Origin of the sequence: Pseudomonas paeninsulae (genome assembly GCF_035621475.1) — a bacterium.
In the GTDB taxonomy this organism is placed as follows: Bacteria; Pseudomonadota; Gammaproteobacteria; order Pseudomonadales; family Pseudomonadaceae; genus Aquipseudomonas; species Aquipseudomonas paeninsulae.
This window is the reverse complement of sequence record NZ_CP141799.1, coordinates 1,042,501-1,096,998: the sequence shown is the minus strand read 5'-3', so window position 1 is coordinate 1,096,998 and position 54,498 is coordinate 1,042,501. Positions and strand designations below refer to the sequence as shown.

General features: G+C 62.1%; 58 protein-coding genes, 3 tRNA genes, 2 rRNA genes and 1 pseudogene (2 of these 64 cut by a window edge). 31 read left to right on the top strand and 33 right to left on the bottom strand.

Going from position 1 to position 54,498, the window contains the following annotated elements:
* The 3 genes in view from VCJ09_RS05010 to VCJ09_RS05000 are tightly spaced (at most 28 nt apart) and all read right to left on the bottom strand, a layout consistent with a single transcriptional unit that may run on beyond the window.
* On the bottom strand, window positions 1-338 hold the 5' portion of the coding sequence (locus VCJ09_RS05010) for a WbuC family cupin fold metalloprotein (protein ID WP_324733382.1). Its footprint begins 136 nt before the window's first position; the window shows 338 of its 474 coding nt (coding positions 1-338); its start codon is at window positions 336-338; its stop codon lies off the left edge, out of view.
* A gap of 4 nt (window positions 339-342) precedes the next feature.
* Complete coding sequence (locus VCJ09_RS05005) at window positions 343-900, bottom strand: hypoxanthine-guanine phosphoribosyltransferase (RefSeq protein WP_079200860.1); 558 nt, start codon at window positions 898-900, stop codon at window positions 343-345.
* Between the two features lie 28 nt (window positions 901-928).
* Window positions 929-1,054: a hypothetical protein gene (locus tag VCJ09_RS05000; RefSeq protein WP_324733381.1), complete on the bottom strand. Its 126-nt coding sequence runs from the start codon at window positions 1,052-1,054 to the stop codon at window positions 929-931.
* A gap of 98 nt (window positions 1,055-1,152) precedes the next feature.
* Between VCJ09_RS05000 and upp the strand changes: the two genes are divergently transcribed.
* Both upp and VCJ09_RS04990 read left to right on the top strand, forming a co-directional pair.
* Window positions 1,153-1,791, top strand: a complete 639-nt coding sequence (gene upp, locus VCJ09_RS04995; protein ID WP_079200859.1) for a uracil phosphoribosyltransferase — start codon at window positions 1,153-1,155, stop codon at window positions 1,789-1,791.
* Between the two features lie 2 nt (window positions 1,792-1,793).
* Window positions 1,794-3,059, top strand: coding sequence for a uracil-xanthine permease family protein (locus tag VCJ09_RS04990; RefSeq protein WP_324733380.1), 1,266 nt, complete (start codon window positions 1,794-1,796; stop codon window positions 3,057-3,059).
* Between the two features lie 93 nt (window positions 3,060-3,152).
* On the opposite strand, the gene VCJ09_RS04985 is transcribed toward VCJ09_RS04990, so the two are convergent.
* From VCJ09_RS04985 to VCJ09_RS04975, 3 genes are all read right to left on the bottom strand, one after another.
* Window positions 3,153-4,484 (bottom strand): spinster family MFS transporter, encoded by a 1,332-nt coding sequence (locus VCJ09_RS04985; protein ID WP_324733379.1) that lies wholly within the window; start codon window positions 4,482-4,484, stop codon window positions 3,153-3,155.
* Window positions 4,485-4,764: 280 nt separating this feature from the next.
* On the bottom strand, window positions 4,765-5,787 hold the full coding sequence (hemH, locus tag VCJ09_RS04980; protein WP_324733378.1) for a ferrochelatase: 1,023 nt from the start codon (window positions 5,785-5,787) through the stop codon (window positions 4,765-4,767).
* 16 nt (window positions 5,788-5,803) lie between these two features.
* The gene (locus VCJ09_RS04975) at window positions 5,804-6,706 is read right to left on the bottom strand and encodes a TIGR01777 family oxidoreductase (protein ID WP_324733377.1); all 903 of its coding nucleotides are present in this window, start codon (window positions 6,704-6,706) and stop codon (window positions 5,804-5,806) included.
* 199 nt (window positions 6,707-6,905) lie between these two features.
* On the opposite strand from VCJ09_RS04975, the gene VCJ09_RS04970 reads away from it, so the two are divergent.
* From VCJ09_RS04970 to VCJ09_RS04915, 12 genes are all read left to right on the top strand, one after another.
* Window positions 6,906-7,892, top strand: a complete 987-nt coding sequence (locus tag VCJ09_RS04970; RefSeq protein WP_324733376.1) for an NAD(P)/FAD-dependent oxidoreductase — start codon at window positions 6,906-6,908, stop codon at window positions 7,890-7,892.
* On the top strand, window positions 7,889-8,131 hold the full coding sequence (locus VCJ09_RS04965; RefSeq protein ID WP_324733375.1) for a TIGR02450 family Trp-rich protein: 243 nt from the start codon (window positions 7,889-7,891) through the stop codon (window positions 8,129-8,131). Before VCJ09_RS04970 ends, VCJ09_RS04965 begins: the two co-directional genes overlap by 4 nt.
* 256 nt (window positions 8,132-8,387) lie before the next feature.
* Window positions 8,388-9,356, top strand: a complete 969-nt coding sequence (locus VCJ09_RS04960) for a YbgA family protein (protein ID WP_324733374.1) — start codon at window positions 8,388-8,390, stop codon at window positions 9,354-9,356.
* A gap of 2 nt (window positions 9,357-9,358) precedes the next feature.
* A complete protein-coding gene (locus tag VCJ09_RS04955) occupies window positions 9,359-10,309 on the top strand; it encodes a MerR family transcriptional regulator (protein ID WP_324733373.1) in 951 nt (316 codons plus the stop codon).
* Window positions 10,306-11,754: a deoxyribodipyrimidine photo-lyase gene (gene phrB / locus VCJ09_RS04950; RefSeq protein ID WP_324733372.1), complete on the top strand. Its 1,449-nt coding sequence runs from the start codon at window positions 10,306-10,308 to the stop codon at window positions 11,752-11,754. Before VCJ09_RS04955 ends, phrB begins: the two co-directional genes overlap by 4 nt.
* Window positions 11,751-12,173 (top strand): nuclear transport factor 2 family protein, encoded by a 423-nt coding sequence (locus VCJ09_RS04945; RefSeq protein ID WP_324733371.1) that lies wholly within the window; start codon window positions 11,751-11,753, stop codon window positions 12,171-12,173. Before phrB ends, VCJ09_RS04945 begins: the two co-directional genes overlap by 4 nt.
* A complete protein-coding gene (locus VCJ09_RS04940) occupies window positions 12,170-12,928 on the top strand; it encodes an SDR family NAD(P)-dependent oxidoreductase (RefSeq protein WP_324733370.1) in 759 nt (252 codons plus the stop codon). The genes VCJ09_RS04945 and VCJ09_RS04940 overlap by 4 nt, the downstream gene beginning before the upstream one ends.
* The gene (locus VCJ09_RS04935; RefSeq protein ID WP_324733369.1) at window positions 12,925-14,175 is read left to right on the top strand and encodes an NAD(P)/FAD-dependent oxidoreductase; all 1,251 of its coding nucleotides are present in this window, start codon (window positions 12,925-12,927) and stop codon (window positions 14,173-14,175) included. Before VCJ09_RS04940 ends, VCJ09_RS04935 begins: the two co-directional genes overlap by 4 nt.
* Window positions 14,175-14,987 (top strand): DUF1365 domain-containing protein, encoded by an 813-nt coding sequence (locus tag VCJ09_RS04930; RefSeq protein ID WP_324733368.1) that lies wholly within the window; start codon window positions 14,175-14,177, stop codon window positions 14,985-14,987. Before VCJ09_RS04935 ends, VCJ09_RS04930 begins: the two co-directional genes overlap by 1 nt.
* Window positions 14,974-16,248 carry a cyclopropane-fatty-acyl-phospholipid synthase family protein gene (locus VCJ09_RS04925; protein WP_324733367.1) on the top strand — a complete coding sequence of 425 codons (1,275 nt, stop codon included), beginning with the start codon at window positions 14,974-14,976 and terminating at the stop codon, window positions 16,246-16,248. Before VCJ09_RS04930 ends, VCJ09_RS04925 begins: the two co-directional genes overlap by 14 nt.
* Window positions 16,241-16,768, top strand: coding sequence for a DUF2878 domain-containing protein (locus tag VCJ09_RS04920; protein WP_324733366.1), 528 nt, complete (start codon window positions 16,241-16,243; stop codon window positions 16,766-16,768). Before VCJ09_RS04925 ends, VCJ09_RS04920 begins: the two co-directional genes overlap by 8 nt.
* Before the next feature lie 137 nt (window positions 16,769-16,905).
* The gene (locus VCJ09_RS04915) at window positions 16,906-17,223 is read left to right on the top strand and encodes a YkgJ family cysteine cluster protein (protein WP_324734596.1); all 318 of its coding nucleotides are present in this window, start codon (window positions 16,906-16,908) and stop codon (window positions 17,221-17,223) included.
* 61 nt (window positions 17,224-17,284) lie between these two features.
* On the opposite strand, the gene VCJ09_RS04910 is transcribed toward VCJ09_RS04915, so the two are convergent.
* The 6 genes from VCJ09_RS04910 to hemA form a co-directional block, all read right to left on the bottom strand.
* The gene (locus VCJ09_RS04910) at window positions 17,285-17,800 is read right to left on the bottom strand and encodes an acyloxyacyl hydrolase (RefSeq protein WP_324733365.1); all 516 of its coding nucleotides are present in this window, start codon (window positions 17,798-17,800) and stop codon (window positions 17,285-17,287) included.
* 114 nt (window positions 17,801-17,914) lie between these two features.
* Window positions 17,915-18,703 (bottom strand): glutamate racemase, encoded by a 789-nt coding sequence (murI, locus tag VCJ09_RS04905; RefSeq protein WP_324733364.1) that lies wholly within the window; start codon window positions 18,701-18,703, stop codon window positions 17,915-17,917.
* A complete protein-coding gene (locus VCJ09_RS04900) occupies window positions 18,696-19,454 on the bottom strand; it encodes a molybdopterin-synthase adenylyltransferase MoeB (RefSeq protein WP_324734595.1) in 759 nt (252 codons plus the stop codon). Before VCJ09_RS04900 ends, murI begins: the two co-directional genes overlap by 8 nt.
* Window positions 19,455-19,461: 7 nt before the next feature.
* Entirely contained in the window at window positions 19,462-20,295 is an 834-nt protein-coding gene (gene prmC, locus VCJ09_RS04895) for a peptide chain release factor N(5)-glutamine methyltransferase (protein WP_324733363.1), read from the bottom strand.
* A 122-nt stretch (window positions 20,296-20,417) separates the two neighbouring features.
* The gene (prfA, locus tag VCJ09_RS04890; RefSeq protein ID WP_324733362.1) at window positions 20,418-21,500 is read right to left on the bottom strand and encodes a peptide chain release factor 1; all 1,083 of its coding nucleotides are present in this window, start codon (window positions 21,498-21,500) and stop codon (window positions 20,418-20,420) included.
* Complete coding sequence (hemA, locus tag VCJ09_RS04885; protein WP_324733361.1) at window positions 21,497-22,777, bottom strand: glutamyl-tRNA reductase; 1,281 nt, start codon at window positions 22,775-22,777, stop codon at window positions 21,497-21,499. The genes prfA and hemA overlap by 4 nt, the downstream gene beginning before the upstream one ends.
* Before the next feature lie 174 nt (window positions 22,778-22,951).
* Between hemA and VCJ09_RS04880 the strand changes: the two genes are divergently transcribed.
* From VCJ09_RS04880 to VCJ09_RS04835, 10 genes are all read left to right on the top strand, one after another.
* Entirely contained in the window at window positions 22,952-24,682 is a 1,731-nt protein-coding gene (locus VCJ09_RS04880; protein ID WP_324733360.1) for a tetratricopeptide repeat protein, read from the top strand.
* A complete protein-coding gene (gene lolB, locus VCJ09_RS04875; RefSeq protein WP_324733359.1) occupies window positions 24,682-25,299 on the top strand; it encodes a lipoprotein insertase outer membrane protein LolB in 618 nt (205 codons plus the stop codon). The genes VCJ09_RS04880 and lolB overlap by 1 nt, the downstream gene beginning before the upstream one ends.
* Entirely contained in the window at window positions 25,296-26,171 is an 876-nt protein-coding gene (ispE, locus tag VCJ09_RS04870) for a 4-(cytidine 5'-diphospho)-2-C-methyl-D-erythritol kinase (protein ID WP_324733358.1), read from the top strand. The genes lolB and ispE overlap by 4 nt, the downstream gene beginning before the upstream one ends.
* An 18-nt stretch (window positions 26,172-26,189) precedes the next feature.
* Window positions 26,190-26,264, top strand: a tRNA-Gln gene (locus VCJ09_RS04865).
* Between the two features lie 55 nt (window positions 26,265-26,319).
* Window positions 26,320-26,394 (top strand) — tRNA-Gln (locus VCJ09_RS04860).
* A gap of 46 nt (window positions 26,395-26,440) precedes the next feature.
* The gene (locus VCJ09_RS04855) at window positions 26,441-27,382 is read left to right on the top strand and encodes a ribose-phosphate pyrophosphokinase (RefSeq protein WP_079204847.1); all 942 of its coding nucleotides are present in this window, start codon (window positions 26,441-26,443) and stop codon (window positions 27,380-27,382) included.
* Between the two features lie 115 nt (window positions 27,383-27,497).
* Window positions 27,498-28,133, top strand: coding sequence for a 50S ribosomal protein L25/general stress protein Ctc (locus VCJ09_RS04850; protein WP_324733357.1), 636 nt, complete (start codon window positions 27,498-27,500; stop codon window positions 28,131-28,133).
* 69 nt (window positions 28,134-28,202) lie between these two features.
* Entirely contained in the window at window positions 28,203-28,793 is a 591-nt protein-coding gene (pth, locus tag VCJ09_RS04845; protein ID WP_324733356.1) for an aminoacyl-tRNA hydrolase, read from the top strand.
* 20 nt (window positions 28,794-28,813) lie between these two features.
* Window positions 28,814-29,911 (top strand): redox-regulated ATPase YchF, encoded by a 1,098-nt coding sequence (gene ychF, locus VCJ09_RS04840; RefSeq protein WP_324733355.1) that lies wholly within the window; start codon window positions 28,814-28,816, stop codon window positions 29,909-29,911.
* Window positions 29,912-29,989: 78 nt separating this feature from the next.
* Window positions 29,990-30,066 (top strand) — tRNA-Met (locus tag VCJ09_RS04835).
* A gap of 83 nt (window positions 30,067-30,149) precedes the next feature.
* Here VCJ09_RS04835 and VCJ09_RS04830 read toward each other — a convergent pair.
* The 4 genes and pseudogenes from VCJ09_RS04830 to VCJ09_RS04815 all read right to left on the bottom strand — a co-directional run bounded on the left by VCJ09_RS04830 (window position 30,150) and on the right by VCJ09_RS04815 (window position 31,430).
* Complete coding sequence (locus VCJ09_RS04830; protein ID WP_324733354.1) at window positions 30,150-30,569, bottom strand: type II toxin-antitoxin system VapC family toxin; 420 nt, start codon at window positions 30,567-30,569, stop codon at window positions 30,150-30,152.
* 3 nt (window positions 30,570-30,572) lie between these two features.
* Window positions 30,573-30,809: a FitA-like ribbon-helix-helix domain-containing protein gene (locus VCJ09_RS04825; RefSeq protein ID WP_324733353.1), complete on the bottom strand. Its 237-nt coding sequence runs from the start codon at window positions 30,807-30,809 to the stop codon at window positions 30,573-30,575.
* Between the two features lie 35 nt (window positions 30,810-30,844).
* Window positions 30,845-31,084 (bottom strand): annotated as a pseudogene (locus tag VCJ09_RS04820) (tyrosine-type recombinase/integrase); the annotation flags it as partial.
* 70 nt (window positions 31,085-31,154) lie between these two features.
* Window positions 31,155-31,430, bottom strand: coding sequence for a hypothetical protein (locus VCJ09_RS04815; RefSeq protein ID WP_324733352.1), 276 nt, complete (start codon window positions 31,428-31,430; stop codon window positions 31,155-31,157).
* A 344-nt stretch (window positions 31,431-31,774) separates the two neighbouring features.
* On the opposite strand from VCJ09_RS04815, the gene VCJ09_RS04810 reads away from it, so the two are divergent.
* The 3 genes from VCJ09_RS04810 (at window position 31,775) to VCJ09_RS04800 (ending at window position 33,478) form a co-directional block, all read left to right on the top strand.
* Window positions 31,775-32,002, top strand: coding sequence for a hypothetical protein (locus tag VCJ09_RS04810; protein WP_324733351.1), 228 nt, complete (start codon window positions 31,775-31,777; stop codon window positions 32,000-32,002).
* Between the two features lie 122 nt (window positions 32,003-32,124).
* Entirely contained in the window at window positions 32,125-32,703 is a 579-nt protein-coding gene (gfa, locus tag VCJ09_RS04805; RefSeq protein WP_324733350.1) for an S-(hydroxymethyl)glutathione synthase, read from the top strand.
* Window positions 32,704-32,944: 241 nt separating this feature from the next.
* Window positions 32,945-33,478: a DUF3087 domain-containing protein gene (locus tag VCJ09_RS04800; protein WP_324733349.1), complete on the top strand. Its 534-nt coding sequence runs from the start codon at window positions 32,945-32,947 to the stop codon at window positions 33,476-33,478.
* 107 nt (window positions 33,479-33,585) lie between these two features.
* Here the strand turns inward: VCJ09_RS04800 and VCJ09_RS04795 are convergent, their stop codons facing one another.
* The 6 genes from VCJ09_RS04795 to VCJ09_RS04770 all read right to left on the bottom strand — a co-directional run bounded on the left by VCJ09_RS04795 (window position 33,586) and on the right by VCJ09_RS04770 (window position 36,251).
* Window positions 33,586-34,476 carry a DMT family transporter gene (locus VCJ09_RS04795; RefSeq protein ID WP_324734594.1) on the bottom strand — a complete coding sequence of 297 codons (891 nt, stop codon included), beginning with the start codon at window positions 34,474-34,476 and terminating at the stop codon, window positions 33,586-33,588.
* 28 nt (window positions 34,477-34,504) lie between these two features.
* Window positions 34,505-35,149, bottom strand: a complete 645-nt coding sequence (gene can, locus VCJ09_RS04790; RefSeq protein ID WP_324733348.1) for a carbonate dehydratase — start codon at window positions 35,147-35,149, stop codon at window positions 34,505-34,507.
* Between the two features lie 108 nt (window positions 35,150-35,257).
* Window positions 35,258-35,701 carry a response regulator gene (locus VCJ09_RS04785; RefSeq protein ID WP_324733347.1) on the bottom strand — a complete coding sequence of 148 codons (444 nt, stop codon included), beginning with the start codon at window positions 35,699-35,701 and terminating at the stop codon, window positions 35,258-35,260.
* Between the two features lie 87 nt (window positions 35,702-35,788).
* On the bottom strand, window positions 35,789-35,983 hold the full coding sequence (locus VCJ09_RS04780) for a hypothetical protein (RefSeq protein WP_324733346.1): 195 nt from the start codon (window positions 35,981-35,983) through the stop codon (window positions 35,789-35,791).
* Window position 35,984: 1 nt separating this feature from the next.
* Window positions 35,985-36,122: a hypothetical protein gene (locus VCJ09_RS04775; RefSeq protein ID WP_324733345.1), complete on the bottom strand. Its 138-nt coding sequence runs from the start codon at window positions 36,120-36,122 to the stop codon at window positions 35,985-35,987.
* A 6-nt stretch (window positions 36,123-36,128) separates the two neighbouring features.
* The gene (locus VCJ09_RS04770) at window positions 36,129-36,251 is read right to left on the bottom strand and encodes a hypothetical protein (RefSeq protein WP_324733344.1); all 123 of its coding nucleotides are present in this window, start codon (window positions 36,249-36,251) and stop codon (window positions 36,129-36,131) included.
* Between the two features lie 322 nt (window positions 36,252-36,573).
* On the opposite strand from VCJ09_RS04770, the gene VCJ09_RS04765 reads away from it, so the two are divergent.
* Complete coding sequence (locus tag VCJ09_RS04765; protein WP_324733343.1) at window positions 36,574-36,945, top strand: hypothetical protein; 372 nt, start codon at window positions 36,574-36,576, stop codon at window positions 36,943-36,945.
* A gap of 5 nt (window positions 36,946-36,950) precedes the next feature.
* Here VCJ09_RS04765 and rimI read toward each other — a convergent pair whose 3' ends face one another.
* The 6 genes from rimI to VCJ09_RS04735 form a co-directional block, all read right to left on the bottom strand.
* Entirely contained in the window at window positions 36,951-37,403 is a 453-nt protein-coding gene (gene rimI / locus VCJ09_RS04760; RefSeq protein WP_324733342.1) for a ribosomal protein S18-alanine N-acetyltransferase, read from the bottom strand.
* A gap of 67 nt (window positions 37,404-37,470) precedes the next feature.
* The gene (locus VCJ09_RS04755; protein WP_324733341.1) at window positions 37,471-38,265 is read right to left on the bottom strand and encodes an energy transducer TonB; all 795 of its coding nucleotides are present in this window, start codon (window positions 38,263-38,265) and stop codon (window positions 37,471-37,473) included.
* The gene (locus VCJ09_RS04750) at window positions 38,262-39,809 is read right to left on the bottom strand and encodes a 2-isopropylmalate synthase (protein ID WP_324733340.1); all 1,548 of its coding nucleotides are present in this window, start codon (window positions 39,807-39,809) and stop codon (window positions 38,262-38,264) included. Before VCJ09_RS04750 ends, VCJ09_RS04755 begins: the two co-directional genes overlap by 4 nt.
* A 299-nt stretch (window positions 39,810-40,108) precedes the next feature.
* Window positions 40,109-41,353 (bottom strand): saccharopine dehydrogenase family protein, encoded by a 1,245-nt coding sequence (locus tag VCJ09_RS04745; RefSeq protein ID WP_324733339.1) that lies wholly within the window; start codon window positions 41,351-41,353, stop codon window positions 40,109-40,111.
* Between the two features lie 29 nt (window positions 41,354-41,382).
* The gene (locus VCJ09_RS04740) at window positions 41,383-42,480 is read right to left on the bottom strand and encodes a carboxynorspermidine decarboxylase (protein WP_324733338.1); all 1,098 of its coding nucleotides are present in this window, start codon (window positions 42,478-42,480) and stop codon (window positions 41,383-41,385) included.
* Between the two features lie 297 nt (window positions 42,481-42,777).
* Window positions 42,778-43,386, bottom strand: coding sequence for a hypothetical protein (locus tag VCJ09_RS04735; RefSeq protein ID WP_324733337.1), 609 nt, complete (start codon window positions 43,384-43,386; stop codon window positions 42,778-42,780).
* 236 nt (window positions 43,387-43,622) lie between these two features.
* Between VCJ09_RS04735 and mksB the strand changes: the two genes are divergently transcribed.
* From mksB to mksF, 3 genes are all read left to right on the top strand, one after another.
* On the top strand, window positions 43,623-44,864 hold the full coding sequence (gene mksB, locus VCJ09_RS04730; RefSeq protein WP_324733336.1) for an Mks condensin complex protein MksB: 1,242 nt from the start codon (window positions 43,623-43,625) through the stop codon (window positions 44,862-44,864).
* A 104-nt stretch (window positions 44,865-44,968) separates the two neighbouring features.
* Window positions 44,969-45,664, top strand: a complete 696-nt coding sequence (mksE, locus tag VCJ09_RS04725; RefSeq protein ID WP_324733335.1) for an Mks condensin complex protein MksE — start codon at window positions 44,969-44,971, stop codon at window positions 45,662-45,664.
* A complete protein-coding gene (gene mksF / locus VCJ09_RS04720; protein ID WP_324733334.1) occupies window positions 45,661-48,492 on the top strand; it encodes an Mks condensin complex protein MksF in 2,832 nt (943 codons plus the stop codon). The genes mksE and mksF overlap by 4 nt, the downstream gene beginning before the upstream one ends.
* A gap of 57 nt (window positions 48,493-48,549) precedes the next feature.
* Here mksF and VCJ09_RS04715 read toward each other — a convergent pair whose 3' ends face one another.
* The 5 genes from VCJ09_RS04715 to VCJ09_RS04695 all read right to left on the bottom strand — a co-directional run.
* Window positions 48,550-50,853 carry a PqiB family protein gene (locus VCJ09_RS04715; RefSeq protein WP_324733333.1) on the bottom strand — a complete coding sequence of 768 codons (2,304 nt, stop codon included), beginning with the start codon at window positions 50,851-50,853 and terminating at the stop codon, window positions 48,550-48,552.
* Complete coding sequence (locus VCJ09_RS04710; protein WP_324733332.1) at window positions 50,846-51,469, bottom strand: paraquat-inducible protein A; 624 nt, start codon at window positions 51,467-51,469, stop codon at window positions 50,846-50,848. The genes VCJ09_RS04715 and VCJ09_RS04710 overlap by 8 nt, the downstream gene beginning before the upstream one ends.
* Window positions 51,456-52,115, bottom strand: coding sequence for a paraquat-inducible protein A (locus VCJ09_RS04705; protein ID WP_324733331.1), 660 nt, complete (start codon window positions 52,113-52,115; stop codon window positions 51,456-51,458). The genes VCJ09_RS04710 and VCJ09_RS04705 overlap by 14 nt, the downstream gene beginning before the upstream one ends.
* 157 nt (window positions 52,116-52,272) lie before the next feature.
* Window positions 52,273-52,388, bottom strand: a 5S ribosomal RNA gene (gene rrf, locus VCJ09_RS04700).
* Window positions 52,389-52,540: 152 nt separating this feature from the next.
* A 23S ribosomal RNA gene (locus VCJ09_RS04695) occupies window positions 52,541-54,498 on the bottom strand (it continues 933 nt past the right edge of the window).

The following is a 54,498-nucleotide window of genomic DNA, read 5'->3' as shown; positions in this document are numbered from 1 at the left end:
GCGGCCAGCACCACCAGCGCGTGGAACACCCCGGGCGGCAGGTCGACGCCGACACAGTCGCCGCCCGCCTCGAGCACACGCGTGTCCAGCAGTTCGCCGCTGTCGCTGAAAATCAGCAGACCCAGACGCCCTTGCAGCACCAGCAGCGCTTCGGCTTTGTCCGCCGAGAGATGACGGTGCGGCGGAATATAGGTATCAGGCTGCAAGCCCACGGCCATGCGGTGGCAAGGCTCTTCCATCTGGTGGAAAATATGGTGTTGACGCTGGCGCGGGCTGGCCGCAGCCTTCCCGGCCAACTCAGTAAACAGGGCGCGATCGAGAAAGCGAGGTGCGTCCATGGGCTTACATGCCCTTGACCGCATAGATCCCGGCGGCGTTGCGCCAGTAGCCCTTGTAGTCCATGCCGTAGCCGAAGAGATAACGGTCGATACAGGGCAGGCCTACGTAATCGGCCTTCAGGTCGGGACGCGCCTTGCGGTCGTGCTCCTTGTCGATCAATACCGCGGTGTGCACCGCGCGGGCGCCGGCGTGACGGCAGAAGTCGATGATCGCGCCCAGGGTGTGCCCTTCGTCGAGGATGTCGTCGATGATCAGCACATCGCGGTCGATGAAGGAGATTTCCGGCTTAGCCTTCCAGAACAGCTCGCCGCCACTGGTTTCATTGCGATAACGGGTGGCATGCAGGTAGGACAACTCCAGCGGAAAGTTGAGCTTGGGCAGCAACTTGCCGGAGAAGATCAAGCCACCATTCATCACGCAGAACACCACCGGATTGCGCTCGGCCAACTCGCCATTGATCGCTGCGGCGACCTGGTCGATAGCCGCTTCCACTTCGGTTTCGCTGTACAGGCAATCGGCTTCCAGCATGACTTGGCGGATGTGCGCGAGATCGACGGGCATGGTCTTTCCTCTATGGGTGAGCGAACATTTAAACAGCACGAAAGCTGATCAATGCGTCAAAATAAAAGTCGGCAAAGGTAACCACCTGCCACGGGTGGAGCAAGCCCTGGCCGATAATCCGCAGGAAATACGCGAAATCGGCGACATTACCCATCAGATTCCTGCATGCCACCTGCGTCAGCGCGCCAGCAGCGCGAAGCCAATGTTAATCTAGCCTAATTTTTTTTTGCCAGCCCCGCCGGAGAACCTGCCATGCCCGTCCTCGAGATCCGCCACCCGCTGATTCGCCACAAGCTCGGCCTGATGCGTCGCGCCGACATCAGCACGAAGAATTTCCGCGAACTGGCTCAGGAAGTCGGCGCCCTGCTGACCTACGAGGCGACCAAGGATCTGCTCCTGGAGAATTACGAGATCCAGGGTTGGGCTGGCACCGTGCAGGTGGAGAAGATCGCCGGCAAGAAGATCACCGTGGTGCCGATCCTGCGCGCCGGCATCGGCATGCTCGACGGCGTGCTCAGCCTGATTCCCGGGGCCAAGGTCAGCGCCGTGGGCGTGGCGCGCAATGAGAAGACCCTGCAGGCGCACACCTACCTGGAAAAACTGGTGCCGGAAATCGACGAGCGCATGGCGATGATCATCGACCCGATGCTCGCCACCGGCGGCTCCATGGTGGCCACCATCGACCTGCTGAAGAAAGCCGGCTGCAAGGAAATCCGCGCCATGGTGCTGGTCGCCGCGCCCGAGGGCATCAAGGCGGTGGCCGATGCCCACCCCGAGGTGATGATCTTCACCGCCTCGATCGACGAACGCCTCAACGAGCACGGCTACATCATTCCCGGTCTGGGCGATGCCGGCGACAAGATCTTCGGCACCAAGCAGAAGGACGCCTGAGCATGCAGGAGCAGATGCAGGACGCCACCTGGCGACAGATCCTGGCCGGTTCGCAGATGCTCTTCGTGGCCTTCGGCGCGCTGGTGCTGATGCCGCTGATCACCGGCATGGACCCCAACGTGGCGCTGTTCACCGCCGGTCTTGGCACCCTAATCTTCCAGTTGGTGACCAAGAACCAGGTGCCGGTGTTTCTCGCCTCGAGCTTCGCCTTTATCGCGCCGATTCTCGCTGCCAAGGCCGATTTCGGCCTGCCGGCGACCCTCGGCGGCCTGGTCGCCGCCGGCGTCGCCTACATGCTGCTGGCCGGCGCGGTGAAGCTCAAGGGCACCGGTTTTGTCGACCGCCTGCTGCCGCCGGTGGTAATCGGCCCGGTGATCATGGCCATCGGCCTGGGCCTGGCGCCCGTGGCGGCGAACATGGCGATGGGCAAGGCCGGTGATGCCAGCGTGCAACTGGTGCCCTATGACATCGCCCTGATGATTTCCCTGCCGGCGTTGCTCACCACCCTGATCGTCGCCGTGGTCGGCCGCGGGATCTTCCGCCTGATCCCGATTCTCTGCGGGATTGCCGTCGGCTATACGCTGGCCTGGTTGTTCGGCGTGGTCGACTTCAGCCCGGTGGCCGCCGCACCCTGGCTGGCGGTGCCGAACTTTATCGCACCCGAACTGCACTGGGGGGCGATCCTGTTCATCCTGCCGGTGGCCATTGCGCCGGCCATCGAGCATATCGGCGATGTGCTGGCGATCGGCACCGTGACCGGCAAGAACTACCTGAAAGAGCCCGGCCTGCACCGCACCCTGCTCGGCGACGGCCTGGCCACCTCGGCCGCCGGCTTGCTCGGCGGCCCGCCCAACACCACCTACTCGGAAGTCACAGGCGCGGTGATGCTGACCAAGAACTTCAACCCCAAGGTAATGCTCTGGGCAGCGCTGATCGCCATGACCCTGGCCTTTATCGGTAAGTTCGGCGCCGCGCTGCAAAGCCTTCCGGTGCCGGTGATGGGCGGCATCCTCTGCCTGCTGTTCGGTTCCATCGCGGTGGTCGGCCTGAATACCCTGATCCGTCACCAGGTCGACCTGGCCGAGCCACGCAACCTGGTGATAGTCGCGGTGACCCTGGTGTTCGGCATCGGCGGCATGGTCATCGGCGCCGGCGATGTCAGCCTCAAGGGCATCTCGCTGTGCGGCATCATCGCCATCGCGCTCAACCTGCTGCTGCCGGGCGGCCAAGGCTGGCGCAGCAAGGCGCTCAACGAAGAGCAGCCCTAAGCCCGACAAGGCCCCGCGACGGCGGTAACACCCGCACCATTGCCGCGCGGCGGCCGCGCCGCGCGCCCAGTCAACGCAGCTGAACAACCCGCCTCAGGCCGACTGGAGTGCCCACTGCTGCACGCGCAGCACGCTGTCCCGGTAGGGTTTGAGGCTCATGCTCAGCAGCACGACCGAGCTACACACAGCCATGCTGCTGACGATCAGCAGCGAGTAACGCAGCGCCATGTCATCGGCGAAGACATAGTCGGTCACCAGCGCTACGGCGGTCGGACCGATGCCCAGGCCGATCAAGGTGATGACGAACAGGTAGATCGCCGAAGCCTGGCCGCGCATCGAGTTGGGCATGATTTCCTGGATCGCCGCCGGTGCCACGCCAAACGGCATGCTCAGACAGAATACCGACGGCGCCATCAGCACCGCCGCCCACACCCCACTGTCCATCAACGGAAAGCTCAACACACAAGGCACGGCGCCGATAGCGGCATACAGGCCGACGCGCATATTGGCGTCGCTGCTGCCGCGCCTGGCCATCCAGTCGGCCAGGCGCCCGCCGAAGAGGATGCCCAGGCAGCCGAATACCGCGACGATGCTGCCGTAGACGATGCCGACCTGGCCGGCATCCCAGCCATAGGTACGAATGAAGAAGGTCGGAATCCAGGCCGCGCTGCCGTAGCCGGCGAAGGCCAATCCGGCAAAGCCGAAGTTATGGCAGAGCACGGTGCGCTTGTTGGCGCGGATATAGCGGCCGACATCAGCCAGCGGCACCGCGACGCCGGCGCCGACGCCGCGCCGGGCCGGTTCCTTGACCGCCAGCATGAGCAGGGTGAAGAGCACTCCGGCGGCGCCGAGCAGCAGGAAGATCAACTGCCAGGGCCGCACTTCGCCCACTACCGGCAGCAGCACATCACCCTGGGCCGAGGCAAACTGGATGACCAGGCCACCGAGCAAAAAAGCCATGCCAGAGCCCAGGTAGACGCCCATCGAATAGACGCTGATGGCGGTGGCGCGGCGCTCAGCGGGAAAGCTGTCGGCGATCAGCGAATAGGCCGCGGGTGACAGCGCCGCCTCACCCACGCCCACACCGATGCGACAGATCAGGAACTGCCAGTACAACCTGGCCAGGCCGCAGGCGGCGGTAGCCGCGCTCCAAAACAGGATGCCGATGGCAATTACCCCACGCCGGCTCTTGGTATCGGCCAAGCGCCCCAGGGGAATCCCACAAACGGTGTAGAACAGGGCGAAGGACAAGCCCATCAGCAGACTCATCTGGGTGTCGCTGATCATCAGGTCACGGCGGATGGGCGCGACCAGCAGGTTGAGAATCTGCCGGTCGATAAACGACAGCACGTAGGCCACCATCAGAATGGCGACAGTGGCCCAGGCGCGGGAATTGGAGGGATAGCCGTTATTGTTGTTAGGCACTGGCGGTCTCCTCGGCACCGCTTACGCGATGCGCGACGGTTGAAAGTGCCGCCAGCTTAGGCCGATCTACACGGCAGTAAGTATCGCCAACAGGCGTTATCAACCAGGCGAATGCAGTGCCTCCCTTCGAACTGATAACCGCCCCGACACTCCTGGTGCCGCCGGCCAACCCCGAGCAAAGCGCGGCGCAATCCGCTGTAGCCGCCATCCCGGACCGCGCCAAGGTTTATCCTGGCCAGGTAGCACCGGCCCTGGGCATGAGCAGAGGATTAATGGCCGCTCACAGCAGCAACGGCGCCCGCTCGCAGAGGGTATTGAGCGCCACCGCCCAGCTCGGGTGATCGTTGAGGCAGGGCACCAGCTGCAGGCTTTCGCCACCGGCGGCCTGGAATTGCGCGAGGCCGCGATCGCCGATTTCCTCCAGGGTTTCGATGCAGTCGGCAACGAATGCCGGGCACATCACCAGCAGCTTCTTCACCCCCTGCCCGGCCAACTCCTCGAGACGGCTCTCGGTATAGGGCTCGATCCACTTATCCCGGCCCAGGCGCGACTGAAAGGACACCGACCACTGTTCAGGGCGCAGGCCCATGCGTTCGGCGAAGGCGGCGGCGCTGCGCATGCATTGCGCGCGGTAGCAGGTCGCAAGCACTTGCGGCGGCGCCGTAGCACAGCAATCGGGACCCTTGAGGCAGTGCTTGCCAGGATCGAGCTTGCGCAGATGGCGTTCCGGCAAACCGTGAAAACTGAGCAACAGGTGATCGAAGTCCTGCTCGAGGTAAGGCCTGGCGCTGTCGACCAGGGCCTCGAGGTATTCCGGCTGGTCATAGAATGGCGCCAATAGGGCGAAGTGCATGTCCAGGTTGCCCGCGCGCACCACCCGCTTGGCTTCCTCGATTACCGTGGTGGTGGTGCTGTCGGCAAACTGCGGATACAACGGCGCCAAGGTCACCTGCTTGATGCCTTGCGCCGCCAGACGCTGGAGCACCGTGTCGATCGACGGCTCGCCGTAGCGCATCGCCAACTCGACCGGGCCCTGGCTCCACTGCGCCTTCATCGCCTGCTGCAGGCGCTTGCTCAACACCACCAGGGGCGAGCCGTCCTCCCACCAGATCGACGCATAGGCATGGGCCGAGGCCGCAGGTCGTTTGATCAGAATCAGCGAGACCAGCAGCCGGCGCAGCGGCCAGGGTAGATCGACCACATAAGGGTCCATCAGAAATTGATTGAGGTAGCGCCGTACATCAGCCACTTCGGTCGACGCCGGGGAACCCAGGTTGACCAGCAGCAAGGCGTGATTGCTCATGAAAAATCCTTATCAGTCAGTGTCGACCCAGCAAATCCGCCAGGGCTAAATCCAGATCGGTGAAACGAAAACGAAAGCCGGCTTCCTGCAGACGCGCCGGCAATGCCCGCTGCCCCCCCAGCAACAGCCCCGCCAGTTCGCCGAAGGCCATGCGCAGGAGGAATGCCGGCGCCGGCAGCAGCGCCGGGCGATGCAACACGCGGCCCAGCGCGCGGGCGAAGTCGGCGTTGCGCACCGGCTCGGGAGCGCAGGCATTATAAGGACCGCTGGCCTGTTCCTGCTGCAAGAGAAAATCGATCAGGGCGATCTGGTCGGCGAGGTGAATCCATGGCATCCACTGCCGGCCATCGCCCACCGGACCACCGAGGCCCAAACGGAAGGGCAGCAGCAGGCGCGCCAGGAAGCCGCCGTCCGCAGCCAGCACCAGACCGGTGCGCACCAGCACCACCCTGATACCCAGGGCTTCGGCGCGCTGCGCCGTCTCCTCCCAGGCGCCGCACAACTGGGCGCCGAAATCGTCGGTAATCTGCGGGCTGTCCTCCTTCAGTTCGCGCTCGCCGCCATCGCCATACCAGCCCACCGCCGAGCCGGACAGCAGCACTCGTGGCTTCTGCTGGCGCTGCTGCAACCAGGCCAGCAGCTGCTCGGTGAGGGTGATCCGACTGGCCCAGAGCAGGCTCTTGCGCTTGCGCGTCCAGGGTCGGTCGGCAATCGGCGCGCCAGCCAGGTTGACCACCGCATCCAGCGCCTGATCGCCGATTTCGTCGAGCTGGCCGATGCCGCGCACCTGCGCCCCACACAATTCGGCGACCCGCTGCGGGGTGCGGCTCCACACCGTCAGTTGATGGCCCTGCTGCGTCCAGTGGCGACACAGGCCGCGACCAATCAACCCGGTCCCGCCGGTGAGCAATATGTGCATGGCATCCTCCTCGCATGGCGTGAGCCAACCTGATAACCATCAGTCTGGTTTATCAGAGGGCAACGTGCCTTTATTCCGGCTCAGGATTGTCTTTACTACAGAGAGGCACGATTGAAGCCGATAAGCCCTGTACATACAATCAATATTGTATAGGTTTTGTCTAAAGCGTAGCCTAGCGCTCTAAAGCAAGAGGTAGATCATGACCGCACCCATCGCCATCATCGGCACCGGCATCGCCGGACTGTCCGCCGCCCAAACCCTTCACGCCGCCGGACATGAGGTTCAGCTGTTCGACAAAAGCCGTGGCAGCGGCGGCCGCATGGCCAGCAAGCGCAGCGATGTCGGCGCCCTGGATCTGGGCGCGCAGTACTTCACCGCCCGCGATCGTCGCTTCGTCGATGTGGTTCAGCAATGGCAGGCTCGCGGCTGGGTCGCCGAATGGACGCCGAACCTCTATCACAGCCGCAACGGGCAACTCAGCGCCTCGCCAGACGAGCAGGTGCGTTGGGTCGGCAGCCCGCGCATGAGTGCCATTACCCGCGCCATGCTTGGCGCCTTGCCGGTGCACTTCTCCTGCCGGATCACCGAAGTATTTCGCGGTGCGCAGTACTGGCACCTGCAAGACGCCGAAGGGCAAAGCCACGGCCCCTTCAGCCATGTGCTGATCGCCGCTCCAGCATCGCAAGCCAGCAGCCTGCTGGCGGCCGCCCCGAAACTCGCCGGCGCCGCTGCCAGCGTGGTCATGGAGCCGACCTGGGCCGTCGCCCTGGCCTTCGCCCAACCACTGGATACCAAGGTCGACGGCTGCTTCGTGCAGGACAGCCCGCTCGACTGGCTGACGCGCAACCATAGCAAACCTGGCCGCGACGGCAGCCCGGACACCTGGGTGCTGCACGCCAGCAGCAGCTGGAGCAAACAGCACCTGGACATGCCCAAGGAGACGGTAATCGATCACTTGCACGGCGCCTTTGCCGAGCTGCTCGACTGCGCCATGCCTGCGCCCATCTTCAGCCTGGCGCACCGTTGGCTCTATGCCCGTCCTGCCAGCGCCCACCAGTGGGGCTCGCTGGCCGATGCCGACCTGGGCCTGTATGCCTGCGGCGACTGGTGCCTGTCCGGCCGAATCGAGGGTGCCTGGCTGAGCGGCCAGGACGCGGCGCGCAAACTGCTCGCGCACCTGCAATGAACAAGCGCGCAACCGAGGTGGCCAGCCACCGCCTCAACCCAGGCAAACTGCTGCTGTCCAAATGGACGGCGGTGCAGCCGCAAAATCGTGAGAAACACTTCCTGGTCAGCGAACTGTTCTGCGACGAACAGGGCCATGTGCTGCAGATCGAACTGCAGGCAGTGCTCAGCCAACGCTGCCAGCGCCTGGACTGGCGCGTGCTGGAAGATGCCATGAGCTGGCACATGGGCTGGAAGTAGCCCTCCCCCGATCAGCCTGCTGCTGCCGCGGCAGGTATGCGCACTACCTGCCTGCCGAACCCACCTAATCGCCCCCTCCTCATACCCTATGCCAGCGAGCCGCCGCCATCGCGCACCGCGGCGGCCGACACCTGCCCGACCAATAAAACCCGACAATAGCTGTACAAATAATTTGACTTGTACAAGCGCGCCCCTATGATGAACACAAGTTGTACATTTTTAACAATGTGTACAGGTAATCAACAGAGGTTGTGCCATGAAGCCGTCCCCAGTCGCCGCCAGCAAACCCAAACTCGCCATCAGCGCCTGCCTGCTGGGCGCTGAAGTGCGCTACAACGGCGGCCACAAGGAATCACGGCTGTGCAGCCGCACCCTCACCGAGTATTTCGATTTCGTCCCGCTGTGCCCGGAAGTAGCAATTGGTCTGGGTACCCCGCGCGAACCCATCCGCCTGGTCGGCGACCCCGCAGCCCCGCGGGCGGTGGGGACGCTACAGCGCGAGCGTGACCACAGCGAACCGCTGGCCGCCTACGGCGCGCAAATGGCCGAAGCACTGGACGATATCTGCGGCTACATCTTCATGCAGCAGTCGCCATCCTGTGGCCTGGAGCGGGTCAAGGTTTACCAGGACAACGGCCGCCCCAGCGAAGCCAAGGGCCGCGGCATCTACGCCGAGGCATTCTGTGCCCGGTGCCCGGACCTGCCGGTGGAGGAAGATGGCCGGCTCAACGACCCCATCCTGCGCGAGAACTTCATCACCCGCGTGTACGCCTACGCGCAATGGCAGCAACTGCTGCGCGACGGCCTGACCCGCAAGACCCTGCTGGACTTCCACTCGCGCTACAAATACCTGCTGATGGCCACCAACCCGCTGCAGTACAAGGCGCTCGGTCGCCTGCTCGGCAATCTGCACCAGCATGATCTGCAGCAGTTGGCGCCGCGTTACTTCAGTGAGCTGATGAGCGCGCTGAAGAAGTGCGCCACCCGGCGCACCCACAGCAACACGCTGCAGCACCTCAGCGGCTATTTCAAGCAAGCCCTGAGCAGCGCAGACCGCCAGGAAATGCAGCTATTGATAGGCCAATACCGCAACGGCGTCGTGCCGCTGGTGGTGCCCTTGACCCTGCTCAAACACCACTTGCGCCGGCACCCGGACGACTACCTGGCCATGCAGGTTTACCTGCAACCTCATCCAGAAAATCTCAGCCTGCGTAATGCCCTCTGAGCATGGATAACCTCACTCAGCGCGACTCGCCCGCAGCGGCCGGCGATGATTACCAGCACGCACTGGCCAAGGGTTTAAGGCCAATTCGCGAGGTTGCCCGGCTGACCGGCGTCAACGCCGTGACCCTGCGGGCCTGGGAACGCCGCTATGGCCTGATCGTGCCGCACCGCACGCCCAAGGGACACCGGCTCTACTCGGACGAACATGTGGCACAGATCCAGACCATCCTCACCTGGCTCAATCGCGGCGTCTCGGTTGGCCAGGTCAAGGGCCTGCTGCGCGCCAATCAGCCGGCGTTTGCCGACGCCACCTCGCAGTGGGACGAGAAGTGCCAGCGCCTGCAGGCAGCCATCTGCAACCTGGCCGAACGGCGCCTGGACGAGTGCTTCAATAGCGAACTGGCACTCTACCCGCCGCATACCCTGTGCCAACAGCTGCTAGTGCCACTGCTCGAAGCCCTGGAGTTGCGCTGGCGCGGCCAGTTCGGTGCCCAGGCCGAGCAGGTATTTTTCTACTCCTGGCTGCGCAGCAAGCTCGGCGCACGCATCTACCACAACAACCGCCAGCAGGGCGGCGCCCCTCTGCTGCTGGTCAATCTTTCCGACTTGCCGATGGAACCGGGACTGTGGCTCACCGCCTGGCTGGCCAGCAGCGCCGGCGCCGCGGTCGAGGTTTTCGACTGGCCAGTGCCACCGGCGGAGCTGGCCATGGCGATCGAACATATCCAGCCCAAGGCGCTGCTGCTGTATTCCAGCCAGGCGTTGCACAGCGCGCATTGGCCGCGCTTGCAGGCGGGATACGCCTGCCCGTGCCTGGTCATCGGCCCGGCTGCGCACATCCATCATCAGGAGCTGCAGGCCCTGACTCGGCACAACAGCGCGCTGGGCATGGCGCAAGACCCACTAAGCGCCCTGCAAATCCTCTCCGATCTCAACCTGTTGGACAGCCCATGACTACGCCACAACTACTATGGCTGCGCACCGATCTGCGGGTGCAGGACAACAGCGCACTGGCCGCGTCCATGGCGGCCGGGCCGACGGTCGCGCTGTTCCTGCTCAGCCCCGCGCAGTGGCAAGCGCATGACGATGCGCCGAGCAAGATCGATTTCTGGCTGCGTAACCTGGCCGAACTGAGGCGCGAACTGGCCGTGCTCAACGTGCCCCTGCTGGTGCGTCAGGCCGACGACTGGAGCGCCGCACCGCGGGTAATCGCCGAGCTGTGCCAGCAGTTGCAGATTGCCGCGGTGCAGGTCAACGAGGAATACGGCGTCGACGAAAGTCGTCGCGACCAGGCGGTGGCCCAGGCTCTGGACGCGCTCGGCATCGACTTCCACAGCCACCTCGATCAGCTGTTGTTCAGGCCCGGCAGCGTGCTGACCAAGTCTGGCGGCTACTTCCAGGTCTACAGCCAGTTCCGCAAGGTCTGCTACCAGCGCCTGCACAGTGCCCTGCCCGCGCTGATCAGGCGCCCGGTCGCGCAAGCGCCGCTGCATATCGCCAGTGACCCGGTGCCCGATGCAGTGCCTGGCTTTAGCCAGCCCGACGCCAGCCTGCGCCAGCTCTGGCCGGCCGGCGAACAGGAAGCCTACAGACGCTTGCTCGACTTTGCCGACGAGCAGATCAACTACTACCAGAGCGAGCGCGACTTTCCAGCCAAACCCGGCACCAGCCGCTTGTCCGCCTACCTCGCCGCCGGTGTGCTGTCGCCACGCCAGTGCCTGCACGCCGCCCTGCAAGCCAATCAGGGCGAGTTCGACAGCGGCAACAACGGCATCGTCACCTGGATCAACGAACTGCTCTGGCGCGAGTTCTATAAACACATTTTGGTCGGCTACCCGCGCGTCTCCATGCACCGCGCCTTTCGCCCGCAAACCGATGCACTGGCCTGGCGCCAGGCGCCGGACGAACTGGCCGCCTGGCAACAGGGTCGCACTGGTTTGCCGATCATCGATGCGGCGATGCGCCAGCTGCTCGCCACCGGCTGGATGCACAACCGCCTGCGCATGGTCGTGGCGATGTTCCTGAGCAAGAACCTGCTGATCGACTGGCGCGAAGGCGAGTGCTTCTTCATGCGCCACCTGATCGACGGCGACCTGGCGGCCAACAATGGCGGCTGGCAGTGGAGCTCATCGACCGGTACCGACTCCACGCCCTACTTCCGCATCTTCAACCCGCTCAGCCAATCGCAGCGCTTCGACCCGGATGGCCGCTTTATCCGCCACTGGCTGCCGGAGTTGGCCGGCTTGAACAACAAGGACATCCACAACCCAGCGGCCCTGGGCGGCTTGTTCGGCGTGGCGGATTACCCGCGACCGATTGTCGACCTCGCCAGCAGCCGCACTCGCGCCCTGGCAGCCTTCAGACGCCTGCCGCATCTGGCAAAGGAGACAGCAAAATGAGCGACTTCCTGCGCCAATTCGCCCAGGTCTTCGAGACCTTGAACAAGGACAACCTCGAGCGCCTCGGCGAGTTGTACAGCGACGATGCACTGTTCCGCGACCCCCTGCATGAGGTGCGTGGGCTGGCCAACATGCAGCGCTATTTCGCCGAGATGTACGCCAATGTCAGCGAACTGCGCTTCGACTTCTACGGCTTCGATCAGGTGCGCCCAGGCGAAGGCTACCTGCGCTGGACCATGAGCTACCGCCACCCGCGCCTGGCCGCCGGCCAACTGATCCGCGTGGAAGGCTGCTCGCACCTGCTGTGGACCGACAAGGTCCATCAGCACCGTGACTTCTTCGATGCCGGTGGCCTGCTCTACGAGCACCTGCCAGTACTCGGCCAGCTCATCCGCTGGCTGAAAAGGCGACTGGCATGAGACGCATCTGGCTCACCGGCGCCAGCAGCGGCATAGGCGCGGCGCTGGCCGAACTGCTGCTGCAACGCGGCCATCGCCTGGCGCTCAGCGCGCGCACGGTTGCCCCCTTGCACGCCTTGGCCGAGCGCTACCCAGGACAGGTGTTGGTCGCCCCCGGCGACCTCAGCGACGCCTCCCAGGTACGGGTAATTGGCGAACGCATCGCCCAGCACTGGGGAGCACTGGACACCGTGATCCTGAATGCCGGCACCTGCGAATACCTTGAGGTGCAGAGCTTCGAAGCCGCGCTGATCGAGCGGGTGGTGCGCGCCAATCTGTTCTCCGCCAGCTACTGCATCGAAGCGGCGCTGCCACTGCTGCGCCTGGGCCATCAGCCGCATCTGGTCGGGGTCGGCAGCTCGGCGACCTACCTGCCGCTGCCGCGCGCCGAGGCCTACGGCGCCTCGAAGGCCGGCCTGCGCTACCTGCTGGAAGCGCTGCGCATTGACTTGGCGGCCGAGGGCATCGCCGTCACCGTGGTCAGCCCAGGCTTCGTCGACACCCCGCTGACGCAGCACAACGACTTCCCCATGCCAATGCGCTGGCCGGTGGACAAGGCCGCCCGGCATATCGCCGAGCGGCTGGAGCAGCGGCCGTTCGAGATCGCGTTTCCCTGGCAGTTCATTGCCATCCTACGGCTGCTGGCCCACCTGCCCAAACGTCTGCAAGTGGCCATCGGCAAGCGCATGGCCCGTACTTCCAAGGACAACCCATGAGAATCGCCATTATCGGCAGTGGCATCGCCGGCTTGACCAGCGCCTACCTGCTCAATCGCAGGCATGCCATCAGCGTGTTCGAGGCCGGCGACTGGGTGGGCGGCCATACGCATACGGTGGACGTCGAAGTCGATGGCCGCCAGTACGCAATCGACACCGGTTTTATCGTATTCAACGACTGGACCTACCCGAACTTCATCCGTTTGCTTTGTCAGCTCGGCGTCGGCTTCACACCCACCGAGATGAGCTTCTCGGTGAGTGATCCGCGCAGCGGCGTGGAGTACAACGGCCACACCCTCAACAGCCTGTTCGCCCAGCGCAGCAACCTGCTGTCGGCGAAGTTCTTCGGCATGCTGCGCGACATCCTGCGGTTCAACCGCGAGGCGCTGGACGACCTGCAGCACAACCGCATCGATGCCGTCACCAGCCTTGGCGAGTACCTGAAGCAGCGCGGTTACGGCGAGCGCTTCATCCAGCACTACATAGTGCCGATGGGCGCGGCGATCTGGTCGATGTCACTGGCCGACATGCTCGGCTTTCCCCTGCAATTCTTCGTCCGTTTCCTCAGCAATCACGGCCTGTTGTCGATCAATCAGCGTCCGCAGTGGTGCGTGGTCGAGGGCGGTTCGCGCAGCTACGTGGCGCCCTTGTGCTCCTCGTTCAAGCAGCACATTCGCCTGAACTGTCCGGTGCTACGGGTCGAGCGTGACGAGCACGGCGTCACCCTGCATACCCACGCCGGCCGCCAGTATTTCGACAAGGTGGTATTCGCCTGCCACAGCGACCAGGCCCTCAAGTTGCTCGCCCAACCCTCGCCGGCCGAGCGGGAGATTCTGGGTGCCCTGCCCTATGCCGACAACGATGTGGTGCTGCACAGCGACACCCGCCTGCTGCCCAAACGCCCCCTGGCCTGGGCCAGCTGGAACTATCGCCTGGGTGGGCCGAGCGATCAGTCGGCAGCGGCGGTGACCTACAACATGAACATCCTCCAGGGCATTCAGAGCGACACCACCTTCTGCGTCAGCCTCAATCAGACGGCGCTGATCGACCCGAGCAAGATCCTCGCGCGCTATCGCTACGCCCACCCGCAATACAGCCTGGCCGGCATGGCGGCGCAGGCGCGCTGGGAAGAACTGCTCGGTGCCCAGCACAGTTATTTCTGTGGCGCTTACTGGGCCAACGGTTTCCATGAAGACGGCGTGGTCAGCGCCCTGCGCGTGGCGCACGCCTTCGGCGAGGTGCTGTGATGAACAGCGCCCTGTACAGCGGCTGGGTGCAGCACCGGCGCTTCGCCCCCAAAACGCACGCTTTCCGCTACCGCATGGGCCTGCTCTATCTGGACCTGGACGAGCAGCAGCAACTGTTCGACCTCTCGCCCCTGGCCGGCAATGGCCGCTGGGCGCCCTTTGCCTTTCGCGAGACGGACTACCTGCCGCAATTTACCCGCGCCGGGGTCAGCCTGAGCGATGCCGTGCGCCAGCGGGTCGGCGCCGCCCTCGGCCACACGCCGCAAGGCTCTATCTGCCTGCTGACCCAGCCGCGCAGTTGGGGGCTGGCCTTCAATCCGGCGAGTTTCTTCTACTGCCATGACGCCGACGGCCGCCTGACCGCGATCCTCTGCGAGGTGAGCAATACCCCGTGGCGCGAGCGTTACCACTATGTACTGCCGGCAGACGGCGCAGGCCATCAACACTTCGCCGTGGCCAAGGCCATGCATGTCTCGCCCTTTCTGCCGCGCGAGCTGGAATACCGCATGGCCTTCAGTCCGCCTGGCGAACGCCTGGGTATCCACATGGCCGATTGGACGACCGCCGACCAGGGCGCCACCAAGCTGTTCGACGCCAGCCTCAGCCTGCAGCGCAGCGAGCTCGACCGCGCCAGCCTGCATGCCTACCTGCGCAGTTTTCCCTGGATGACCGGCAAGACCGTCGCGGCCATCTACTGGCAAGCCCTGCGCCTGCTACTCAAGCGCCTGCCCTTATTCAGTCATCGAGTCGCGCAAGGTGAATGCCGTGTCGCTCGCCCAGTATCCAAGGATGTGCCCCATGAAAAGCTCTAGCCTGTCATCCGCGAAAACCTCGGTGCGTGCCGGCAGCGGCATTGGCGCCAACCTGCTGCGCCGCGCCGTACTGCGCCAACTGGGTCAGTTGCGCCACGGCCACCTGCGGCTCATCGACGGCGATGACTATCTGGAGTTCGGCGATGCCGACGCCAGCCTGCGCGCCGAAATCAGAGTGATGGATGGTGCGCTCTGGGGGCTGGTCGCCGGCAACGGCTCGATCGGCGCGGGCGAGGCCTATATCCACGGCTATTGGAGTTCCCCCGACCTCACCGCGGTGATCCGCGTGTTCGTCAGCAACCTGGATCTGCTGGACGCAATGGAGCGTGGCCTGGCCCAGTTCGGCCGGCCCTTCGTGCAGAGCCTGCACTGGCTGAACCGCAATACCCGCAAGGGCTCGCGCCAGAATATCGCCGCCCACTATGACCTCGGCAACGAGTTGTTCGAGCAATTGCTCGACCCGACCATGATGTACTCCGCCGCCATGTTCGCCAGCCCGCAAGACAGCCTGGAGCAGGCGCAGCTGAACAAACTTGAGCGCATCTGCCAGAAGCTCGCGCTCAAGCCCAGCGACCACCTGCTGGAAATCGGCACGGGCTGGGGCAGCATGGCGATCCATGCCGCCACTCATTACGGCTGCCGGGTGACCACCACCACCTTGTCGCAGGAACAGTACGCCTACACGCAGCGGCGGATCGCCGAACTCGGTCTGGGCGAGCGCATCACCCTGCTGCTGGAGGACTACCGCGACCTCAGCGGCCAGTATGACAAGCTGGTGTCGATCGAGATGATCGAAGCGGTCGGCCACCGCTTCCTGCCGACCTACTTCAAGCAGTGTGCGCAGCTGCTCAAAGCTGACGGGCTGATGCTGCTGCAAGCCATCACCATCCGCGACCAGCGTTACGAGCAGGCGAAGCGCAGTGTCGACTTCATCCAGCGCTACATCTTCCCCGGCGGCGCGCTGCCCTCGGTGCGGAAAATGCTCGAGATCATCACCACCAAGACCGATATGAACCTGCACCATATGGAAGACTTCGGCCTGCATTACGCGCGCACCCTGCGCCTGTGGCACGCCAACCTGCACCAGTCTCGACACAAGCTCGAGCAGCTCGGCTACGACGAACATTTCTATCGGCTCTGGGAGTTCTACCTGTGCTATTGCGAGGGCGGCTTCATCGAGCGCACCATCGGCACCGCGCAATTGCTGCTGGCCAAGCCAGCGGCGCAACCGCAACCCCTGCTAGGAAAACTCGATGCCTAAACTGATCGCCAACGCCCTCCTCTTTCAGCTCGGCTGGTTCGCCTGCGTATTCGGCGGCGACAGCCCGTGGCTGCTGCTAGCCGGGGTGGCATTGGCGGTGCATCTGCTCTGGGTCAGCAGTTGGGCCGCCGAGGGCAAACTGCTGCTCAGCGTGTTTCTCGCCGGCAGCGCCCTGGATAGCTTCTTGCTAAACCTCGGGCTGTTCGACTTCGGCGAGCCGCGCAACCTGATCCCGCTGTGGCTGGCCCTGCTCTGGCTGCTGCTGGCGACCACGCTCAACCATTGCCTGGCCTGGACGGCCCGGCCCTGGTGGCGCGCCAGCCTGCTCGGCGCCTGCGCCGGCCCGCTGTCCTATTACGCTGGCGCCCAGCTTGCCGGCGTCGGCATGCCGTACGGCACCTGGCAAACCCTGCTGTTGCTCGCGGCGATCTGGGCGCTGGTGCTGCCCGTGCTGCATGGATTCGCCAGACTCTACCGCAGCCAATATGAGCACAGCGTCCGCGCGCGCCAATCGAGGTAGGGTGGGAACCGCGCCGCGTTTTCCACCAACGGCAACCCGGCAAGAACCGCTTGGTGCATCGCGCGGGAACAAGAGCGCGATTCACCCTACGTCGACAGCCGAACAACCGGGAGGCAGACATGGCGTACACTGCAGCCATGACCGAAAGCCACCAGATCCCCCTCACCCAGTTGCCCAGCGAAGCCGCCGTCAGTTGCTCCAACTGCGCCGCCTGCTGCTGCCAGCTGGAAGTGCTGCTGATCACTGACACCGGCGTGCCGCCGCGTTTTATCGCCACCGACGACTGGGGCGGCGAAGTCATGCATCGCCTGGATGACGGCTGGTGTGCGGCGCTGGATCGCGACACCATGCGCTGTACCATCTATGAAGTACGCCCGCTGATCTGCCGCGAATTCGAGACCGCCTCCCCCGAGTGCCTCGACGAGCGCCGCGGCATGACCAGCATCTATCGCTGAAGCGGGTTTAATACAGAAACAAAAAATCGGCCAGCGGGCCGATTTTTTTGTATGCCGCGCGCTAGAAACTCAAACGGTAATGCACGGTATAGGCCTCGATGCCATTGTTCGGCTCCTTCAGCCCGGCGTTGGAGTAGTGCAGCGCGCGCAGGCCGACTTCCTGATCGGCGAAGCGCAGACCGACGCCGAGGCGATCCTCGAACTGGAAGGACGAGCCCAGGTTGCTGCCCTCCAGTTCGGTGTGGGAGAAGAAGGCTACGCCGACGCCGGCCTCGATATAGGGCCGCACGTTGTCTCCGGCAAACTCGTAGACGAACACCGGACTGAACGACAGGCTGTGGTTGCTCGCCGACTCATCGCCTTCCCAGAAGGTATAACCGGCATCCCAGTACCCGCCCAGGTGGCCGGTAGCGCTGTCCATCCAGCGGCGGTTGAAATCGAATTGAGCACCGACCCGATAAACCATGGTCGACTCGTCGGTGCTGCCCACGGCGAAAGTCACATCGGCCGCGTGCGCAGCGCTAACCGAACCTAGAGTCAAGGCCACCAACGCAGCCGCAGAAAACAGCGTATTCATGGGAGTATCCTTTTTCACCCGGTGGAGGGAGTTCCACCCTTCGCTGCTGGGAGTATAGAAATATTTGCTCTTAGTGAAAGGCTGACAATGCATAAACGTGCCGTCTTGGCGCAGTCAAAGCGCCCTAACCTGCGCCGGCTCGCCCCATAACCCGGGTAATACCGCCTGCATGCTTAGCGGCTCGGCGCTCGACCAGAAGCGCGCCACCTGCGCTGGCCCACCGGCCAACAACTGGCGCTCGCCGAGCATGCGCTGCAGGTGCCGCGCTACCGCCGCACCGGTGTCGATCAGGCTGACTGACGGTGGCAGCAACTCGCGCAACACCGGTTTGATAAAGGGGTAATGGGTACAGCCGAGGATCAGCGTGTCGCAGCCCTCGTCCAGCAGTGGCTGCACCCAGCCGCGCAGCATGTCGCGGGTCTGCGCGCCATCCAGTTCGCCGGCCTCGATCCGCTCGACCAGGCCTGGACAAGGCTGGGTAATCACCCGCACATCGCTGGCGAAGCGGTCGAGCAAGGCGGCGAATTTGGCGCTCCTCAAGGTACCGGTGGTGGCCAGCACACCGACCACCCCCGAGCGGGTCGCGGCGGCGGCCGGCTTGACCGCTGGCTCCATGCCGACGATCGGCAACTGCGGGTACAGCTCGCGCAAGTCGGCAACACCGGCCGCGGTTGCGGTGTTGCAGGCCAGCACCAGTGCCTTGGCGCCTTGCTTGAGAAGAAAGGCGGCCAGCAGCCGGCAGCGCTGGCGGATGAATTCCGGGCTTTTTTCGCCATAGGGCACATGGCCGCTGTCGGCCACATACAGCAGCGACTCATTGGGCAGCAATGCACGAATCTCGCCCAGCACCGACAGGCCACCAACGCCGGAATCGAATACGCCGATTGGCGCGTTATTACTCACGGCCAGCACCGCCACACACGCTGCAGGCCGGATCACGTTTGACCCGCAATTCACGAAAGCGCGAGCCCAGCGCATCGATCAGAAGCAAACGACCGACCAGCGGCTCACCGAACTGCGCCAGTAACTTCAGGGCTTCCAAGGCCTGCAAGCTGCCGACCAAGCCCACCAGCGGACCGACCACGCCGGCCTCGCTGCAGGTCAGCTCGGCTTCGCTGCCATGGCCGTACAGGCAGTGATAACAGGGGCTGTCGGCACGCCGTGAATCGAACACCGAAAGCTGCCCTTCCAGGCGAATCGCCGCGCCACTGACCAGCGGCACCTTGGCTGCCACACAGGCGGCGTTGACCGCCACGCGGGTGGCGAAGTTGTCCGAACAGTCCAGCACCAGATCCACCGCATTGACGGCTGCCGCCAGGGAATCGCCGTCCAGCGCCTGCCGATGACACTGCAGGCGCAGCTGTGGATTGATCGCCAGCAGGCGCCGCGAGGCCGAGTCGACCTTGCTCTGGCCGACGCTCTGGGTGTCATGGACGATCTGGCGCTGCAGGTTGGTCAGGTCGACCGTGTCGAAATCCGCCAGGTGCAACTCGCCAACCCCGGCTGCGGCCAGATACAACGCCACCGGCGAGCCCAGCCCACCCAGGCCGACGATCAGCGCGCGGCTGTGCTTGAGGCGCAACTGACCGTCGATATCGATCTGTTGCACTAGGATCTGCCGGCTGTAACGCAGCAGCTCGTCATCGTTCAGCATGTTCTGCTCACTCATGGTCGTAACGTCCGAGGCTGATACGTTCATGGCCACCCAGGTCACGCCGGCTCTCCACCGCGCTGAAACCGCGCGCAGCCAGCAGCCCGCGCACCGCGGCGGCCTGGTCGAAGCCGTGTTCCAGCAACAGCCAGCCGCTGGGTTCGAGATAGTCCGGCGCCTGTTCGATGATCAGGCGGATATCATCCAGCCCATCGACCCCGGCCACCAGCGCACTGCTTGGCTCGAAGCGCAGATCGCCCTCGCCCAGATGCTGGTCATCGGCGGCGATATACGGCGGGTTGCTGACGATCAACTGATAACGCTGGCCGGCCAGAGCGGTAAACCAGTGACTCTCGCTGAAGCGTGCATTGGCCAACTTGAGCCGCGCGCGGTTGCGCTCGGCCAGGGCCACCGCCTGCGGCACCCGGTCGACCCCGCTCGCCTGCCAGGCCGGCCGTTCACTGGCCAGGGCCAGGGCAATCGCGCCGGTGCCGGTGCCCAGGTCGAGTACCGCCGCGGGAGTGGCCGGAATCAGCTGTAACGCGGTCTCCACCAGCAACTCGGTGTCCGGACGGGGAATCAGGGTGTGCGCCGCGACGTCCAGTTCCAGGCTCCAGAAACCCTGGCGGCCGAGAATATGCGCCACCGGCTCGCCGGCCTGGCGCCGCTGCAGGTCGGCGGCAAACCGTGCGCCTTGCTCGGTGTCGACTTCACGCTCGGGCCAGGTGTGCAGGTAGCTGCGCGACTTGCCCAGGGCATGGGCGAGCAACAGCTCGGCGTCCAGTCGCGGCGTTGGCGAGTCGGGCAGTTCGGCATTGTTGAGCAGGGATTCGATGGTGGCCATGACAGTCGTCTGGTGGAGATTCGTAGGGTGGACAACCGCGCAGCGTTGTCCACCAGCGACACCTTGGTGGAAAACCACTTTGCGGGTTTCCACCCTACAAGGTATCGGTTAACCGCAGCAGATCAATCGCCCAATGCAGCCAACTGGTCGGCCTGGTATTCGGCGAGCAGCGGCTCGATCACCGCGTCGACGCCACCGGCCATCACTTCATTGAGCGAATACAGGGTCAGGCTGATGCGGTGGTCGGTGACCCGGCCCTGGGGGAAGTTGTAGGTACGAATCCGCTCGGAACGGTCACCGGAGCCCACCAGTAATTTGCGCGTGTCGGAAATTTCCTTGTGCGCGGCCGCTTCCTGCTGGTCCTTCAACTTGGCCGACAACCAGGCCATGGCCCGCGCACGGTTCTTGTGCTGGGAACGCTCTTCCTGGCATTCGACCACCGTGCCGCTGGGAATGTGGGTGATGCGGATCGCCGAGTCGGTGGTATTGACGTGCTGACCACCGGCACCGGAGGAGCGGTAGGTGTCGATGCGCAAATCGGCCGGATTGATGTCGATGGCGGCCTGTTCATCCGGCTCGGGCAACACCGCCACGGTGCACGCCGAGGTGTGGATGCGGCCCTGGGATTCGGTTTCCGGGACCCGTTGTACGCGGTGGGCGCCGGACTCGAACTTGAGCTTTCCGTAGACATTGTCGCCTTCGACCCGGGCGATCACTTCCTTGTAGCCGCCGTGCTCACCTTCGCTGGCCGAGAGAATCTCGACCCGCCAGCCACGCCGTTCGGCATAGCGCGAATACATGCGGAACAGGTCGCCGGAGAAGATCGCCGCCTCGTCGCCGCCGGTGCCGGCGCGCACTTCGAGAAAGACGTTGCGGCCGTCGCTGGGGTCTTTCGGCAACAGCATGCGCTGCAGGTTGTCTTCCAGCTCGATCAGCTTTTCTTTAGCCTCGCTGGCTTCTTCCTCGGCCATTTCCCGCATGTCCGGGTCGCTGTCCTTGAGTAGAGCCTGGGCACCCTCGAGATCGGCCTGCACTTTGCGAAACGCCCGAAACGCGCTATTAACCGGCTCGATCTCGGCATATTCGCGGGAGTAAGCCCGGAACTGGTTCTGATTGCCGATCACCTCGGCATCGCCAAGCAGCGCGGTCAGCTCTTCGAAGCGATCCTGCAGCATGTCGAGTTTGTTGATCAGGGACGCTTTCATTGCAAGCCTTTGTTGGACGGCGCGCCCTCATCGAGGGCAAAGAGTTCTTGGGCCACACCGAGCGCATCGACGCGGCCGTCGGCAGAAAGTTTTTTCAGTTGCACGCTGGGCGCATGCAACAGCTTGTTGGTCAGTCCGCGTGCCAGTTGCACCAGCACATCCTCGGCCGCACCGCCGTTACTGAGCAGGCGCAGGGCCTTGGCCAGTTCTTCGTCACGCATGCGCTCGCCTTGCTGGCGATAGGCCTTGAGCACATCCACCGCGGCCAGTTCGCGCAGGCGCAGCATGAACGTCTCGGCGCCCACGGCCACCAGTTCTTCGGCCGCCTGCGCCGCACCCTGGCGGCTCTTCAGATTCTCCGCGATCACCTCATGCAGGTCGTCGACGGTATACAGGTAGACATCGTCGAGCTCGCCGACCTCGGCCTCGATATCGCGCGGCACGGCGATATCGACCATGAAGATCGGCTTGTGCCGGCGCAGCTTCAGCGCACTCTCCACCGCGCCCTTGCCGAGAATCGGCAACTGGCTGGCCGTCGAGCTGATGACGATGTCGCTGTGCACCAACTCCTGAGGAATGTCCGAGAGCAGCACCGCATGCGCACCGAACTGCTCGGCCAGGCTGCTGGCGCGCTCCAGGGTGCGGTTGGCCACGACGATGCGCTTGACCCCCTGTTCGTGCAGGTGCCGCGCCACCAGGCTGATGGTCTCACCGGCACCGATCAGCAGTGCCTGGCTGCGGTGCAGGTCGCTGAAGATCTGCTTGGCCAGACTCACCGCGGCAAAGGCCACCGACACCGGGTTCTCGCCGATCGCGGTATCGGTGCGCACGGTCTTGGCGGTGCTGAAGGTGGCCTGAAACAAGCGCCCGAGCAGCGGCCCGACGGTGCCAGCCTCGCGGGCCACGGCATAGGCGGACTTCATCTGGCCGAGAATCTGCGGCTCGCCCAGCACCATCGAGTCCAGCCCCGAAGCCACACGCATCATGTGGCGCACCGCGGCATCGTCCTCGAGCACATAGGCGCAGGCACGCAGTTCGTCGAGGCTGAGCTTGTGGTATTCGGCCAGCCAGACCAGCACCCCGTCGACGGTCAGCGCATCCTGTTCGAGGTATAGCTCGCTGCGGTTGCAGGTCGACAGAATCGCCGCCTCACGACTGGCCGTGCATCGGCAGAGCTGCTGCAGAGCCTCGACCAACTGCTCGGGGGGAAAAGCCACGCGTTCGCGTACGGCCACCGAAGCGGTTTTATGGTTGATACCGAGGGCAATAAAGGCCATGCAAAGTCGCTGACTGGAAGATAGCGCGCAATTGTCCTACTTCGACCGAGTGAGAACAACCACCGCCGAATATTGTCTTATAAGGCACCAATCAGCTATCGAACCTCGCCCCATGGGCTTGCCCTACGGCTTGTGTCATGATGACCCGACCGCAGGTAAGTCGCCATTCTCCCTATGAATAGATCATTCGCATTGCTGGCCGCCCTTGCTTTATTAAGCGGTTGCCAGACATTTACCGCCTCCGCACCAGACGGCACACCGCCAGTGGAAGAAGCCTCTGCCGTAGCAGAAGCGCCGAAGCCCGAAGCCTATAGCTCGTTCAGCCAGGAAACCCTGCTCGCCTTGCTTACTGCCGAACTGGCCGGGCAACGCAATCGCTTCGATATCGCCATCGGCAACTACGTGCAGCAGGCCCAGGTGACCCAGGACGCTGGCGTAGCCGAGCGCGGTTTCCGGATTGCCGAGTACCTCGGCGCCGAGCAAGCGGCGCTGGATACCGCACTGATCTGGGCAAAAAACGCCCCGGGCAGCCTCGACGCCCAGCGCGCCGCCGCCATTCAGCTGGCCCGCGCCGGCCGCTATGACGAAGCCATGGTCTACATGGAGCAGGTGCTGCAACGCAAAGGCAGCACCCACTTCGATTTCCTCGCCCTGTCCGCCATCGAAACCGATCCAGACACCCGCGCCGGCCTGCTGCAAAGCTTCGATCGCCTGCAGAGCAAGTACCCGGACAACGGCCAGTTGCTATTCGGCAAAGCCTTGCTCCTGCAGCAGGACGATCGCCCGCAGGAAGCCCTCGAGCTGCTCGAAGCACAATCGGCCAACCAGGACGAAATCCCCCCACTGCTGCTCCACGCACGGCTGCTGCAAAGCCTCAAACGTGGCGATGAAGCCCTGCCACTGCTGCAAAAAGGCATCCGCCTGCACCCCGACGACAAACGCCTGCGCCTGACCTATGCGCGGTTATTGGTCGAACAGGATCGCCTGGACGACGCCAAAGGCGAGTTCGCCTCACTGCTGCAGCAATTCCCCCAGGACGACGACCTGCGTTTTTCGCTCGCCCTGGTTTGCCTGGAAGCCGAAGCCTGGCGCGAGGCCATCGTCTACCTCGAAGAGCTGGTCGAACGTGACAGCCATGTCGATGCCGCCCACTACAACCTGGCCCGCGCCTACGAAGCCCTCGGCGACAAGCCCAGCGCCTTGATCGAATACGCTATGGTCGGTCCCGGCGATGACTTCCTCCCGGCCCAGGCGCGCCAGGCACAACTGCTGCTCGACAGCAAGCGCGCGGCAGAAGCCTCACAACGCCTGAGCCAAGCCCGCGGCGCACAGCCCGACTATGCCATCCAGCTCTATCTGATCGAATCGGAAGCCCTGGCCAGTCACGAACAGCACGAACAAGCCTGGCAAGTGGTGCAGCAAGCGCTGGAGCAATTCCCCGACGACCTCAACCTGCTCTACACCCGCGCCATGCTCGCCGAGAAACGCGACGACCTGGATCTGCTGGAGCAGGACTTGCGCTTCATTCTCGAGCGCGAACCGGACAACAGCATGGCGCTCAACGCGCTGGGCTACACCCTGGCCGACCGCACCACGCGCTACGACGAAGCCAAGGGCCTGATCGAACAAGCCCTGCGCCTCAACCCCCAAGACCCGGCGATTCTCGACAGCCTCGGCTGGGTCAACTATCGCCTGGGCAACCTCGACGAAGCCGAGCGCCTGCTGCGCCAAGCGCTGGCGCGCTTCCCCGACCACGAAGTTGCCGCCCACCTGGGGGAAGTGCTCTGGGCCCAAGGCAAGCAGCGTGAGGCGCGCAAAGTCTGGGCCAACGCCCTCAAGCAACAACCTGACAGTATTTTATTGCGCAGCACCCTGCTGCGCCTGACCGGATCAGAGACGTTTTGATGTTTGTTCGCCCGCTCCTCGTGTTTAGCTTGATTGCCCTGCTCGCCGGCTGTACCGGCCTGACCTCCCGCGAATCCCTCGAAGGAGAAGGCAGCCCGGCGCTCTGGCAAAGCCATAAACAACAGATCAGCAGACTCGACGCCTGGCAGATCAGCGGCAAGGTCGGTATTCGCGCCCCGCAGGATTCCGGCAGCGGCACCCTGTTCTGGCTGCAACGCCAGGACTATTACGACATCCGCCTGTCCGGCCCGCTCGGTCGCGGCGCCGCACGACTGACCGGGCGCCCAGGCGACCTCCAGCTGGAAGTCGCCAACCAGGGGCGCTACCAGGCCGCCTCACCCGAACAACTGCTGCAGCAACAGCTGGGCCTCAACCTGCCGGTCTCGCACCTGCTGTGGTGGATTCGCGGCCTGCCAGCGCCCGACAGCAGAAGCCGCCTGACCCTCGACCGCGACAGCCGCCTGGCGCACCTGACCCAGGATGGCTGGCAGGTCGAGTACCTGCGCTACGCCGAGCAGGATGGCTACTGGCTGCCCGAGCGCCTCAAGCTGAGCGGTCACGATTTGCAAGTCACCCTGGTGATCAAGGACTGGCAACCGCGCCAGCTCGGCCAATGACCCCGCCGGCAATACCCGCCGCAGCCGAACTGAGGCTGCCGGCACCGGCCAAACTCAACCTGATGCTGCACATCCTCGGCCGCCGCGCCGACGGCTATCACGAGCTGCAGACCCTGTTCCAGTTTCTCGACTTTGCCGACGAGCTGGGTTTCGCCGCGCGCGCAGACGGCGCAATCCGCCTGCACAGCGACATCCCCGGCGTGGATCACGACAGCAACCTGATCGTGCGCGCCGCCCGTGCCCTGCAACAACAGGCGGGCTGCGCGCTGGGTGCCGACATCTGGCTGAGCAAGCGCCTCCCCATGGGCGGCGGGATTGGCGGCGGCAGCTCGGATGCGGCGACCACCTTACTCGGCCTTAACCGCCTCTGGCACCTGCATTGGGACGAAGAGCGCCTGGCCGGCCTGGGCCTGACCCTGGGCGCCGACGTACCGGTTTTCGTGCGCGGCCGCGCAGCCTTCGCCGAAGGCATTGGCGAAAAACTCACCCCAATGACCCTCAGCGAACCCTGGTTTCTCGTGGCAATTCCGCAAGTACTTGTCAGTACTGTGGAAATTTTCTCCGACCCTGAGTTGACACGGGATACGCCGCCCATTAAAGTTCGCAGCCTTCTTGAGGGGGGTAGTCGTAATGACTGCCAGCCAGTCGTCGAGAAGCGTTATCCAGAAGTACGTAACGCGCTGATCTTATTGAACAAATTCGTATCGGCAAAATTGACTGGCACTGGAGCTTGTGTGTTTGGGAGCTTCCCAAACAGGGACGATGCTGATAAAGTCGCCCGCCAACTTCCAGCCACTCTGCCAAGTTTTGTGGCACAAGGTCGTAACATCTCGATGTTGCACCGCGAGCTTGAAGTATTGGCAAAGAAGTGAATGCGTAGCATCAGTTACAGGGGCGTCGCCAAGCGGTAAGGCAGCAGGTTTTGATCCTGCCATGCGTTGGTTCGAATCCAGCCGCCCCTGCCATTACTGCCCTAGGGCAGCGATAAACTGACAAGCAGCATTGGGTTACACACGATACAGGGGCGTCGCCAAGCGGTAAGGCAGCAGGTTTTGATCCTGCCATGCGTTGGTTCGAATCCAGCCGCCCCTGCCATTTTCTATACTCATCCAGGTATACCCTCAGCCGGCAGGTACTGCGCGTGTCCAAGATGATGGTCTTTACGGGGAACGCTAACCCCGATCTGGCGCGACGTATCGTACGTCAGCTGCACATCCCCCTCGGCGATGCCTCTGTCGGAAAATTCTCCGACGGTGAAATCATGATTGAAATCAACGAAAACGTTCGCGGTAAAGACGTTTTCCTGATTCAGCCGACGTGCGCGCCAACCAACGACAACCTGATGGAACTGGTAGTGATGGCCGATGCCTTCCGCCGCTCCTCAGCCACCCGAATCACTGCTGTCATCCCCTACTTCGGCTATGCCCGCCAGGATCGCCGACCGCGCTCCGCCCGCGTGGCAATCAGCGCCAAAGTCGTGGCCGACATGCTCACCGTAGTAGGCATCGACCGGGTTCTTACCGTCGACCTGCACGCGGATCAGATTCAGGGCTTCTTCGATATCCCGGTCGATAACATCTACGGCTCACCAGTACTGGTGGACGATATTGAAGACCAACGCTTCGAAAACATGATGATTGTCTCCCCAGATATCGGTGGCGTAGTGCGTGCACGTGCGGTCGCCAAATCCCTGGGTGTTGACCTGGCGATCATCGACAAGCGTCGCGAGAAAGCCAACCAGTCCGAAGTGATGCACATAATCGGTGACGTAGAAGGCCGTACCTGCATCCTGGTCGACGACATGGTGGATACCGCCGGCACCCTGTGCCACGCGGCCAAAGCGCTGAAAGAACATGGCGCCGCCAAGGTCTTTGCCTATTGCACCCACCCGGTACTCTCGGGTCGGGCGATCGAAAACATCGAAAACTCCGTACTCGACGAGCTGGTGGTGACCAACACCATCCCGCTGTCCGCCGCCGCGCAATCCTGTTCGCGTATTCGCCAACTGGATATCGCCCCGGTAGTCGCTGAAGCGGTGCGCCGCATCAGCAATGAAGAATCGATCAGCGCGATGTTCCGTTAACCCGGAAATCGCCCTGAACGCGAAACGCCCTACTGTATTGGTGGGGCTTATTACCTAACCGTCCGGTCGCTGGTCGCAAGCGTGAAGGGCGGTTTGGTTATTTTGGAGAAGTGAAATGACCGTTGAATTTGCCCTGAATGCTGTAGTGCGTTCCGACCTGGGGAAAGGTGCGAGCCGCCGCCTGCGTCGTAACGTTGCCATGGTTCCTGCCGTAATCTACGGTGGCGACAAAGCCCCGCAGTCGATCAGCCTGCTGGCCAAAGAACTGGCCAAACTGCTGGAAAACGAAGCGTCGTTCAGCCACGTACTGACCCTGACCGTCGACGGCAATAAAGAAAGCGTGCTGATCAAAGCCCTGCAGCGCCACCCAGCCAAAGAATTCGTGATGCACGCCGACTTCATCCGCGTCGTCGCCGGCCAGAAACTGCACGCCCACGTCCCCCTGCACTTCCTCAACCAGGAAACCGCGGTTGGCGTGAAGACCCAAGGTGGCGAAGTTTCCCACACCCTGGCTGAAGTTGAAGTTTCCTGCCTGCCGAAAGACCTGCCGGAATTCATCGAAGTCGATATGGCTGCCGTTGAAATCGGCCAGATCGTTCACCTGTCCAACCTGACTCTGCCGAAAGGTGTGGAACTGGTTGCACTGGCTCATGGCAACGACCTGGCAGTGGCTAACATCCACGCTTCGCGCGTAGCCAAAGAAGTAGACGCAGAAGCAGAAGAAGGCGAAGGCGAAAGCGCTGCCGAGTAATCTGCGCACCACCGGAAAACAGCCCAGGCGCATTAGCGGCTGGGCTATTTCCACGAAAGGGCTCCTGACATGACTGCCGTACAACTGATCGTCGGCCTGGGTAACCCCGGCCCCGAATACGACCAGACCCGGCATAATGCAGGGGCCCTTTTCGTTGAGCGCCTGGCCAACAGCCAGGGCGCCAAGCTCAGCGTCGATCGCAAATATTTCGGTCTGATGGGCAAATTCAGCCATCAGGGTCGTGACGTTCGCCTGTTGATCCCCACCACCTTCATGAACCGCAGCGGCCAGTCCGTGGCGGCCTTGGCGAATTTCTTCCGCATCGCGCCGGAAGCCATTCTGGTGGCCCACGACGAACTCGACATGCTGCCAGGCGTCGCCAAACTCAAATTGGGCGGCGGTCACGGTGGACATAACGGACTGCGCGACATCATCGCCCAGCTCGGCAACCAGAATAATTTTTACCGCCTGCGGCTTGGCATCGGCCACCCGGGGCACAGCAGCATGGTGTCCAACTTCGTCCTCAGCCGCGCCCCGCGCAGCGAGCAGGAACTGCTCGACACCAGTATCGACTTCGCTCTCGGCGTGCTGCCGGAAATGCTCGCCGGTGATTGGAGCAAAGCGATGCACAAGCTGCACAGCCAGAAAGCCACCTCTTAACTCTCCGCGAGGGACACACCATGGGATTCAACTGCGGCATCGTCGGCCTGCCCAACGTCGGCAAGTCCACCCTGTTCAATGCCCTGACCAAGGCCGGTATCAGCGCGGAGAACTTCCCCTTCTGCACCATCGAGCCGAACACCGGCATCGTGCCGATGCCCGACGCACGCCTGGAAGCCCTGGCCGCCATCGTCAAGCCCGAACGCGTGCTGCCGACTACCATGGAATTCGTCGACATCGCCGGCCTGGTCGCCGGCGCCTCCAAGGGTGAAGGCCTAGGCAACAAATTCCTGGCCAACATCCGCGAGACCGACGCCATCGCCCACGTGGTGCGCTGCTTCCAGGACGAGAATGTTATCCACGTCTCCAACAGCGTCGACCCCAAGCGCGACATCGAGATCATCGACCTGGAGCTGATCTTCGCCGACCTCGACAGCCTCGAGAAGCAGCTGCAGAAGGTCACCCGCAACGCCAAGGGCGGTGACAAGGAGGCCGTGGCGCAAAAGGCCCTGATGGAAAAACTAATCCCGCACTTCAGCGAAGGCAAGCCGGCGCGCACCCTGCTCAAGACCCTGAGCGACGACGACAAGCAGCTGATCAAGAGCTTTCACCTGCTGACCGTCAAACCGGTCATGTACATCGCCAACGTCGCCGAAGACGGCTTCGAGAACAACCCCCTGCTCGACGTGGTGCGTACCATCGCCGACGCCGAGGGCGCCATCGTGGTGCCGATCTGCAATAAACTGGAAGCCGAGATTGGCGAACTGGAAGACGACGAGAAAGCCGAGTTCCTCGCCGACCTGGGCATGGAAGAGCCGGGCCTGAACCGGGTGATTCGCGCCGGCTACGAGCTGCTCAACCTGCAGACCTACTTCACCGCCGGGGTGAAGGAAGTCCGCGCCTGGACCGTACGCATCGGTGCCACCGCCCCTCAAGGCGCTGCGGTGATCCACACCGACTTCGAAAAAGGCTTTATCCGCGCCGAAGTCATAGCCTATGACGACTTCATCCAGTTCAAGGGTGAAGCCGGCGCCAAGGACGCTGGCAAATGGCGCCTGGAAGGCAAGGAATACATCGTCAAGGATGGCGACGTCATGCACTTCCGCTTCAACGTCTAAGCACTTGATCACACGCGAAAAATTTAGCATCTCAGGGTTGACAGAAACGTCCAATCCGCGAATAATGCGCGCCACATCGGCTACGTAGCTCAGCTGGTTAGAGCATAGCATTCATAATGCTGGGGTCCGGGGTTCAAGTCCCTGCGTAGCCACCAAACAAAACAAGGGTTTAGCGAAAGCTAAGCCCTTTTTTGTTTTCCGAAGTGACTACAGGATGCCTATAGACCGATTGACCACCTCAAGCTTCCCAAGGATTAACCACGGGAACGCCCAGGTAGTCGAAGTGACCAACTTTTCGCGTAGCGACTCGTGCATCATGCAAAGCGGCGATTGCGGCGATCTGCCCGTCAGCCATATCCACGACCTTCCCTTTCACCTCACTCTCAGCCGCTAAGCCTGCATAGTGAACCGCCGCATCTGTATCAAACGGAAGAATGCGACCGGCAAAATCCGCTTCAAACATTAGCGTCGCCAGCTCTAGCAAACCTTGCTTGCGCTTGCCGTCCGGCATCCGTGCAATGCCATAGAGTATTTCCGCCACTGTAATCGAGCTGATCACAAGCTGACTCGAAGGCTGAGCATCCACCCAGGCCAGAACCTGAGGAGATGGTTTGGCGCGCATCAGCTCAGGCAACACATTGGTGTCGAGCAGGATCATTCGTCAACGCTCGCATCGGGCCTTGTCCGTACGAGCAGGCAGCTCAATATCGGCCCCGCCAATTGCCGCGAAGCGCGAGTGAATCCGGCTACCTAACCCACCTGAGGTTTCTTGCCGAGAAAGCGCCTGACGGATGATCACCCTGGCTTCCTCCTCCATCGAACGGCCATGGCTTGCGGCAACCACGCGCAGTTGAGCCTTGAGGTCGTCGTCTAGATTTCGAATTGTGATGCTGGCCATATCACCGCCTAATGAAAGCATTGATTGCACTGCTATCACCCAGATGTATATCCGCACTGCGCAAGGGCCGACAGCCTCACAGCAGACTCCAAATGCTCTGGAGACAGATGCGCATAGCGCATGGTCATGGTGATCAGGAATGCCCGAGGATTCGTTGCAGGCTGAGGATATCCCCTCCCCCCATCATGTAATGACTGGCGCAGGATGTGGGTTAACTGCCCTGGTGCCTGGAAACCACAGTGTTCATAGGCGCTATGGAAAGCGGCACGGCAGGAAAATGCTCATCGCCGCCTTCAACGCGCGCCGGCCCTGCCACGAGCGCTGACCCTGATGCGGCACGTGGGGCTACCCCTCAGCAGATACAGCTGCCACCTCGAAACACATGCGCCATCCCTCGTTATTGATCCCGAAGCGCCCGATAGAGACCGTCCTGTCGGGGTACATCAGCTGGAACCGCTCACACAGCCTCAGCGCGACTGCATTCTTTATTTCCTGGGTGCGATCCTCGGCGGCCACATCGACATTAACGAACCGAAAATGCGCCGCAGGGGTTGGGTCAGGATCTGGCAGGCGGCCCAGCGGCATCAGCTCATCCGCGTATTCCTGTGCTGTTTTACTCACGTCGCATCTCCTGTCTAAGGGTTTAATGATGGCTGGGACCGCTGCACGAGCTGTCGCTTGCGCCTGGATTGCTGGTTGCTCCTGCCCACAGCGTGCCGATCGGCGGACAAAGCTGGCGACTCAAGGACAAGTTCGAGACGGTGCAAGTTCCCCGGAGATCGCGACTTTACTCCAATAAAGGGCTAGCGGACGGCTCGGTGTTTAACCGACGCGGGCAGTCAGCGCGGAGTTACCGGTTTTCGCCCACCCCTTACCTAGCCTTTACACCTCCCTGACCTCCTCTTACACCGGCTGGGTGTCTCATACATGCAGGGATAAACCATCCCAGATTTAAGGAGACAGTCATGCTAGCTCGTCTTGCAATGCTCGCCCTGGCGGCGGCGTTTCTGCTGATGACCGGTTGCGCCTATCACGAGTACAACGACCGCAGCAGGGACCATTACAGAGGCGCGGATCGCCATCATGTCATAGGCCATCACAAACCCAGTCAGCACAGGTATGAAGAGCAAAAGTACCAACACAACACACATCGCCAGCCTGATCGTGAGGCCCGTAAACGCAAGCATCGTTGAGATGCCACGCGCCGCCACTGCGCGGGGCTTCTGGTTTCACCTTTCCCTGCTACGCTTAAGTCTCCGCCCGGTAGGCTGATATGACAGCCCCGGACCTTCTGCAGGTTTTAAGGAGGTGGCTAATGACAAGCACATTTTCGCTTCACCCGTCGATCGACGACGGCATCCCGGCGGATGCCGAGGACTTCACTGGCGGCACGCTAGTCTGCCGCTGCACCCAGGACCCTGTCCGGGTGCAAATCGACGCGCAATCGGCCTATAACCACGCCTGCGGCTGCACCAAGTGCTGGAAGCCGAAGGGCGCCCTGTTCTCCATGGTCGCGGTGGTGCCGCGCGACAAGCTTAAGGTCACCGAGCACGCCGAGAAACTTGCGCTGGTCGATGCCCAGGCCACCATCCAGCGGCACGCCTGTAGCCAGTGCGGCGCGCATATGTACGGCCGCATCGAGAACAGCACTCATCCCCTCTACGGATTCGACTTCATCCACACGGAACTGTCCCCGGAGAAGGGCTGGTCCGCGCCACAATTCGCCGCATTCGTTTCCTCGATCATCGAATCAGGCGCCGAGCCGGCGCTCATGGATTCAGTACGTGCGCGACTCAAGGCTCTCGGCCTGGAACCTTACGACTGCCTGTCGCCAGAGCTGATGGATATCATCGCGACGCATACCGCCAAGGCCTCTGGCGTGCTGAAGTCCTGACGTAACGCGGGGGCGGAGCCACTTGCGAGCGTAAGTCGCGCTGACTCATTGCCCCCCTTACCCTGGCGGCGTTGCGTGCGCGCATCAAATTCCCCAGCCGGCTCATCTTCAGCGCCACCCAGGCGCGACCCACACAGGTAAAACCCGCACGGCCACAAGGTTAATCGCGCCAGCGCGATTGCTCTGGGTGATAATGCCCGCCAAGTTGTCATCCGCTCAACAAAGGAGTCCTGCGGGAGTGATGTTCGAGATCAAGCAGTTGAACCCTGAAGAATACCGTCAGCAAACGCGCCGCAGCACGATAACCATTGTGGTGATCTTCCTGTTGCTGGGCATGCTGCTGTCTACCACCGCCGTGCTGTTGTTCGGCGAACCCGGCGGCGATAATTTCCGCTGGAATCTGGGCGGCATTATTGCCGGGCTGCTGCTGACCGTAGCACTGGTGCGGCTCAAGTTCTGGCAGCAGCCCTGGATGGCGCCGGCGGTCTACGGCTGGCAACTCAAGCGCAGGCTGATGAGCATCACCAACGTCATGCACCACCTCACTGCCGGCGTAACTGCTCAAGATCAGACGGCGATGAAACTGCTGCGTTTCTATCACCTGGGCCTAACTCAGATGCACCAACTGGACGGCAACTCCAGCGCCCTCAGCCAGATGGTGGCGGAGATCAATCGGCACAAGGAAACCATGGAGGCTCGGGGCATGAATACCGAGCTGAAGCAAATGAACCCAGCCTGGCTTGCGGCGGTGAAGAAAGCTAACGCCGCGCGGTAAACGCGCCCATCACCAGCGAAACAGCCTACGGGTATCGCGCCGCACGACCTAACCGACCCAACCCGGCCCCTGCGGCGCGTCCCTTCCTCGCAGGCGGCATAATCACCCTATCGATCAGCCGGCTTCGGCGCCATCTGTGTGCCCAGCAACAAGCCGGCGAAGATCAACCCGCCACCCAGCCAGTGGAACGCCTGCAAGCCCTCACCCAGCAGCAGCCAGCCGAGTACGGCAGTGATCACCGGCATCAGGTAGCTGGAGAGTGCCGCCTTGGCGGCGCCGAGTACGCGCACGCCGTGATTCCAGGCGAGATAGGCGACCAGCGAGGCGAACACGGCGGTATAGGTAATCGCGCCGAGGTTGCTCAGGCTGGCGACGAAACGAGCACCCTGACTGAGCTCGTAGAGGTAGAACGGCAGGATCAGCGGCACGCCGAGCAGCATCAGCACGCCGAGCAGGGCCAGCGCCGGGATCGGTATCAGGTACTTGGCCCAGCGTCGCAGCAGCAGGGAATACAGCGCCCAGTCGGCCACGGCCAGGAGCATGATCAGGTCGCCACGGTTGAACGACAGTGCCGTCAGGGTCGTCCAACTGCCCTGGGTGATCAGCACCAGCAGGCCGATCGCGGCCAGACCCATGCCCCACCAGGCGCGGCGTTGCGGCCATTCGCCGAGCAGCAGACCGGCGCCGATGAAGGTCAGCAGCGGCAGGCAGGTGTTGACCAGGGTGATGTTGATCGCCGCGGTGGTCTGCGCGGCGCTGTAGAGCATCGAATTGTAGCCGGCGATGCCGAGGCCGCCGAGCACCAGCAGGCGCCAGCCGGCCGCACGCAGTTGCGGGCGATGACGCCACATCGGCGCTAGGACGAAGGGCAGCAGCAGGCTCAGGGCCAGGCACCAGCGCCAGAACGACAGGGCGAAGGGCGGGATCTCACCGGCGAAGGCGCGCGCCACCAGGGCGTTGCCCGACCAGCAGAGCACAGCCAGCAGCAGGCCGAGCATGGCCAGGCTGCGCGAACTGTTCGTCACCTCAGCTCTGGCCGAGCGGACGCAGGCGGTATTGCGGCGGCAGCTGTTCGATGCCACTGACGGTGACGTTGAGGTTCTTCCAGCGACCGTCCTTGATACCGTAGATGCAGCCATGTACCGACAGTTCCTGACCTCGATGCCAGGCGTTCTGCACGATGGTGGTGTGGCTGACGTTGGCCACCTGCTGGATCACGTTGAGCTCACAGAGGCGGTCGACCCGCTCTTCCTCGCTCGGCAGGGTCGCCAGGTAGTCGCGGTGCTCGTAATACAAATCGCGGATGGTCCGCAGCCAGCCGTCGATCAGGCCGAACTGGGTGTCCTGCATGGAGGCACGCACGCCGCCGCAGCCGTAGTGGCCGGTGACCAGGATGTGTTTGACCTTGAGCACGTCGACCGCGTACTGGATCACCGACAGGCAGTTGAGGTCGGTGTGCAGCACCACGTTGGCGACGTTGCGATGGACGAACAGATCGCCCGGCAGCAGACCGACGATTTCGTTGGCCGGCACCCGCGCATCGGAGCAACCGATCCACAGGTATTCCGGCGCCTGCTGGCGGGCCAGCTTGGCGAAGAACGCCGGGTCTTTCTGAGTAATCGCCTCGGCCCAGCGCGCGTTGTTGTCGAATAGTTCTTGCAGATCACCCATGCTCGCATCCTCTCGCCCAATGCCTCACCCCAGGTAAGGTGTCAGCGACTTTGACAACTCGCATGAGCCCTTGGGTCACAATGACCCCAGCAGCCGGCTGAATGCATGCTAGATTCCCAGTTCGCCTCGCAGCACCTGCAAGAGCTGAGGCAGATCGAAAGGCTTCAGAAAGAAATCCACCACATGCAATCGCATTGCTTCGATGGCGTCCCCTACCCCAGCGTCAGCGGAGACCACTATCACCGGTATCTGCCCATACTCGGAATCGCGCACCTGGCGAATTAACTCAAGGCCTTTACCATCACCACTGATGCGCAGGTCGATAATCATCAGGCCGATGTCCATGTCTGTCCGCAGTGTATCCAGTGCCCTCTGCGGACTCGAAGCGATGAGATAGCTGATACCCTCCTTGCCGAGCAACTTTGCCAGTTTACCCAGGGTATTGGGATCGTCCTCGACCAACAGAACCTTGCTCGGAACTCTATCCTGCACGCTTATGGCTTCGGCCAAGGCATTGATTTCATCCCTATCTAGAGTGGAATAATCCGACATCCCTGCACCCCCTTCGAGACAGCTCTCTTGCCTCGTTGTCCAATTGCTCACGACTTCAAACCAATCGCTCTCGATCATTTCAGGTGGTCAGCGGCAAACCAGCCAGCAGCGCCATTGCATTCTGCCAGCATAGCGGTACAACGCGGCAGGAGAAAGACTCGGCTCGCGCAACATGCGCTGCTGCGCCGGGGTCGGAATATCCGCCAGGCCATTGCCATTGAGGTCCGTCAGGCTGCGGTCATGGCCGCGCAGGCCGGAGCGGATGCCGCCCTTGTCGATCACCCTATAGAGGCAGAATGCGCCCGGCCTGGTAGTGCGCCTGCAGGCGGTGGTCTTCCTTACGCGTGGGATCGAAACTCAGATTGCTGGAAAACAGCGACACCGAGGCCTTGCCTTTAGCCCGGTAGGCGGCGCCGATCATCGCCGCCTACCCGGCCGGGCGAAAATCGAACTCATGGTGACCCAGGGTCGCGCCGTCGTAACCCAGCTCGCTCATCAGCCGCAGTTCGCCGTCAATCTCGCGGCTGACCGTATGAAACAGCCTGCCCATGCTGAAGTCGTCGCCATCGAGCAGCAGCGGTTACGCCCCGGCCGCCGCGCGCCGGGCCCTGACCAAGGGCGCCAGACCGACCAGCAACAAACAGCTGGCAACGAGTCAGGGACGGAGCAAGCGCATCGAGGCTCCTTATGCGAATGAGACGGTCGGCACCGTTTAGGTGAACGATGGGTTACCCATCAGTATGTGGCAGGCCGTGCGCTGCGGCACCGCAGACACTTGCCAATCGAGTCAGCCGCTGTGCCGACAGCGCGGCGGGAATCTTTCGCCGCAATCGGCGTCCACCTTACATAAGGCCCACCAAGGAGAGCCGCAGATGTCTCCATCCATTCACCGCGACAAACCATCGACCGGCAAACACCCGCACGAAGACCTCGACCCAGCAGACGCCCGAGAGGACTTCTCGGATGCCACGCAACCAGAAGATGAGCTGATCGAAGAGCTCGAGCACAGTCAGCGCCGCGAAGCCGGCTTGAGCGACGATTCCCCACCGGGCCACGGCCCCGACAAGGATGACCTCGACCTCGAAGACTTGATCCATGAGGATGGCGCACGCTCGCCACTCGAGGACGCCAGAGACCTGCGGGCTAACTATGCCCAGGACGAGGACGCTGGCGACCCCGCCGAAGAGCTGGAGCCGGCCGAGCAGGCGCACTCGGCCCGCGAAAAGCCCGGTGGCAGATCCTAAAGCAATCAGTCGATCAGGGTGCAGGCCATCACCAGCGCGTCCTCGCGGCCGCCCACGGCCGGGTAGTAGTCGCGGCGCCGGCCGATTTCATTGAACCCATAACGCTCATACAGGCGATAAGCCGACTGGTTGCTGGCGCGCACTTCGAGGAAGCATTCGCCGGCATTCAGTTCCATGGCGCGTTGCATCAAGCGCTCCAGCAGCAGCAAGCCGAAGCCACGGCCCTGGCTCTCCGATTTGATGGTGATGTTGAGTAGATGGGCCTCGTCGATGATCACGTTGATCACGCCGTGGCCGACCTGCTGCTGGCCGTCGAACATCACCCAGCAGTCGTAGGACTTGAGGCTGTCGAGGAAGATCCCGCGCGTCCAGGGATGGCTGAACGCTGCGTACTCGACCTTCAGCACGGCTTCGATATCCGCCTCGGTCATCGGGCGGAAAGAAATTACATCACTCATTCAGGTTGACTCGGCAGGCAGTTGATACGTAGGTGCAATGGCCGAAATCTGGCAGCGCAGGACGTGTTCAAGAGCCTGCCAGCCAGCGCTGACGCACCCGGCGCATGGCCTGCCACAGCTCGGCCTTGCGCGCGGGCTCGTCCATCAGCAATTCCAGCCCCGGCAGCGCCCAGGCCGCACCCAATTCGTCGATCTGCAACTCACGGTTGTAGAGCTCGGCATCGGCGTCGCCGGCAAAGCGGATGGCTGGCAAGCCGACCAGCCACAGGCAGCTGCAGGGTTGCTGCTCTTCCAGGCGCGCCGCGATGAAGCTCTGCACGTAATCCAGCGCGGCCTGTGGCCCCTGATCCATGCTGCCGCGCGCCAGCAATGGCCAGCGTACCGGCTCGCCGACCAATTGCGGGCTGTCCGGCAGACCGGCGGCGCGCAACAGATCCTTGAGCAGCAGGTAGGCCGGATCGCGGCCCTGCAAGGGCTCGCCGGTAGGTAGCTCGACCAGCAAGGCGCAGTCACCGGCGCGCAGCAGTTGCAGGGCGAAGCGCGGCGGCGGCGCAGCCATCGGCTTGGCCACTACGGGCGGCTCGGCCGCAGCGGCGGCATCCACTTTGGCGCCGCGGGGGACGACGCTAGGCCGTGGCACCTCGATCTTCGGCCGCTCGACTAGCGGCTCGGGCCGGCTCGGCGGCGCGGGTTCGCTGACGGGCGCGGCGACCGGCGGCGCGGCCGCGACTGGCACCTCAGGCGGTGCCGGCTGCAGCAGCTGCGGGCGTGAGGGCGCGGCAAACGGCAACTCCAGCCGTGGCAGCCAGCTGGCCACCTGCATGGCGCTCAGGTAGGCGCGACGACGCAGCTCTGCAATCAAACGTCAGCCACCTGCGGGTGAGCCTTCTGGCTGTCCTGCATCAGGTTGAGGGCGTTGATGTAGGCCTTGGCCGACGCCACCAGGATGTCGGTATCGGCGCCGTTACCGTTGACGATGCGCCCGCCCTTCTCCAGGCGTACGGTGACTTCGCCCTGGGAGTCGGTGCCCTCGGTGATGGCGTTGACCGAGTACAGTTGCAGGCTGGCCTGCGAACTGGCAATCGACTCAATAGCCTTGAAGGTCGCGTCCACCGGACCGGAGCCTTGCGCGGCCGCACGGCGCTCCTGGCCATCGACACTGACCGCGATCTGCGCCTGCGGCACTTCGCCGGTTTTGCTCGTCACTTCCAGGCTCAGCAGTTTGAAGTGCTCAGGTGCTTCGGCGGTCAGGCTGTCAGAAACCAGTGCCTGCAGGTCTTCGTCGAATATCTCGTGCTTCTTGTCGGCCAGATCCTTGAAACGGGCAAAGGCGGCGTTCAGTTCGCCCTCGCCGGCCAGGACGATACCCAGCTCCTCCAGCCGTGAGCGAAACGCCGCACGCCCGGAATGTTTGCCCATGACCATCTTGTTGGCATTCCAGCCAACCGATTCGGCAGACATGATCTCGTAGGTTTCGCGGTGCTTCAGCACGCCGTCCTGGTGGATCCCCGATTCGTGGGCGAAGGCGTTGGCGCCGACGATCGCCTTGTTCGGCTGCACCGGGAAACCGGTGATGCCGGAGACCAGGCGCGAGGTACTGAGGATGTGCGGGGTGTCGATGCGCGTATGTACGCCGAGCAGGTCTGCGCGGGTCTTGATCGCCATGACGATCTCTTCCAGCGCGGCGTTGCCGGCCCGCTCGCCGAGGCCGTTGATCGTGCACTCGACCTGACGTGCGCCTGCGACCACGGCAGCCAGGGAGTTGGCCACGGCCAGGCCCAGATCGTTGTGGCAATGCACCGAGAATACTGCCTTGTCGGCATTGGGCACGCGGTTGAGCAGCTGGCGAATGGTCTCGGCGTACTGGTGCGGAATCGCATAGCCCACGGTATCCGGAATATTGATGGTGCGCGCACCGGCATCAATCGCCGCCTCGACAATCCGGCAGAGAAAGTCGATGTCCGAACGACCGGCATCTTCGCAGGAGAACTCGACATCGGCACACAGGTTGCGCGCACGCTTGACCGCATGCACCGCCTGCTCGACCACCTGATCCGGCTGCATGCGCAGCTTGTACTGCATGTGGATCGGGCTGGTGGCGATAAAGGTGTGGATGCGCCCGCTGTTGGCGCCCTTGAGAGCTTCGGCGGCGCGATCGATGTCACCATCTAGGGCGCGCGACAGGCTGCACACGGTGCTGTCCTTGATACTGTCGGCAATCGCCTTGACCGCGGCGAAGTCACCCGGGCTGGCGATGGCGAAGCCGGCTTCGATCACGTCGACGCGCAAACGCTCCAGAGCCTTGGCGATGCGCAACTTTTCTTCACCGGTCATGGACGCGCCGGGGCTCTGCTCGCCATCGCGCAGGGTGGTGTCGAAGATAATGACGCGGTCGTTGCTGCTCATGCTGGGTTCCTCACGAATGCGCAGAAGCACAGGCCCGACGTGGGGGCCTATGTCGATAAGCTGTGATTGTCGCGTGAAATGCCGCAGGCGGGAAGCGTGGAAAGCAGCGCCACACTCCGCATCAAAGCGTAGGGCGGGTGCAACCCGCCAATGGCCAAGAGATTCCGGCGGGTTGCACCCGCCCTACCGATCGCTCTCGCGCATCGCCGCGCACTTCTGGACGCGGAGCGTCCAAGGATGAGCCTGCAAAGCCGGCACTAAAAACAAGACCCGCCGAATTGGCGGGTCTTGTTGGTCGATCAGCGCTTCTGATCCCAGGGTCGGTCGCCGTTGGCGTCCTTGATCCGGGTCGGCAGGCCCATCTCATCGAGGAGCTTGAGGAACGGCTCGGCCGGCAGCTGTTCGACGTTGGCCATGCGCGCCACGTCCCAGTCGCCACGGGCAACCAGCAGAGCAGCGGCGACCGGCGGTACGCCGGCGGTGTAGGAAATACCCTGGCTGTCGGTCTCAGCATAGGCATCGGCGTGGTCGGCAATGTTGTAGATAAACAACTCCACCGGCTTGCCGTCCTTGCTGCCCTTGACCAGGTCGCCGATGCAGGTCTTGCCGCTGTAACTCGGCGCCAGCGAGGCCGGATCCGGCAGCACGGCCTTGACCACCTTGAGCGGCACCACTTCAAGGCCTTCGGCGGTTTTCACCGGTTGCTCGGAGAGCAGGCCGAGGGTGTTCAGCACGGTGAAGACGTTGATGTAGTGCTCGCCGAAGCTCATCCAGAAGCGCACGTTGGGTACGTTCAGGTGCTTGGACAGCGAGTGCACTTCGTCATGCCCGGTCAGGTACAGATTCTGCTCACCGACCACCGGCAGGTCGTCGCTACGCTTGACTTCGAACATGCTGTTGCTGGTCCACTGGCTGTTCTGCCAGCTCCAGACTTGTCCGGTGAATTCACGGAAATTGATTTCCGGATCGAAATTGGTGGCGAAGTACTTGCCGTGGGAGCCGGCGTTGACGTCGAGGATGTCGATCGACTCGATGCTGTCGAAGTACTGCTGCTGCGCCAGTGCGGCATAGGCATTGACCACGCCCGGGTCGAAACCGACACCGAGGATGGCAGTCACGCCTTTTTCCTGGCATTCGGCCAGGTGCTTCCACTCGTAGTTAGCGTACCAAGGCGGCGTTTCGCAGACCTTGCCCGGTTCTTCGTGGATGGCGGTATCAAGGTAGGCGGCGCCGGTATCCATGCAGGCGCGCAGCACCGACATGTTGAGGAAGGACGAACCCACGTTGATGACGATCTGCGATTGGGTCTCGCGGATCAGTGCCTTAGTTGCTTCTATATCCAGCGCATTGAGGGCATAGGCCTGGATTTCGGCCGGCTGCTTCAAGCTGCCTTTGGCCTTTACGCTGTCGATGATGGCCTGGCATTTGGAGATGTTGCGCGACGCGATAGCAATACGACCGAGTTCGTCGTTGTGCTGCGCGCACTTGTGGGCCACCACCTTGGCGACACCTCCTGCACCAATGATCAGAACATTCTTCTTCAATTTCTTTATCTCTCCTTTAACCGCCGCCTTCAGGACAGGCTGGACAGGTAGTCGTCGAATCCAAACTCACGAACAACCTCGACGCTGCCGTCGAGCTGTCGCACTGCAATAGACGGCATTTTAAGCCCGTTAAACCAGTTTTTCTTGACCATGGTGTAACCCGCTGCGTCGATAAACGACAACCGATCGCCGATGGTTAGCGGACGATCGAAGCGGTATTCGCCGAAAATGTCCCCCGCCAGACAGGATTTACCGCACACCATGTAGCTGTGCTCGCCGTCACAGGGGGCCATCTTGGCGTCCAGGCGGTAGATCAACAGATCGAGCATATGCGCTTCGATGGAGCTGTCGACCACAGCCAGGTGCTTACCGTTGAACAGGGTGTCGAGCACCGTGACTTCCAACGAGGCGCTCATGGTGATGGCGGCCTCACCGGGTTCCAGATAAACCTGCACGCCGAAACGCTCGGAGAAAGCCTTGAGGCGCGCGCAGAACTGCTCCAGCGGATAGCCGTCACCGGTGAAGTGAATGCCGCCGCCCAGGCTGACCCACTCGACCTGATGCAGCAAGTGGCCGAAGCGCTCTTCGATGGTACTGAGCATCTGCTCGAACAGCTCGAAGCTGTCGTTCTCGCAGTTGTTGTGGAACATGAAGCCGGAAACCTTATCCATCACTGTGGCGATTTTTTCCGGGTCCCACTCGCCCAGGCGGCTGAACGGGCGCGCCGGGTCGGCCAACAGGTAATCCGAGCTGCTCACCTGCGGGTTGACCCGCAAGCCACGTATCTTGCCGGCAGACGCCTCGGCGAAGCGCTCGAGCTGGCCGATCGAGTTGAAGATGATCTTGTCGCAGTTGGCCAACATCTCGTCGATTTCATCGTCGGCCCAGGCCACGCTGTAGGCGTGGGTTTCGCCAGCGAACTTCTGTCGACCGAGCTTGAGCTCATACAGCGACGATGAGGTGGTGCCGTCCATGTACTGCTGCATCAGGTCGAATACCGACCAGGTGGCAAAGCACTTGAGCGCCAACAGCGCCTTGGCGCCGGAGTGCTCGCGGACGTAGGCGATCTTCTCGAGATTGCCCAGCAGCTTTTGCTTGTCGATGAGGTAGTACGGCGTCTTGATCATCTGTGTGCCTATACAAGGTATAGCCGGCAGGAAATCAGCGGTGCCAACCCCCTCCCCAAAAAGTGGAGGCGAATTGTGCCGATAACCGACGCATATCGAAAGAGCCATGGACATATTTCGTCGGTCAACCGACCGTTGGCGACGCTTTATCGCAAGGCCGGCCAGCCGCAGCCCAGCTGGAGCGCTCGTGGCGCAATGTGCAGGCGCCCGACAGGATGAACGGCATGGATGACCAATGGGTGACTGCAATGTGCCACTGAGCCTGTCCAATTGCTGGCAATTGTGGCGTCAGACGGCTCAGGTCTGGCGAAACAACCCGAGCAGGTGGCGGGCAATGGCACCCTTGATCGCGTTGATGCTCGACGGCGAGCAGTGCGCCAACTGGACGAGGTTGATCCGGTGCAGGTGCAGCGACGGCATGCGCGTCTCGAAGCCGCGCAGATCTTCCTTGATCAACACCGGCAGGAACCACTCGCCCCTGGCCCGAGAGCGCTGGATCAGCAACCTGAGCCCATCCTGAAACGGCAACTCCGTGGAGGCCACCAGACGATTGTGGCTGGGGATTTTCAAGTACAGACCTGGGTAACCCAGGGTTTCACCCGGCAGAATATGGATACCGGTGGGTTCTACCGCATGGGCCGGGATGTCATGGAAGGTTTCGTTCCAGCAGCGCTCGTCCGGGAGGATGGTGATATCGCCATGATCGCTCGGCGGCACCACGAAGCTGTAGTTGCTGTAGAGCGTTGCCGCATAAGCCGAATAGACACACAGGCGGTTCTCGAAGCGCTGCAGAAAGGCAATCGCCTCGCGGCGGTCGGTGATGGCGCCGAGGTCCCAGGTCAGATCACACTGATCCTGCAATTCGCACCAACAGGCAGCGATATAGGCAGCGGAGGTGAACGGCATAGGCTCGATCCCGGCGTGGTGTTTGATCTGCTATCGCAGAAAACATGCCAGTAAATTCAACCACTTGAATAGGGCTCCCAGCGCGTCAAGATCACCGAACAACGGTTGCGGCGGTCGCAAACTGCCGCATTGCGTCACCTGCACGCGCAAAGCGCCTCCGATCGGTTCGGGCTCAATCGATTGTCGGCCGATGCAGTACAATCGGCGTTTTTCCCAGATTGAGCGACCGGCTTTCGATGATCGACCCCAAGCGCGTATTGCGCGCCCTTGCCGAACACTGGACGTTGCTCGAACCGCTCTGCGAGCGGTTCGATAGCGGCACCCTGAGCCTGGTCGAGCTGCGCAAGCAACTCACGGCGCAGTTGCCGGACAGCACGCCGGTGGACATTACCGCCCTGCTCGACCAGTGGATCCGCCTGGATATCTTGGTGCCGGTGGCCAAGAGCCCCAACCGCTTCGAGCTCAACGCGCAGATCCACGACTTCCTTGCCTACCTGCGCCGCGAACATCGCCTGGGCCTGTGCCTGGAGATCGAGGCCTACTTGCGCCATCTGGAGCGCCTGGCCGGCTATATCAAGGATGCCTTCGAGGTACGTGACGCGGCCGACCTGGCGCGGCAGTTGCGCCTGCTGGATATGCGCGTGCGTGACGTGCTGAAGAAGCTGGCCAACGACGAACAGGCGCTGGTCGCCGTGGCCGAACGGGCCAAGACCAGCGACCGGCAGATCCCCCTGCGTCAGCGTTACGCCGAAGTGCTGGCGACCTGGGACGAATATGTCGAACCGATGATCCAGCTGGTCGCCGCCGACGGCGCCTTCGAGCAGGGTGTCTATCGGGTCGAACATGTACTGCTGCGCCTGCTCAGCGAACAACAGCGCCTCGGCCAGCTGGTCGACGATGACCTGCTGCTGCGCACCCACGCACGCATCCTGGAGATGCAGACCACCGCCCAGCTGACCCTGCGCCGCGCCCGCGAGTTGCTCCTGCCGCTGCGCGAGGAAGCCCGCCGGCACAACGCCGTGACCCGCGGCGCAGCCCTGGCCCTGGCGGCTATTCGGCGTAAAGGCTTGGACGCGGTGCCGCAGGCCTCGCTGCCGCTGTTCAGTCGTCCGCAGAGCACCTTTCTCGGTACGGCGTCGCAGGTCGAGGCTTATGTCTATGCGTTGGCACGCTTCGAACCAAAACCGGCGCAGTTCCCCAAGGCCAGTACCACACGCAAGGGCGAAACACCCCGCGCGCCACGTACCGCGCGGGAGATGCTCGAGCGCTGCGAACAAGCCCTGCCGTTACCGGACTTGATGGGTTGGCTGCTGCAGCAGGAGCCCGAAGGGGCCACCGACGAGCTGCTGTATTGGTTCTCGCGCCTGTCCCGCGATGCCCGTTTCCAGCGCGAGCGCCTGCAGCGCCGTGACTATTTGACCGCCGAACACCAGCTCAGCCTGAGCTCCTATGCCCTGATGGCCAGCACCCATGGTTAACCCCTGCTTGCCCACCATCCTGCGCCATCAACTTTCCGCTGGAAAACGCTTCGCGGATTTCCACCGGGCGGCCATCAACCCTACGAGCCAGTGCGAGTGACCGCATGAATATCGACCTGAAAGAACTGACCCAACTGGCACCGATCTTCCGCGAGCTATTCAAGGGCTATCACGTCAGCCGCCGCGACCCGGAGCTGTACGCCCAGCTGTCCAACCTGCAGGACCAGTACCGCGCGCTGTTCAAGGCGCTCGGCTATGAGCTGATCTGCGACAGCCGTGGCTTCTACTATTTCGTCCCCGAGCAGATGGGCGCCCAGGTCAACAAGACCGCCCAGCGCCTGGCGCTGTTCACCTTCATCCTCGTTGAACATTTAGCCGATCAGGGCCGCGACCCGTTGGCAGTACTCGACGGTGGCAGCCTCGGCCGCGATGAACTGCCGCCGCTGCTGGAAAAATACCGTGATCTGTTCCTCCAGGCCGAAGTTACCACCATCGAGGAGTTGGAAGAAAAGATCATGCGCCGCCTGAACCAGCTGGGCTTTACCGGCGAAGAAAACGGCGTCTACCGCTTCCTCGCACCGATGCACCGCTTCCTCGATGTCTGCCTGAGTGTGCAGCAGGATCGCGACCTGGCCGCCACCCTGCATAGCGCGCAGCCACTGCCGACCCCAGTGCTACTGGACGATGAGCCAGAGGATGCAATCATCATTCTCGCCGAAGATGAGCCAGACCTCAGCGAAGAGGATGCCCTGGCCCGCGCCATGGCCGCCGAACGCGCCGTACAGGAGATAGATGCATGAGCCAGGAACGCTACGGCATCCGCCGCTTTGCCCTGCTGAACACCGCCGGCTACAGCCTCGGCCTGTTTCCGCTGGAGAACCCGCTGTCGGTGTACGGCGCCAACAACCTAGGCAAGTCCGCCTCGATCAACGCCCTGCAGTTCCCGATTCTGGCACGCATGTCGGACATGAGTTTCGGCAAGTACAGCCTGGAACAATCGCGCAAGTTCTACTTCGCCACCGATACCAGCTACATCCTGGTGGAAGTCGCCCTGCCCCACGGCCCCCATGTCATCGGTGTGGCCGGGCGCGGGCCGGGGGGCGGTTTCGGCCACCAGTTCTTCGCCTACCAGGGCGAGCTGAACCTGGCTCACTACCAGACCAATGGCACCTGTCTGCGCCAGCGCGAGCTGTTCAATGCCCTGGATCGCGACGGAATCAAGGCCTATGAACTCAAGCCGGACGAGCTGCGCCGCCTGCTGGTCGGCGGCCACACCTCGATCCCGCTGGACCTGACCCTGATCCCGCTGCGCTCCACCAGCGAGCAGAGCCTGAAGACCTTCCGCGCCCTGTTTATCAACCTGTTGCATATGCGCGAAATCACCGCGGCCAAGCTCAAGCAGCTGTTCCTCGATGCCTTCGAGCACAGCCTGCGCTCCGGTAGCGTCGACTATATCGCCGCCACCGAAGAAGCCTTCCGCGATGTGCGGCGCATGGAGCAGGACTACCAGGCGCTGGTCAGCGCCGGCCCCTTGATCGAATCCCTGGCCGCTGGCGTCGCCCAGCGCGAACAACTGCGCGGCAAGCTGCATCGCCTCTCACCGCTGCTCGATTCCCTGCTCGGCACCTGGCAGGACTACGCCGGCGCGCGCCGTGAGGAACTGGTAATCCAGGCCGAGCACTACCAGGGCGAGCAGGATGGCCTGCAACAGCAACAACGTGGCGACACCGCCGAGCTGATGCGCATGGAACGTGAAATCAGCGAGATCCAGCGCTGGCTTGGCGAGCTGTCCGTACTGAAAAACCGCTTCGCCCTGGTCAGCGACGCGCACGTGCTGGAGGCGCAGCTGCTCGCCGCCAAGGACGCCCACGACGAACTGGCTGGTGCTCTGGCGCAATCACGACAATTCTCCAGTGAAGACCTCGAGGAGCGCCTGCGCGATCTGGAAAAGCGTCTCAAGACGGTCAAGCTGCAACTCGATCACGCCGACAACAACAGCTACTCGCGCCTGCGTGAGGAATTCAGCCAGGCCGATGTCGATCGCCTGATGCGCCTGTTCAACGGCCAGCTGTTCAGCCTGCCTTTAGGCGAAAAAGGCATTCAGCTGGACCACGGCGATACCTGGGTGAAATCTCTGGAAGCCGTGCTGGAGAGCTTTAAGGGCGAGCGCTTCGAAGTACCTGGCCTGTCCATCGACCTCAGTCATATCGAGCCACCTGCCCTGCAAGCCCTGGCTGACCGCGCCGCCCTGCGTGATCAGAAAGACCGCCTTGACCGCGAGTACAAGCAGCTCAAGACCCAGCAAGCCGTCGCGGCCGACCGCGCCGCGAGCAAGGCCCAGGCCGAGCATCTGTACAAGGCCGTGCTGGATGCGCAGAAAGCCCTGGAAGACTTCCGCCGCAGCCAGACCCTGGCAGTGGAAGAAGACAGCAAGCTGGAACAACTGGCGCAACTGGAAGCGGCGCAAGACGAACTCAAGCGCAGCAGCGATGCCTTCACCGAACGGGTGCAGCAACTGTCCGCCAAGCTGCAACTGGTCGGCCGGCAGCTGGCCGACCTGGAAGCCAAGCAGCGCACCCTGGAAGACGCCTTGCGCCGTCGCCAGCTACTGCCGGCCGATCTGCCCTTCGGCGCGCCCTTTACCGATCCGGTGGACGACTCGCTGGACAACCTGCTCCCCCTGCTCAACGACTATCAGGACGCCTGGCAGGGCCTGCAGCGGGTCGACGGGCAGATCGAGGCGCTGTATGCCCAGGTACGCCTGAAAGGCGTGGCCAAGTTCGACAGCGAGGACGACGTCGAGCGCCGCCTGCACCTGCTAGTCAACGCCTACGCCCATCGCCAGGACGAAGCCCTGACACTGACCAAAGCTCGCCGCGCCGCCGTCACCGATATCGCCCGCACCCTGCGCAATATCCGCAGCGATTACGACAACCTGGAACACCAGCTGGCCCTGTTCAACCGCGAGATCAACAAGCGCCAGGTCTCCAACCTGGAAAGCTTCCGCATCGTCCTGGCGCCGAACAAGGACGCCCTCAAGCACATCGATCAGATCATCCACAGCGCCGGCCAGTACGAGCAAGGCGAGACCCTGTCGGTATTCGACCTGCAGCAGAGCAGCGCTCAGGACAGCAAGAACGAGGAGGCCAAGGAATACCTGGCACGCCTGGTCGCGGCCAATCACAACCAGCTGGGCTTGAAAGATCTGTTCGAGCTGGCCTTCGAGATCACCAAGGTGCATGGCCAACCGGTGACCCACACCGACATCGACGGCGCTGCCTCCAACGGCACGACCATGACCATCAAGGCGCTGACCAACATGTACTTGTTGCTGCACCTGATGGATCGTGATCAGGCTGGACGCATCCGCCTGCCCTACTACCTGGATGAGGCGGCGGACATCGACGAGAAGAACCAGCAGGCGCTGATCGAAACCAGCCTGCAACTGGGTTTCGTGCCGATCCTCGCCTCGGTCAAGCCGCAGGTCTCGGCCCACGTGGCCATCGACCTGGAAGGCGGCAGCGGGCCGAACGGCATCTACATCGACGAAGCGGACTGGAAATACATCCAGCGTCGGGAGACCAGCACCCTGCAGGTCCAGCCCGTCCCGGCTGTCGAGCCGGCCTGAAGCAGCAACCACAAACGACTAGGGCCGCACATGCGGCCCTGGCTGTATGCGACTTGCCTATTTCGGCAAGGCGATCTTCGGCGCCCAACCCAGCCACTCGTCCTGTGGCTCGTCGAACAGGGCAAAGGTCTGTCCGGGCCTGGCCTGGTGAGTCATGGGCTCGAGATCCGGGGTCGCGAACGCCACGCCGCCCTCGATCAGGGTTTCCAGGGATTCGCTACGCACCTTCACGCCCTTGAACAGGCCCGCCTCGAAACCAACGCCCGAGGTATTCCAAAAACGGCTACCGGTGCGCACCAGATCGGCATAACGCGGTTCGATGAGGATATGAATCAGTACCCGGTCCGCCGTCGGTCCGAGTTCATAGCCGGTCACCTTGCCCACCGGGACTTCCCGATAGCTCACCGGCACCCCGGCTTTCAGCGAACTGCGCCGCGCAGCGCTGAGTACCAGACGCAGACCGAGTTCCTCCACCACCTGACTCGGCGGACGGGCCAGCGCGATGAATTCGACCTGCCGGGCCGCGCCCTTGGGCGCCGGCAACACTTCCAGGTACTGGCCACTGACCAGGGTGTCCAGGTTGGTCACACGGGTCAGGCTAAACTCAGGCTTGACCACCCAGAACTGCGTACCCACTCGCGCGATCTGCTCAGTCGCCAGAGTCACTCGGGCACGCAAAACCACAGCCTGCAGGTCATCGCTGAGCTCAATACTGTCGACCTTGCCGACATCCAGACCTCGGTAGCGAATCGCGGTGCCTGGGCTCAGGCCATCACCACGTTCCGTTTGGATGGTAATTGCCACGCCATCCTGCATGGCCGCCTCGCGGCTGGCATGGAGGCTGAAGCGTGGCACTCGCTTGCGTACTGCAGGCGCCCGCAGATCCGGGGTTTCAAACACGATGCCACCAGACAACAGGGTCTGCAGCGATTCACTCTTGACCTCGACCCCGGACAAACCGCCTTTCAAGGTAATCCCACTGGCATTCCAGAAGCGCGTTGAACTGTTCACCAGATGCGCGTACTCAGGCTCGACGTGCAACCCGAAGACCACCCGTCGATTGTCGCGAGCGAGCTGAACGCTCTGCACCGAGCCGACAGGGACCTGCTTGTAGAGGATCGGGCTACCGACTTCCAGCGAACCACGACTGTCGCTGAACAGCACCATGTGCAGGCCGGGCGCATCCAGATTCAGCGGCGGTGCCTTGGGCCGCGCCACGAAATCGCGTTTGGCCGCCGCACCCTTTTCGCCGGGGCGTACGGCGATGTAATTTCCTTTGACCAGTGCTTCCAGGCCAGTGATGCCAGCCAGGGAAATCGACGGTTTGACCACCCAGAATTCGGTACCTTCAACCAGATAGTCTTCAGTGCGTGGATCGAGGGTCAATTCGGCCAAGGCACCGGTCAAATCGTCATTGACCTTCAGCGTCTTCAAGGTGCCGGCCTGTATGCCGTTGTACATAACCGGCGTGCGCCCGGCCTGCAAACCTTCGAAATCGGTCATCTTGACCTGCACCCTGATGCCGGCCTGGGCTGCCTCAAAATCTTCATACAGACGAAATGGAATGCTCGGGTCAGTCGCCGGGCTATCTTTCCGATGCTCGGGCGTGGCGAAAGCAATGCCGCCCGCCACTATGCTGGCCAGCGACTCGCTGCGCAGCTTGAAACCCGACAAACCGGCGTCGATGCTGATGCCGCTGGCATTCCAGAAACGTGTATGTTTACGCACCAAAGCGGCATAAGTCGGCTCTATGTAGAGCTTAACCTCGACCGTGCTCTGATCCTTGGCGAGGGCATAGCTTTTCACCCGGCCAACCTGAATCTGTTTATAGAACACCGGACTGTCGCGATTCAACGAGCCGAGGCGTTCAGCTTTCAGGGTCAGATGTAACCCCGGCCTGTCATCCGATAAAGGGGGCGGCTCGGCCAACGCCTCGAATTCCAGAGCCGGCTCGCCATCGCCAGGGCTGACCGCAATGTAATTACCCGACACCAGGGTCTCCAGCCCGGTGATACCAACCAGACTCACGCTAGGTTTGACCAGCCAGAAGCGCGTGTTGCTGCGCAAATACGGTTCTACTTTCTTGTTCATTTCCACAGTGGCAACAACCCCGAGGTTTTCACCGCTGTCATCCAGGGCCATCGCCTTGACCTTGCCGATCGCCATGCCCTTGTAGATGACCTCAGTCTTACCAGCCTGAATACCCTCCCCTCCCGGGAAAACCACTTGGATTTCGATCCCAGCCTGACTGTAGGCCTGCCAACCCAACCAGGCACCAATCAGCAAGGCAATCAATGGCAAAACCCAGATCGCCGACCAGTTGGAAGCAGGACGGGTTTTCGCCGTCGGTAGATCAGTCATGGTTGTCATCCGAGTCGGTGTTATCCCAGATCAAACGGGGATCGAAAGTTAAAGCCGCAAGCATCGTCAGAATCACCACACTGGCGAAGGCAATCGAACCGAAACCTGGCTCGATACTCGCCAGGCTGCCGAACTTGACTACCGCTACGAGAATCGCGATGACAAAAATATCCAACATCGACCAGCGACCAATCCACTCGATAAAGCGGTACACGAGTATTCGCTGACGCGCCGACATCGGCTGGTGCCGCTGCACCGAATACAGCAGCAAGGCAATGCCCGTCAACTTGAATATCGGCACCAGAATACTGGCAATGAACACCACGGCAGCAATCGGCAGCATACCGAGATGCACCAGTTCGATGATGCCCGACATGATAGTGTCGGACTGCCCCTTGCCCAGCGAATTGACGGTCATGATCGGCAACAGATTGGCGGGGATGTACAGCAGCGCCGCCGTCAGCAGCAATGCCCAAGTACGAACAAGACTGTCCGGACGACGGACATGAATAACGCCCCCGCAGCGCGAACAGAACTGTTTGCGACTATCGGGCTCCTGTTTATTCAGCATATGGCATTCGTGGCACAACAACAGCCCCGCATCAATTGCTCTCATGTGCGTCTTCCCCGGATAACGCCTGCCAAATCTGATGCGGGGCCATAGTCACCTCCAGCCACACTTGGACCAATAACAAGCCCACGAAACACACCAAACCGATCCCCAGGCTCAAGTCGGCAATATCAGCCAACTTGACGATCGCCACCAGGATGCCCATCAGGTAGACCTCGAGCATGCCCCAATCACGCAGGTGATGATAAATCCGGTAGAACAGCAAGCCATAACCACGGCCAATGTTCCAGGCAATGCTCAGCAACACCAGCAACTGGCAAAGCAGCTTGAGCAACGGCACCGCCATGCTGCAGAGAAAGACCACTATGGCTACGCTCTGCATGTCGCTTTGATACAGGCTGACCACACCACTCCATAGCGTGTCCTCGCTGGTCTGACCGAGCAAGTTAAGCCGCATGATCGGCAGGAAATTAGCAGGGATGTAAAGCAACAGGGCGGCAAGCACCAGAGCCAGGCTACGTCTTACCACGTGATTGCGCTGGGAATAAAGCTCGTAGCCGCAGCGCGGGCAATCAGCCCGTTCACCATCCGCCAGTTGCGGCCGGTGCATCAAGAGGTCGCATTCATGGCAAGCAACCAACTCATCCAGTGGAAGCGCCGATAGGTCATGAGTGCCAGTCGAGTCGGCCATTTGCAAAGGCTCGTGCGAAGTGAATAACTATTCTAGACGAGTGGAGCACAGAACAGCTCACTCCGGTACCGCCCGATGGGTTACCGATGATTAGTCTTTTCTGCCCACAAAGACAAACCCCCCACCCGTTTTCACGGATGGGGGGTTTGGAATACAAGCTTGACGATGACCTACTCTCACATGGGGAAACCCCACACTACCATCGGCGATGCATCGTTTCACTACTGAGTTCGGGATGGGATCAGGTGGTTCCAATGCTCTATGGTCGTCAAGCAATTCGGGTGGAACATCGTGCTTCTTTTATCAAGAAGGACGCGGCTCCAAATTGGGTATGTGATAAAGGGTAGTGCGTGGTCCTGCAAATTTTCGGCGTGTTGTCGACTTCGATCGTCTAGCACACAAACAGCAAATTGTTTGGGTGTTATATGGTCAAGCCTCACGGGCAATTAGTATTGGTTAGCTCAACGCCTCACAGCGCTTACACACCCAACCTATCAACGTCGTAGTCTTCGACGGCCCTTTAGGGAACTCAAGGTTCCAGTGAGATCTCATCTCGAGGCAAGTTTCCCGCTTAGATGCTTTCAGCGGTTATCTTTCCCGAACGTAGCTACCCGGCAATGCCACTGGCGTGACAACCGGAACACCAGAGGTTCGTCCACTCCGGTCCTCTCGTACTAGGAGCAGCCCCTCTCAAATCTCAAACGTCCACGGCAGATAGGGACCGAACTGTCTCACGACGTTCTAAACCCAGCTCGCGTACCACTTTAAATGGCGAACAGCCATACCCTTGGGACCGGCTTCAGCCCCAGGATGTGATGAGCCGACATCGAGGTGCCAAACACCGCCGTCGATATGAACTCTTGGGCGGTATCAGCCTGTTATCCCCGGAGTACCTTTTATCCGTTGAGCGATGGCCCTTCCATACAGAACCACCGGATCACTAAGACCTACTTTCGTACCTGCTCGACGTGTCTGTCTCGCAGTCAAGCGCGCTTTTGCCTTTATACTCTACGACCGATTTCCGACCGGTCTGAGCGCACCTTCGTACTCCTCCGTTACTCTTTAGGAGGAGACCGCCCCAGTCAAACTACCCACCATACACTGTCCTCGATCCGGATAACGGACCAGAGTTAGAACCTCAAGGTTGCCAGGGTGGTATTTCAAGGTTGGCTCCACGCGAACTAGCGTCCACGCTTCAAAGCCTCCCACCTATCCTACACAAGCAAGCTCAAAGTCCAGTGCAAAGCTATAGTAAAGGTTCACGGGGTCTTTCCGTCTAGCCGCGGATACACTGCATCTTCACAGCGATTTCAATTTCACTGAGTCTCGGGTGGAGACAGCGCCGCCATCGTTACGCCATTCGTGCAGGTCGGAACTTACCCGACAAGGAATTTCGCTACCTTAGGACCGTTATAGTTACGGCCGCCGTTTACCGGGGCTTCGATCAAGAGCTTCGCGTTAGCTAACCCCATCAATTAACCTTCCGGCACCGGGCAGGCGTCACACCCTATACGTCCACTTTCGTGTTTGCAGAGTGCTGTGTTTTTAATAAACAGTCGCAGCGGCCTGGTATCTTCGACCGGCGTGGGCTTACGCAGTAAATGCTTCACCCTCACCGGCGCACCTTCTCCCGAAGTTACGGTGCCATTTTGCCTAGTTCCTTCACCCGAGTTCTCTCAAGCGCCTTGGTATTCTCTACCTAACCACCTGTGTCGGTTTGGGGTACGGTTCCTAGTTACCTGAAGCTTAGAAGCTTTTCCTGGAAGCATGGCATCAACCACTTCGTCGTCTAAAAGACAACTCGTCATCAGTTCTCGGCCTTAGAATCCCGGATTTACCTAAGATTCCAGCCTACCACCTTAAACACGGACAACCAACGCCGTGCTGGCCTAGCCTTCTCCGTCCCTCCATCGCAGTAACTAGAAGTACGGGAATATTAACCCGTTTTCCATCGACTACGCATTTCTGCCTCGCCTTAGGGGCCGACTAACCCTGCGTCGATTAACGTTGCGCAGGAAACCTTGGTCTTTCGGCGTGGGTGTTTTTCACACCCATTATCGTTACTCATGTCAGCATTCGCACTTCTGATACCTCCAGCAAGCTTCTCAACTCACCTTCACAGGCTTACAGAACGCTCCTCTACCGCTCATCCTAAGATGAACCCGTAGCTTCGGTGTATGGTTTGAGCCCCGTTAAATCTTCCGCGCAGGCCGACTCGACTAGTGAGCTATTACGCTTTCTTTAAAGGGTGGCTGCTTCTAAGCCAACCTCCTAGCTGTCTAAGCCTTCCCACATCGTTTCCCACTTAACCATAACTTTGGGACCTTAGCTGACGGTCTGGGTTGTTTCCCTTTTCACGACGGACGTTAGCACCCGCCGTGTG

What these genes read in the sequence shown, in the direction of transcription:
- VCJ09_RS05005 (WP_079200860.1), bottom strand. Translation starts at nt 900, where the DNA reads ATGCCCGTCGATCTCGCGCACATCCGCCAAGTCATGCTGGAAGCCGAT.
- VCJ09_RS05000 (WP_324733381.1), bottom strand. Translation starts at nt 1,054, where the DNA reads ATGGGTAATGTCGCCGATTTCGCGTATTTCCTGCGGATTATCGGCCAG.
- upp (WP_079200859.1), top strand. Translation starts at nt 1,153, where the DNA reads ATGCCCGTCCTCGAGATCCGCCACCCGCTGATTCGCCACAAGCTCGGC.
- VCJ09_RS04990 (WP_324733380.1), top strand. Translation starts at nt 1,794, where the DNA reads ATGCAGGAGCAGATGCAGGACGCCACCTGGCGACAGATCCTGGCCGGT.
- hemH (WP_324733378.1), bottom strand. Translation starts at nt 5,787, where the DNA reads ATGAGCAATCACGCCTTGCTGCTGGTCAACCTGGGTTCCCCGGCGTCG.
- VCJ09_RS04975 (WP_324733377.1), bottom strand. Translation starts at nt 6,706, where the DNA reads ATGCACATATTGCTCACCGGCGGGACCGGGTTGATTGGTCGCGGCCTG.
- VCJ09_RS04970 (WP_324733376.1), top strand. Translation starts at nt 6,906, where the DNA reads ATGACCGCACCCATCGCCATCATCGGCACCGGCATCGCCGGACTGTCC.
- VCJ09_RS04965 (WP_324733375.1), top strand. Translation starts at nt 7,889, where the DNA reads ATGAACAAGCGCGCAACCGAGGTGGCCAGCCACCGCCTCAACCCAGGC.
- VCJ09_RS04960 (WP_324733374.1), top strand. Translation starts at nt 8,388, where the DNA reads ATGAAGCCGTCCCCAGTCGCCGCCAGCAAACCCAAACTCGCCATCAGC.
- VCJ09_RS04955 (WP_324733373.1), top strand. Translation starts at nt 9,359, where the DNA reads ATGGATAACCTCACTCAGCGCGACTCGCCCGCAGCGGCCGGCGATGAT.
- phrB (WP_324733372.1), top strand. Translation starts at nt 10,306, where the DNA reads ATGACTACGCCACAACTACTATGGCTGCGCACCGATCTGCGGGTGCAG.
- VCJ09_RS04945 (WP_324733371.1), top strand. Translation starts at nt 11,751, where the DNA reads ATGAGCGACTTCCTGCGCCAATTCGCCCAGGTCTTCGAGACCTTGAAC.
- VCJ09_RS04940 (WP_324733370.1), top strand. Translation starts at nt 12,170, where the DNA reads ATGAGACGCATCTGGCTCACCGGCGCCAGCAGCGGCATAGGCGCGGCG.
- VCJ09_RS04935 (WP_324733369.1), top strand. Translation starts at nt 12,925, where the DNA reads ATGAGAATCGCCATTATCGGCAGTGGCATCGCCGGCTTGACCAGCGCC.
- VCJ09_RS04930 (WP_324733368.1), top strand. Translation starts at nt 14,175, where the DNA reads ATGAACAGCGCCCTGTACAGCGGCTGGGTGCAGCACCGGCGCTTCGCC.
- VCJ09_RS04925 (WP_324733367.1), top strand. Translation starts at nt 14,974, where the DNA reads ATGAAAAGCTCTAGCCTGTCATCCGCGAAAACCTCGGTGCGTGCCGGC.
- VCJ09_RS04920 (WP_324733366.1), top strand. Translation starts at nt 16,241, where the DNA reads ATGCCTAAACTGATCGCCAACGCCCTCCTCTTTCAGCTCGGCTGGTTC.
- VCJ09_RS04915 (WP_324734596.1), top strand. Translation starts at nt 16,906, where the DNA reads ATGACCGAAAGCCACCAGATCCCCCTCACCCAGTTGCCCAGCGAAGCC.
- VCJ09_RS04910 (WP_324733365.1), bottom strand. Translation starts at nt 17,800, where the DNA reads ATGAATACGCTGTTTTCTGCGGCTGCGTTGGTGGCCTTGACTCTAGGT.
- VCJ09_RS04900 (WP_324734595.1), bottom strand. Translation starts at nt 19,454, where the DNA reads ATGCTGAACGATGACGAGCTGCTGCGTTACAGCCGGCAGATCCTAGTG.
- prmC (WP_324733363.1), bottom strand. Translation starts at nt 20,295, where the DNA reads ATGGCCACCATCGAATCCCTGCTCAACAATGCCGAACTGCCCGACTCG.
- prfA (WP_324733362.1), bottom strand. Translation starts at nt 21,500, where the DNA reads ATGAAAGCGTCCCTGATCAACAAACTCGACATGCTGCAGGATCGCTTC.
- hemA (WP_324733361.1), bottom strand. Translation starts at nt 22,777, where the DNA reads ATGGCCTTTATTGCCCTCGGTATCAACCATAAAACCGCTTCGGTGGCC.
- VCJ09_RS04880 (WP_324733360.1), top strand. Translation starts at nt 22,952, where the DNA reads ATGAATAGATCATTCGCATTGCTGGCCGCCCTTGCTTTATTAAGCGGT.
- lolB (WP_324733359.1), top strand. Translation starts at nt 24,682, where the DNA reads ATGTTTGTTCGCCCGCTCCTCGTGTTTAGCTTGATTGCCCTGCTCGCC.
- ispE (WP_324733358.1), top strand. Translation starts at nt 25,296, where the DNA reads ATGACCCCGCCGGCAATACCCGCCGCAGCCGAACTGAGGCTGCCGGCA.
- VCJ09_RS04850 (WP_324733357.1), top strand. Translation starts at nt 27,498, where the DNA reads ATGACCGTTGAATTTGCCCTGAATGCTGTAGTGCGTTCCGACCTGGGG.
- pth (WP_324733356.1), top strand. Translation starts at nt 28,203, where the DNA reads ATGACTGCCGTACAACTGATCGTCGGCCTGGGTAACCCCGGCCCCGAA.
- ychF (WP_324733355.1), top strand. Translation starts at nt 28,814, where the DNA reads ATGGGATTCAACTGCGGCATCGTCGGCCTGCCCAACGTCGGCAAGTCC.
- VCJ09_RS04830 (WP_324733354.1), bottom strand. Translation starts at nt 30,569, where the DNA reads ATGATCCTGCTCGACACCAATGTGTTGCCTGAGCTGATGCGCGCCAAA.
- VCJ09_RS04825 (WP_324733353.1), bottom strand. Translation starts at nt 30,809, where the DNA reads ATGGCCAGCATCACAATTCGAAATCTAGACGACGACCTCAAGGCTCAA.
- VCJ09_RS04810 (WP_324733351.1), top strand. Translation starts at nt 31,775, where the DNA reads ATGCTAGCTCGTCTTGCAATGCTCGCCCTGGCGGCGGCGTTTCTGCTG.
- gfa (WP_324733350.1), top strand. Translation starts at nt 32,125, where the DNA reads ATGACAAGCACATTTTCGCTTCACCCGTCGATCGACGACGGCATCCCG.
- VCJ09_RS04800 (WP_324733349.1), top strand. Translation starts at nt 32,945, where the DNA reads ATGTTCGAGATCAAGCAGTTGAACCCTGAAGAATACCGTCAGCAAACG.
- VCJ09_RS04795 (WP_324734594.1), bottom strand. Translation starts at nt 34,476, where the DNA reads ATGCTCGGCCTGCTGCTGGCTGTGCTCTGCTGGTCGGGCAACGCCCTG.
- can (WP_324733348.1), bottom strand. Translation starts at nt 35,149, where the DNA reads ATGGGTGATCTGCAAGAACTATTCGACAACAACGCGCGCTGGGCCGAG.
- VCJ09_RS04785 (WP_324733347.1), bottom strand. Translation starts at nt 35,701, where the DNA reads ATGTCGGATTATTCCACTCTAGATAGGGATGAAATCAATGCCTTGGCC.
- VCJ09_RS04775 (WP_324733345.1), bottom strand. Translation starts at nt 36,122, where the DNA reads ATGATCGGCGCCGCCTACCGGGCTAAAGGCAAGGCCTCGGTGTCGCTG.
- VCJ09_RS04770 (WP_324733344.1), bottom strand. Translation starts at nt 36,251, where the DNA reads ATGGGCAGGCTGTTTCATACGGTCAGCCGCGAGATTGACGGCGAACTG.
- VCJ09_RS04765 (WP_324733343.1), top strand. Translation starts at nt 36,574, where the DNA reads ATGTCTCCATCCATTCACCGCGACAAACCATCGACCGGCAAACACCCG.
- rimI (WP_324733342.1), bottom strand. Translation starts at nt 37,403, where the DNA reads ATGAGTGATGTAATTTCTTTCCGCCCGATGACCGAGGCGGATATCGAA.
- VCJ09_RS04750 (WP_324733340.1), bottom strand. Translation starts at nt 39,809, where the DNA reads ATGAGCAGCAACGACCGCGTCATTATCTTCGACACCACCCTGCGCGAT.
- VCJ09_RS04740 (WP_324733338.1), bottom strand. Translation starts at nt 42,480, where the DNA reads ATGATCAAGACGCCGTACTACCTCATCGACAAGCAAAAGCTGCTGGGC.
- VCJ09_RS04735 (WP_324733337.1), bottom strand. Translation starts at nt 43,386, where the DNA reads ATGCCGTTCACCTCCGCTGCCTATATCGCTGCCTGTTGGTGCGAATTG.
- mksB (WP_324733336.1), top strand. Translation starts at nt 43,623, where the DNA reads ATGATCGACCCCAAGCGCGTATTGCGCGCCCTTGCCGAACACTGGACG.
- mksE (WP_324733335.1), top strand. Translation starts at nt 44,969, where the DNA reads ATGAATATCGACCTGAAAGAACTGACCCAACTGGCACCGATCTTCCGC.
- mksF (WP_324733334.1), top strand. Translation starts at nt 45,661, where the DNA reads ATGAGCCAGGAACGCTACGGCATCCGCCGCTTTGCCCTGCTGAACACC.
- VCJ09_RS04715 (WP_324733333.1), bottom strand. Translation starts at nt 50,853, where the DNA reads ATGACTGATCTACCGACGGCGAAAACCCGTCCTGCTTCCAACTGGTCG.
- VCJ09_RS04710 (WP_324733332.1), bottom strand. Translation starts at nt 51,469, where the DNA reads ATGAGAGCAATTGATGCGGGGCTGTTGTTGTGCCACGAATGCCATATG.
- VCJ09_RS04705 (WP_324733331.1), bottom strand. Translation starts at nt 52,115, where the DNA reads ATGGCCGACTCGACTGGCACTCATGACCTATCGGCGCTTCCACTGGAT.